A 57,671-nucleotide genomic window follows, 5' to 3' on the forward strand; every position below is an offset into this window, starting at 1 on the left:
AATACTAATCGATCGAGGACTTAACCAAAAAAGTTTGAAACATTCAATGCACCGTTTATCCAGTTTTGAAAGAATAATTCTTTCAAAAAAGGGTTTCAAGATACGAGTAGTTCGAGGAAGAGATGGAGAGAGGGAAGGAGCGTACTCAAGTACGTGACTGACTGAATGACAGAAGCTGACAAAGAAATACGATGTATATTGAAAGCCGATAATAGTCTAGTGATGATGGCAAAGAGGTCACACCCGTTCCCATACCGAACACGGAAGTTAAGCTCTTTAGCGCCGATGGTAGTTGGGGGCTTCCCCCTGTGAGAGTAGGACGTCGCTAGGCACAAAGTAGCCACTGAGAAATCAGTGGTTTTTTTATTATTTTAAAAACTCAGTAAAAAACCCCTAAAAAATGTTAGAATTTAATTGATCTAAATGAACAATTAAAGGGGTGTATTGAGATGGCAACAGGGTTATATAGTGAAAATGTTCAAATTGAAAAAGCAAAGCTACAGGAGTTTATTCAAAATAAAGAGCAATGGGCTGTACTAATACCCGGTTATTTACATCACGAATTTCCGAATGAGCAAAATATGATTTGGGTATTTAAAGGGGATTTTGGTATTATCCAAAAAGATGTAAAGGTTGAGCTTAAGGGCAAGGAGTCAAATCCTAATCAAGTTATGTTTGATTTGGTAGGCTTATCAGATCCAATAAACGGTGACGGTTACTTTGAAATTACACAAAATCAAGACGGTACATGTCAGTTAGTAGGCAATTTAACAATGAAGGCAAGTGGTTTTTTAGCAGGGATGATGAATCCAATTTTAGAGAAGTTTGTACCGCAATTAGTTGAACAGCTAGTACAAGAGATGGCGATAAAGGCTAGTATCTAGTATGTAGGTAGAGAAACTGGCATTAAGTAAATTTTTTTACTATGAAGATTAGAAGGTCATTGCTATTAGATGCAATGATCTTTTTGTATTCATCACCAAAAGAGTTCGAGCTGATATTTTATTAAAACGTTAATAGGCCGGAACTGAAATTACCCTTACGTTACTCGTATATATTACCTGGAATAACTTGACAGACCTTTTTGTGAAGTTTAAATTTGAGTATATATTCAAATTTAAAAACGGTGGTGAAAAAGTTTGATATCAAAGAAGGATAAAATTTTAGAAGCGTCATTAGAGCTTTTTACAAAAAAGGGCTTTACCGCAACAACTACTAAAGAAATAGCATTAAAAAGTGGAGTCGCAGAGGGGCTTATATTTTATTATTTTAAAGATAAAAATGGGCTTCTTAATTATCTTATTCGTGAATTTTCATTTATTGGCTCTCTACAAAATGAGATAAAAGAGCTTTCAAAGATGGAGCCGTATCCAGCGTTAATTAAATTTGGCCAATTATATGCCAATTTTTTATTACATAACAAAAGCTTTTTAACTTTTATTTGGTCCCCAGAAATAGTACAGAACACGAATGTTAGTAAGGATATTGTTGATTTTATAAATACGATGAGTGAACAAGTCAGTTCATTTTTGATAAGAGCTTCTTCATGTACTGTTGAAAAAAAGACAATAGAAACAGCAGCTTCAATGTTTCTTTCTACAATATTAACGCATGTTTTAGTTGAGGAGAGAAAGACAGATAAAATGCCAATTGAAAATAATGATTATATTGAAGAGATAGCAATGCTTGTTTTAAAAGGAATGCAAAATTCACATTAAGTATATTTTTTTGGCTCATGTGGCTGACATTTATTAAAAAAACGATTTATCTTCATTTAGTAGAAGGACCCTACCTCTGAAGGTGGTGAGATGAATGTAGATATGGCTTCTTTTAAATGGATATCCAAGCACCTACTGAAATAGAGAAACGCAGTCTAAGAACGCCAAGTCCTGTGGCAACGACTGAGTAACTAATGACACTAAGTTAGCACTGCACTTTCGCACGAAAAACACCTGTTGGTCTAAAGCCTCCGGACGCAATTATGGTAAGGCGAAATCAACCACACGTTATAGTGAGGAGCTGTTTTTTTTGAGAAACATTTGAGTAATTACTCAATATAAAAGGAGGAATCAGTATGGAACAATGGGTAGGTATTCAAACACTTATTTGGCTTTTCCCTATTATGTTTATTCTTCATGATTTTGAAGAAATTATTATGGGCGAAAAGTGGCTAAATAAGAATTCTACTATTTTATACGAAAGATTGCCGAAAAAAATTGCTGATAGAGTTATGAAACAGTTCTCGATGTCGACAGCGCAGTTTGCGGTAGCAGTAATCGTAATATTCATGTTTGTAAGTAGTTCCACTTTTGTAGCAAATCAGTATGTGAATCAAGGGCCATTTGGAGATATATACTTTTTCACTGTTGTTACGCTAACCTACTTTCTACATGCGTTCACTCACCTGGCACAGTCTATTTTTCTTCGTTCCATTACACCCGGTGCACTCACATCTTTGATAATCGTCATTCCATATAGTTTAATTTTGTATCATTCGTTATTAGTCAATAAAGTCATAACATGGAACATTATTTTTGTATGTTTGCCATTTTGTCTTGTATTGATCCCTGTGGCTTTACTAGCACATTGGATTGGGAAAAAGGTTATATGAATTCCACTTTATTTATATTCATTCAGCAAATGTTTTTGTAACGTAAGTGTTATAATTAACTAAGAATATAACGGAAATGGGTGTTTTGTTTTGCAAAAGAAAAAGCCGATTGTAGAAGGGTTAGAGCGCTTTCGACGACAACAAAATATTTCCTTTCATGTCCCAGGGCATAAGCATGGAGAACTGTCCCATCTTCCTCAGGCATTTAAAGATGTAATGCGCTATGATGTGACTGAATTATCGGGTCTTGATGACTTACATCATCCAGAGGAAATGATATTAGAGGCAGAAAATTTGTTGGCAGATACCTATGGGGCGATGAAAAGTTTCTTTTTAGTTGGTGGATCTACAGTTGGAAATTTAGCGATGATTTATGCCACATGTAAAAAAGGGGATACGATTATTGTCCAACGTAATGCACATAAGTCTATATTTCACGCAATTGAGCTTGTTGGAGCAAAACCTGTATTTGTTTCCCCGCAATGGGATGAACGTACATTAACTGCAACACATGTTTCTTATAAAGATTTAAAAGATGCCGTTGATGATTATCAAGAGGCTCGTGCAGTAGTTTTAACGTATCCTACTTACTATGGTATGACATCTAAAGACATACAGCAGCAGATTGCGTATTGTCATGAGAAAGGTATTCCTGTTTTAGTGGATGAAGCACATGGAGCCCATTTTAGTGCATGTACCTTATTTCAACCATCAGCTTTGACATTTGGTGCAGATGTAGTAGTACAGTCTGCACATAAAACATTGCCTGCTATGACAATGGCATCCTTTATGCATGTTAATTCTAACTTAATCGATGTCGATAAAATAAATCACTATTTACGAATGCTACAATCTAGTAGCCCATCCTATCTTTTATTGGCTTCATTAGATGATGCACGCTATTATATACAGACATATATGGAGAGTGATGGTGCATATATAATAGAAAAAAGGAATCAATGGATAGAGGCATTACGAGCTATTGGCTCTTTGGAAGTTATTGAGGTAGACGACCCTATAAAATTATTGTTACGTGTTGATGGCTATAGCGGTTTTCATTTACAAGAGGCATTAGAAGCAAAGCATGTATATGCAGAACTAGCAGATGCAAATCAAGTATTGCTTGTGCTACCTTTGTTGAAACAGGGGCATAACTATCCATTTGCAGAAATACGTGTCCGTATTAAGGATGCTATAACATTATTGTTAAGTACACCAAAGGCGGAAATAATAACTGCTTCACAAACAGCCTATAATTTTGTGGCCATTACGGAACCAGCCTATACATTTGATGAAATTGAAAAGGCGAAAAAAGAATGGTTACCGTATATGCGAACAATGGGACGAATCTCTGCAAGTATGATTATTCCTTATCCACCAGGTATTCCATTGCTTGTCCCGGGCGAAAAAATAACAGTAGCAAAGCTGAGCCAGTTAGAGGAGCTATTGGCTACTGGTGCAACGTTCCAAGGAAATCACCGTTTAGAAGAAAAGATGATTGAGATCATTAAATAGTTGGAGGCAATAACAGCATGAATTGCAATTTATTTATTACATTTGAAGGTCCAGAGGGTGCTGGAAAAACAACAGTCATTCAAAAAATAGCCGAGCGACTTGCGGAAGAAAATATTGATGTATTAGCAACGAGAGAGCCTGGTGGTATTGACATTGCTGAGAAAATTAGGAGCATTATTTTAAATCCTGAACATACGGCCATGGATGAGCGTACAGAAGCATTATTATACGCAGCGGCGAGAAGTCAGCATTATTTTGAAAAAGTAAGACCTGCGTTGGATGCTGGCAAAATGGTTATTTGCGATCGATTTATCGATTCATCATTAGCATACCAAGGATATGCACGTGGTATCGGCGTTGATGAAGTGTTATCTATTAATGAGTTTGCAATCGGTAAGAAGCTACCCGATATGACAATATTATTTGACCTTGCACCAGAGGTTGGCTTGGCACGGATTCATGCTCATGGAGAGCGAGAAGTAAATCGCTTAGATGTTGAAAGTTTAGCTTTTCATAAGAAGGTTCGGGAAGGATATTTACAGTTAGTGGAGCGTTACCCTGGACGTATACATGTCGTCAATGCAGACCAAAATATTGAACGTGTTGTTGAAGATGTATGGTCATTATTATATGAAGCAATTCAGTAAATGCATGAAGTTGTCTACCACAATGTGATATAATGGTAACATCTATAATCATTCTCTAAATGTCTTCTGCGCGAAAGCGAAGCGACAGCAGCTGAATGCGGATATGGTTCCTATTCAGTAGATATTCAAACACCTACTGAAATAGAGGAACACTGGCGTATGTCTCGGAATCGGAAAGAAGTTTTTAAAGGATGTTAGCCTAAAATCATCGCATCCATGCGATAACGGCTAACGGACCTGCATCGGTAAAAACGCCACGTCCTGTGGCATTACCGAAATGACCGACGTCGTGTCGGCCCTCATGCAGGCCAAAGCACAAAGCCGAATCCGGACACAATTATGCCGAGGCATAATTGATAAAAGGTAACTAAAAATTATTTAGATGAATTTTATCAAAGGGGTGGGTGCGAATGAAGTTAGTCGTAGCTGTAGTGCAAGATCAGGATAGTAGTCGCTTATCGAATGCTTTAACGAAAAATCAGTTTCGCGCAACTAAATTAGCGAGCACAGGGGGATTTTTACGCTCTGGAAATACGACGTTTCTTATTGGGACGGAAGACTCTCTCATACCCAAAGTTTTAGATATTATTCGCGATAATTGTCGAGCAAGAGAACAAATGGTTGCACCTGTTTCTCCATTAGGCGGGAATACAGATTCCTATATACCTTATCCTGTGGAGGTAGAGGTAGGAGGAGCGACTGTTTTTGTATTACCAATTGAACAGTTTCATCATTTTTAATTAAGTGCCACGTTAAACGAGAAGTAAAACACATTATAATTTAGCTTTTGTGAATTTGATAAAGAAAGCAAGTGGGGGCGAAACAGCTTGAAGATCAATCAAGATATACGTGTCGGGTTAAATACTAATCGTAAAGAGCCACTTCATAACAATAATCAAAATAACCGATTTGGAGATATGGTCGTCAAGCAAGGAACCAAATTGCAAACTGAACAGATTACACGATTGCTAGGAGATATTTCTACAGCAGGTGACCGTGTTGCAAGATCACGTAATTTACGAGAACTTGCTCGTTTTAAAATGCTTGTTAAACGATTTCTACAAGAAACGGTAGAGCATGGAATGGATTTAAAGCAATCGCATACATGGAATCGTTTTGGTGAAGGAAGACGCTTGAAAATAATCGAAACTATTGATACGCGTCTTGTAGAGCTTGCGCAAGATATTTTAGATGAAGAAAAGGAAGCAATTGACCTACTTGATAAAATCGGTGAGATTAAAGGCTTATTAATTAATTTGTATATGTAAAACCCGTGTCTCGTTCTCTTGTAGGCGCGGGCTTTTTTCAAATCTATTCAGCAACCAAATTTACAGCACTTGGTTAAGAAATTATTTGCTGCAAACTAATTAACAATGTAACTAATCTATCTGCTCTAAAGCCGCAGATATTTCTGCACAAAAAATGAGCAATAGGAAAGGAAACAATTATGCTATGAGTGTAATTGATATAGGAAGGAATTTAAATATATGGCCAAGAATGTTGAAGAGCTACTCACACTACAACCAGTCGTAATGAAGCAGCTTCAAACGATTTTTGACAAAAATAGATTGGCACATGCATACATTTTTGATGGCGAAAAAGGGACAGGCAAAGTAGATATTCTGCATTTTTTTGTCAAATTAATGCTATGTGAGCAACCAAATCAAAATGTTCCATGTGAAACATGTCGAAATTGCAGACGTGTTGATTCGGGTAATCATCCAAATATTCATCAAATTTATCCAGAAGGTCAATTTATAAAAATTGATCAAATACGTGAATTAATTGCAGAGATGAAGATGATGGGTGTTGAAGAGGGACGTAAGATTTATGTACTTCATCATGCAGACCGTCTCAATATCGCATCTGCAAACATGATACTTAAATTTTTAGAGGAACCTGATGGTGAGGTAACTGCGATTTTGTTAACGGAGCAAATGCAGTCAATTTTACCAACGATTCGCTCTCGCTGCCAGCATATTAAATTTCAAAAAATGCCTCGACATATATTGTTAAAGCATTTGCAAGATAACAACATTTCTTACTCGATGGCTTCTACAGTGAGCATGATGACGAACGAGCTCGAAACAGCTATGATTTTAGCAAATGATGAGCAGTTTGCACATGCTCGAAAAACAGTGTTAAAATTAGTAGAGGCAATTCGTCAGAATGTACATGAAGCAATGCTTGTTGTACATGAAGAATGGTTGCCATTGTTTAAAGAAAAAGGCGAGATGGAGCAGGCATTAGATTTATTACTATTTGCTTACCGTGATATAGTGTCAATAAAAGCTAATCCCGAAGCAGCTTGTACTTACCCAGACATGTTACAGACATTTAAAGAAGCTGCATTACATTCGACTTATGAACGTCTGTCTAGTCAAATGGAGTCTATTTTACAGGCACGTTCATCTTTACAGCGTAACATGAATAGGACGTTAATGATGGAGCAGTTAATGCTAAATCTGCAGGAGGGATATACATTTGTATAATGTAGTGGGAGTCCGCTTTAAAAAAGCGGGTAAAATATATTATTTTGATCCAGCATCATATCTACTAGAGGACAGTCAATATGTCATTGTAGAGACAGCTCGCGGTGTAGAATATGGTAAAGTAGTTGTCCCTCAAAAGGTTGTTGAGGATAATGATGTTGTATTACCACTTAAACAAGTTCTACGACCAGCCGATGAACGTGATCGTATCCAAGTAGAGGAAAATGCTGCCGAATCAAAGCATGCATTTGAACTAGCAAGTACAAAAATCATAGAGCATAATTTAGAAATGAAGCTCGTTGATGTTGAATATACATTTGATCGCAATAAGATCATCTTTTATTTTACAGCTGAAGGACGCGTTGATTTCAGAGATCTTGTAAAAGATTTAGCTTCGGTTTTTAGGACACGTATTGAACTTCGTCAAATTGGTGTCCGTGATGAGGCGAAGCTGTTAGGTGGTATTGGTCCATGTGGCCGGATGCTTTGCTGTTCAACTTTTTTAGGAGATTTTGAGCCGGTTTCTATTAAAATGGCTAAAGATCAAAATTTATCTTTAAATCCATCCAAAATTTCAGGTCTTTGCGGCCGTTTAATGTGCTGCTTGAAGTATGAAAATGATGAATATGAAGAAGCAAAAGAGGGCATGCCCGATATTGGTGAAATGACGATGACACCAGATGGCCGCGGTAAAGTGGTTGGTTTAAATGTACTGGAAAGGCTCATTCAAGTATATTTACAAGAGCAGGAGCGCACAGTCGAGTATACATTAGAAGAACTGCTAGCATGTGAAAAAAATCTTATTTAAGATAGAGAATTGGACGAGGTGGCTTGGGTGAAGGACCGTAATTTCTTAGATACCGTTATGGAGTTCGAACAACAGCTCGAAGCAATGCAGGAGCAATTTGGTGCATTGAAACAATTTGTAGCGTTAATGATGGAGGAGCATAAGACTCTCGAAACAGAAAATCATCACCTTCGTACACGTCTAGAAGAACTACTTTCTAATGAAAACTCTGTACAAGCTACTGATGAGAAGAAAGAGAATCCGTTAGATATTGGCGAGGGTTATGATAACCTAGCACGTTTATACCACGAAGGCTTCCATGTTTGTCATGTTCATTTCGGAAGTTCACGTAAAGGTGAAGACTGTCTGTTTTGTCTATCATTTTTAAATAAACAAAATGTGTAATAGAAGGCTGATTCCCACTATGGTGGTGTCAGTCTTTTGTTTTGTATAGTAGGAGGAGGAAACATGGAAGATTGGTTGAGAGGTGACGAACGGTTAGACTATTTATTAGCTGAGAATTTACGTATTATTCAAAGCCCCTCTGTCTTTTCGTTTTCATTGGATGCAGTGTTACTTTCGAAATTTGTCAATGTCCCATACCATAAAGGGAAAATTGTTGATTTGTGTTCAGGTAATGGTGTAATCCCACTTTTTCTAAGTGCCAGAACAAAGGGACATATTACAGGAGTAGAAATTCAACCACGTTTATTTGATATGGCTGAGCGAAGTATCCGTTACAATAAGTTAGAAGAGCAAATTCATATGGTCCTTGGCGATGTGAAAGAAATTCCTAAGGAGCTTGGTATTGAAAAATATGATGTTGTAACTTGTAATCCACCATATTTTTTAGCACATGAAGCTAGTGATAAAAATTTAAGTGAGCATTACGCTATTGCACGTCATGAACTATATTTAACGTTAGAGGAAGCAATACAATCAGCAAGTAAATTATTAAAACAAGGTGGAAAGGCAGCTTTTGTTCATCGTCCTGGTCGGTTATTAGATATTGTTACGACAATGCGTGCTAATCGTTTAGAGCCTAAACGTATGCAACTTATTTATCCGAAAGAAGGTAAGGAGGCCAATACACTATTAATAGAAGGAATTAAAGACGGTAAACCTGATTTGAAAGTATTACCGCCTCTGTATGTTTATAATGAGAATAATGAATATACAGCAGAAGTGAGAGAAATCCTTTATGGAAAAGAACAATAGCCATTATTTTTATGTGTTAGAATGTGCAGATCAATCCTTTTACGCAGGCTACACGAATAATGTAGATAGACGTGTTGCTGTACATAATGCTGGTAAGGGAGCAAAATATACGAGAGCGCGAGGACCAGTGGAATGCATTTATGTGGAGGAATTCGATACGAAACAAGAGGCGATGCGTGCAGAATATGCTTTTAAACAACTAACACGAACGCAAAAAATGAAATATATAGGGAGGGCTGACTCATGAAATCTCAGAAAAGTACAATGCACGGTCATACAGGGTGTTTATATTTAGTGGCAACGCCTATTGGCAACCTAGAGGATATGAGTGTACGTGCGCTACGTATTTTAAAGGAAGCAGATATTATTGCTGCCGAGGATACACGTAATACAAAGAAGCTATGTAACTACTTTGATATAGGAACACCACTGATAAGCTATCATGAACATAATTTAGAGGTGGGGGGAGAGAAGCTATTAGCCTTCTTACGTGAAGGAAAAACAGTTGCATTAGTTAGTGATGCTGGTCTACCTTGTATTTCCGATCCTGGTGCAGATATAGTCGAAAAAGCAATCGAGCAAGACTTTCCAGTTGTGCCGGTACCAGGTCCCAATGCAGCAATATCAGCATTAATTGCTTCTGGATTAACACCGCAGCCATTTTTCTTTTATGGATTTTTAAATCGAGGAAAAAAGGAACGTCGACAGCAATTAGAGCAACTAAAAAAACGTCAGGAAACTATTTTGTTTTATGAGGCTCCTCATCGTTTAAAGGACACTTTGAAAGATATGGAAACTATTCTTGGAAATCGTCGAATTGTATTAGCTCGCGAGTTAACTAAAAAATTTGAAGAGTTTTTACGTGGTACGGTGGCTGAAGCAGTGGAATGGTCACAAACAGAGGAAGTTCGAGGAGAATTTTGTATTGTCCTTGAAGGAAACGAGAATGCTGAGGAAGAAAATAGTGAAGAAGCCTATTGGATAACAATGTCTATCGTTGAACATGTTGATTATATTATTGATCATACAGGTGTTACATCAAAAGAAGCTATAAAGGAAGTAGCAAAACTACGTCAAGTTGCGAAGCGAGACGTCTATAATGAATACCATAGTTAATGGAAAGAAAGAGGTTGCCTAAATAGGGCGACCTCTTTTTTGTATATCTATTTAAATAAGTGGCACATCACAATAACGTATGGTTGATTTCCGTTCCGGCTGGGCGCTTTGTCGCTAATCCTCAAGGAGTCGCCCAGCCGGAACGAAGATCAACTAATATTCCTAGTATACGTTTTAACAAATGTCATACCTAACCTTTAGTGAAGAGTATAGAAAATCATTTGAATTGATAATAATTGTAAAAGATAGTACCCTTAATCATGAAAGGTCTGACATGGACATTATAAGGGACTTAAGAATTGGTTATATTATATTTAATTATGCATACACAATTATCCGCCAAGGCGATATTAAAAAAACAAAACACCTAAATCACTGTGTTTGATTTAGGTGTATATCAAATTATTTTTTTAAGTTAGATTGAATTTCTTTCACTAACATTTCTGCGCCTTCAGGACTTAAAATTAATTTGCCTCCAACTAGACGGAAGTTATCATCAGAAACTTCACCAGTTACAGCACATGTCATGTTAGGCATATATTTTTTTAAGATGATTTTGTCATCATCAACATAGATTTCTAAAGCGTCTTTTTCTGCAATACCTAATGTACGGCGTAGTTCGATTGGAATTACTACACGACCTAATTCATCGACTTTACGAACGATTCCTGTTGATTTCATAATTATTTTTCCTCCTAATATTAAAGGTTATATTGGTATTTCGTCAAATTTCGACATAATTTCCTTGTCTGATAGTTATCATACCAAGTAATGCCATAAACGTCAATTAATTAATGCACTAATATTATTGTTTTGAAAAAAATTTTTGAGGAGAAAACAGATATTTTGGTTATTTTAAAAGGTTTTTATTATATATTTTAATTTATAGTAAAAAAGCTTCTTATTTAAGACATTAAATGGATTGATTATATCATTCGACATTTTTCGCGAATAATAAACTTTCATTGAAACGAATTTCGTACTTAGTTAGAATAGATAGTATATTGTGAAACAATGGAGGCAGTTCATGTGAGCGAACAAAATAAAACATTCTATATAACAACCCCTATTTATTACCCAAGTGGGAAATTCCATATTGGTACAGCGTATACAACTGTAGCATCAGATACAATTGCACGTTATAAACGTTTACGTGGTTATGATGTACGTTTTTTAACTGGAATGGATGAGCATGGGCAAAAAATTCAAGAAAAAGCGGCAGAAGCGGGCAAACATCCACAAGAATACGTGAATGAAATTGCAGATGCTGCGAAAAAGCTTTGGGCATTAATGGACATTTCATATGATGACTTTATTCAGACAACGCAAGAGCGTCATACGATAACTGTCGAAAAGATTTTTCAAAAGTTTTTAGATAATGGTGATATTTATAAAGGTGAGTATGAAGGTTGGTACTGTACACCATGCGAATCATTCTTTACTGAGACACAATTAGTAGATGGTAACTGTCCAGACTGTGGTCGTCCAGTTCACAAAGTTAAAGAGGAATCTTACTTCTTTAATATGAAGAAATACGCAGATCGTCTTTTAGCTTATTATGAAGAAAACCTTGGATTCATTGAGCCTGAATCTCGAAAAAATGAAATGATTAATAACTTCATTAAACCAGGGTTAGAAGATTTATCTGTTTCAAGAACTTCATTTGATTGGGGCATTAAAGTTCCTGGAGACCCTAAACATGTAATTTATGTATGGGTGGATGCCTTAACTAACTATATAACGTCATTAGGTTATCTTTCAGAGGATGAAACATTATTCAATAAATATTGGCCGGCAGATGTACATGTAGTTGGTAAAGATATCGTTCGATTCCATACTATATATTGGCCAATTTTCTTAATGGCACTAGATTTACCACTTCCTAAAAAAGTATTTGCCCATGGTTTTATAATGATGAAAGACGGTAAAATGTCTAAATCAAAGGGCAATGTTATTTATCCAGAAATGTTAATAGAGCGTTATGGCTTAGATGCGACACGATATTTCCTATTGCGTGAGTTACCATTCGGCTCTGATGGTGTATTTTCGCCAGAATCTTTTGTTGAACGTACAAACTTCGACTTAGCAAACGATTTAGGAAATTTATTGAATCGTACTATTTCAATGATTAATAAATATTTCGACGGCATTATTCCAACTGAAAATCTTCAGTCGACAGAATTTGATGCGGCTTTAAAAGAGCAGGCTGAGTCGGTACGTATTAAATATGAAGAAAGTATGGAAAAAATGCAATTTAGTGTCGTATTATCCGACGTATGGACGCTTGTTTCAAGAACAAATAAATATATAGATGAAACTCAACCATGGGTACTTGCAAAAGAGGAATCAGATAAGCCAAAATTAGGCGCTACTATGCGAAATTTGGCGGAAAGTCTACACCAAATTGCTGTCATGTTACAACCATTTATGACATCTACTCCTAAACGAATTATTGAACAATTAGGCTTGGATGACAAATTCTTAGCATGGGAAACAATTGAAACATTCGGCAATACTATTCCAGCAAACATTAAAGTGGTAGAAAAAGGGATTCCGATTTTCCCTCGTTTAGAGAGTGAAGTTGAAATTACGTATATTCGTGAGGAAATGCGTGGTTCAGTGAAAACTCCACAAGAGGAAGAAGCAAAAGAAGAGCAAAAAGAAGCGGAGATTCCAGAAATTCCTGAAATTACTATCGATGATTTTATGAAAATTGATTTACGTGTAGCTACTGTAACAGCGTGTGAAACTGTTCCGAAAGCAGACAAATTATTAAAGCTGCAAGTGGATCTTGGATATGAGCAACGACAAGTAGTTTCAGGTATTGCAAAGTTCTATTCTCCTGATGAATTAATTGGTCAAAAAGTGATTGTAGTCACTAACTTAAAGCCCGTTAAATTACGAGGTGAATTATCGCAAGGAATGATTCTAGCTGGTGAAAAAGATGGAATTTTAAAATTAGCATCGGTGGATCCAAAACTAGAGAATGGTGCAAAAGTAAAGTAAAAAATTTTTAGGAAGGCCTGCTGAATGCAAAAAATTCAGCAGGCTTTTAAAATCCGCTTTGAAAATGAGTATTTTATTATCTTGAAATAATTTATGCAGAGTAATTAATAGGTTTTTTTAGGTATATAGTAACGAACACGGTGTCTGGGATTGTGTGAAATGTTATAATACTAAATTGTTTGTAACGAAATTGTAACACTTACGCAAAATATGAAATAATAATTTTTAATAAAATCTATGTTAGGAGAATGAAGATGTTCATTGATACACATGTACACTTAAATGCAGATCAGTATGAAGAAGACTTACAAGAGGTCATAGATAGAGCTCTTGAAGCCAAAGTGGAAACGATGGTTGTTGTTGGTTTCGACCGCAAAACTATTGAAAAAACAATGCAACTGGTTGAACAATATGATTTTGTTTATGGTGTCATTGGCTGGCACCCGGTTGACGCCATTGATTGTACACAAGAGGATTTAAATTGGATTGAGGAATTAGCAGCACATCCAAAAATAGTGGGTATTGGTGAAACTGGATTGGACTACTATTGGGATAAATCCCCGAAAGATGTCCAACAAGCACTTTTCCGCAAGCAAATTCATTTAGCGCAAAAGCTGAATTTACCAATCATTATTCATAACAGGGATGCAACTGGAGATGTTGTACAAATTTTACGTGAAGAAAATGCTGCTTCCGTGGGAGGCGTTATGCACTGTTATAGTGGCAGTGTGGAAACCGCACATGAATGTATTGCTATGAATTTTATGATTAGTCTTGGTGGACCGGTGACATTTAAAAATGCACGAATGCCGAAGGAAGTGGCGACAGAAATACCTTTAGAGCATTTGATGATCGAAACAGATGCACCGTATTTAGCGCCCCATCCATATCGAGGTAAACGTAATGAGCCAGCTTTAGTGCCGTTAGTTGCAGAAGAAATTGCTCGTTTAAAAGGATTAACGATTGAGGAAATTGGACAGGTAACAACGGCCAATGCGAAAAAATTTTTTAGGATTGACAATTAACTAGCTGAGATGCCTCCAATACTGAGTTTGTGGTTGGCTAAAAAGGTGATGTCAATTTTCTTAGAAATACATTCGGGTTGACAGTGCCAAATCTAGTACGTATAATCCAACTTTGTATTAAGGAGGCGTTTTTTCATGTCAAATAATTCCATGAAAAACTTGTTCTTAGGATCATTGAGGAGTAAGCAAACAGTGATAAGCATTATTTCACTTGTCCTGTTTGTATCTGTAATTTCATTTGTACTTTATCAAGGTACTAAAAAAACCGTAACGCTTGATGCGCACGGGGAAACAATCGAAGTAACAACACATGCCAAAACTGTAGAACAATTATTACAAGATCAAAATATAGACGTAGCAGAGCATGATAAAATAACACCCTCTCTGAATACCAAAATTGCTAATGGATTAGCAATTTCATGGGAACAGGCAAAAGAAGTAACAATTTCAGTTGATGGAAATCAGTCAAAAGTTTGGACAACTGAAACACAAGTGAAAGACATTTTGAAAGAAGCAAATATTGAAGTATCACAACATGACGCTTTAGTACAAGGTCTAGATACAGAAATAGGAGCAGACAACAAGATCGATATTCAAAAAGCGTTTCAAGTATCGCTTGTCGATGGCGTTAACGAAAGACAAGTATGGTCCACTTCGACTACGGTCGCTAACTTTTTAAAACAACAAGGAATTCAACTAAATGAATTCGATCGTGTCGAAAATAACCTGAAGGACGTAATCACTCCGCAGAGTAAAATCACAGTAGTTCGCGTAGAAAAGGTTATCGATGTAGTGGAAGACTCTTTAGATTTCGCAATTGAAAAGAAGCAGGATGCTTCATTGCAAAAGGGAAAACAAAAAGTTGTAACAGCAGGCCAACAAGGTTTAATGTCTAAAACGTATGAGATCGTAAAAGAGAATGGCCAAGTTGTAGCTAAAAATCTACAAGCTGAAAAAGTTGTAAAAGAACCGAAAAAGCAAGTGGTTGCAGTAGGTACTAAAACTGTAGTAGCAAGTGCTGCGACTGTATCACGTGGTTCATCAGAGCCAGCTAGTGGTAAAGAATTTTATGTAACGGCAACCGCTTATACACCTAATTGTAACGGCTGCTCGGGGATATCTGCCACTGGAATTAATTTAAAATCAGGCTCTGGATTGAAAGTAATTGCTGTAGATCCTTCTGTTATTAAGCTTGGCTCAAAAGTTTGGGTTGAAGGCTATGGAACAGCTATAGCAGGGGATACTGGTGGTGCAATTAAGGGTAATCGGATCGACATACTTGTACAATCTGAATCTCAAGCTAGTAATTGGGGAGTAAGGAAAGTGCGTGTGAAAGTATTAAATTAAAAAAATTGTAAAATTAATCAAATATGTTTTTCACTATTAGTAGCTTTCCTGTTTTGACTGGCGGGAAAGCTTTTTATCTTTTTCAGTAAGTTGTTCTGGAGGATAAAACATAGCTATATATACATAAATTAAGCTGTAACGGTTACTGCATAATCTGCTCGAAAGTGAAGTGTCAACAATAGCAAAGTTGAGGGAGAATGTTATAAGAAGGTGAATAGCCGTGTATTTCTGTACAATAGTACAGTGCAGTTGTAAAATGGTCTGAAGATAAGGTAGAAAAGAGGAGCCTTTTTGCAAATAAAAGAAATCATTGTTGTTGAAGGAAAAGATGATACAACAGCTATTAAGCGAGCTGTACAAGCAGATACAATAGAAACAAATGGATCGGCTATTTCAGAGGAAACACTGAAGAGAATTCAACATGCACAGGATAAAAGAGGTGTTATTGTTTTTACTGATCCAGATTATCCAGGACGTCGAATTCGTGCCATTATCGAGGAGCATGTAAAAGGTGTAAAACACGCTTTTTTACCGAAAGCTAAAACAATTGCGAAGAACGGTAAAGGACTAGGTATTGAGCATGCAGCGGATGAAGATATACGCGAGGCACTACGACATGTTTATACCCCTAATGATGTTGAGCCAACCAGTGATGACATTACGCTCGAAGATTTAATGACGGCCCATTTAATTGGCCATCAACAGGCGAAAATTCGTCGTGATCGTCTTGGGGAAATTTTGAATATTGGTGCAACAAACGGTAAACAACTTCATAAAAGATTAAAAATGTTTCAAATCACAGAAAAGCAATTTGGTGCGGCAGTCGCACAGTTAGATCAGGAGGAAAACGATGCATAAGGATATTGCAACACCAATTAGAACACAAGAAATTTTAAAAAAATATGGATTTTCATTTAAAAAAAGCTTAGGTCAAAATTTTTTAATAGATCCGAACATTTTACGAAATATTGTTAGTCATGCAAATTTAACTGAAAATAGTGGTGCAATCGAAGTTGGTCCTGGCATTGGAGCGTTAACAGAGCATTTAGCGAGAAGTGCAAAAAAGGTTGTATCTTTTGAAATTGATCAACGATTATTACCTGTATTAGAAGACACGCTAAGTCCATATAATAATGTGACTATTGTACATTCAGACATTTTAAAAGCAGATGTTGCTAAGGTAATTCAGGAAGAGATGCCAGGTATTGAGGATATTATGGTTGTAGCGAATTTACCTTATTATGTGACGACTCCGATTTTATTGAAATTACTCAATGATCGTTTGCCAATTCGCGGTTTTGTTGTCATGATGCAAAAGGAAGTCGCAGATCGTATTACGGCTAAACCTGGAACGAAGGAGTACGGTTCTTTATCAATTGCGATTCAATATTATGTAAAGGCTGAGATTGCCATGACGGTACCGAAAACTGTGTTTATGCCTCAGCCAAATGTGGATTCTGCGGTAATCCGTCTTATTAAACATGATGAGCCTCCAGTAAAGGTAATTGACGAGGACTTCTTATTCGTTGTAACTCGAGCGTCATTCGTACAGCGTCGAAAAACAATTTTTAATAATTTGCAATCAGGTTTACCAAATGGAAAGGAACATAAGGAGAAAATTTTAGAAGCCTTAACAGCAGTAAGTATTGAACCAACACGTCGAGGAGAAACGCTTACTATACAAGAGTTTGGGAAATTGGCAGATGCACTATATCCAACGTTTGCAAAGTAAAACTTTTTTGTTAACATTTTTGATTTTACGTAAAAAAACTTATTTTTTCATAAAAAATAAGTTGACAACATTTATTCCATGCTGATAAAATATTATATTTTGTTGACATTTTTGGGCGAATCGCTTATACTGTTTAGTAGTGAGGTGTAAGCGAAAATGCCAAAAACTTTAGCGGACATTAAAAAGTCGTTGGATTGTCATTTGGGTAAACGTTTGCAGTTAAGAGCAAACGGAGGTCGCAAGAAAACGGTCGAGTGTGCAGGGGTATTGCGTGAGACATATCGCGCTATCTTTGTAGTTGAGCTTGATCAAGAAGACAATACGTGCAAGCGCGTATCGTATAGCTACACAGATATTTTAACTGAAGCAGTAGAGATTACATTTTTAGACGAAGCAAAAGCTGCTATCGCAAAATAGTTTCTAGTACTTATTTCTATATTTCGAAACACTCATGTATGTAATACATGAGTGTTTTGCGTTTTCTGGGACATACTAAAATCGTCAGTTGTTAAAGGAGGAGTTTATATGCCTAGAAAAGGTATCATGTCACCTCGTTTAAAAGAAGAGATCGCTAAAGAGCTTGGATTTTATGATGTTGTGCAACGAGAAGGCTGGGGCGGCATAAAAGCTCGAGACGCCGGTAATATGGTCAAACGTGCCATCGAAATGGCTGAAAGAGCAAGTAATGAGCAAGAGCATAATAAGTAGCGTCTTTTAGACCACTTATTTTTTAGAACTTCATTTCGCAGGGATGAAAACTCCCTGTAAACACAACAATACAACTGACGAGAGAGAACCGTTACACCAAATAGGGGTATACGGTTCTTTTTTTCCATTTTCGCTTTCCCATTATGGTAAAATAAAATGAATAATCTTGTGAAAGATGAACGACAGGTTTATCTTCATTCAGAAAATGTTTTATATAGCGAAGTGAACGCCAGCTACTGATGTTTTGCGACAGTTACAGAAGACTCCTACAACTAAAGGTAGTGAGAGTGTAATTTCAAATGTCACGGATTTTGAAAGGATAAAATAGGATGTTAGCCTAACTCCATTGCATGGATACGAAAATGGCTTACTGGCTTGCATCGGTAAAAACATAAACGTCTTGTAGTTTTACCGAAATGATCGACATCGTGTCGGCCATCACGCAGACCTAATTACAATTTAAAATTCGGACGCATTGTTTATCTGTGCGAAGGCCAAGCGTCAGCTAATTGCACCAATGCGTAATTGATAAGTGTAGCTATAAGGAGGAAGAAAGATGCTTTATGTAAAGGCGCCTGCAAAAATAAATTTAACATTAGATGTACTTTATAAAAGACCAGATAATTATCATGAAGTAGAGATGGTCATGACAACTGTGGATTTAGCTGATCGTATTAGTCTGGAATCTCGAGAAGATGGCGTAATTGAAATAATTTCGACTGATAATTTTGTTCCAAATGATCACCGAAATTTTGCTTATCAGGCAGCGCGTCTAGTTAAAGATACATACGGCATTGGACAAGGTGTATCCATAACTATAGAAAAAGAAATACCAATTGCAGCAGGATTAGCAGGCGGAAGTAGCGATGCCGCTGCGACACTGAAGGGTTTAAATGAGCTGTGGAATTTAGGGTTATCTATAGATGAGTTAGCTGAATTAGGTGCGAAAATTGGTTCAGATGTTTCGTTTTGTGTCTACGGTGGCACAGCATTAGCAACGGGGCGTGGAGAAAAAATTCAGGAATTGCCAGCACCACCAAACTGTTGGGTAGTCTTAGCTAAGCCTAAAATAGGTGTCTCTACTGCAGAGGTGTATGGAGGATTAAAGGTTGAAGGGTTAGAGCATCCAAAGACGAAGCAAATGATACGTGCTATTGAATCGGAAGATTATGAGCTATTATGTGCATCATTAGGGAATGTTCTAGAAACTGTAACATTTAATCTACATCCAGAGGTAGTCATGTTAAAGGAACAGATGAAGCGCTTCGGAGCAGATGCAACATTAATGAGTGGAAGCGGTCCGACGGTGTTTGGTTTGGTGGATAGTGAAGCTCGAGTAAGCCGCATTTATAATGGTTTACGTGGTTTTTGCGAAGAAGTATATGCTGTTCGAATTTTAGGTGAGCGGAATACGCTTGCTTAAAACCGCAAATTTATGTTAATTTTACCTATAAATATTCGTGTTTAGGAGAGGGTCGCATGAAATGGAAGCGTAGTGAACGACTAGTTGATATGACGTACTATTTACTAGAACATCCACATCAGCTGATCCCGCTAACTTATTTTTCTGAACTATATCAATCTGCAAAGTCTTCCATTAGTGAAGATTTGACGATTGTAAAAGAAACTTTCGAAGAAAAAGGAATCGGGTTATTGATGACAGTACCGGGCGCTGCAGGGGGAGTTAAGTATATTCCTAAAATGTCCGAGGCTGAGGTCCGTTTAGTTATTCAGGATTTAAAGACGGAGCTTGAGCATTCAGATCGTTTGTTGCCAGGCGGTTATTTATTTATGACGGACTTACTCGGCAATCCAGATTTAATTAATCGAGTTGGAAAGGTATTTGCATCCGCATTTGCTGATCAACAAATTGATGTCATAATGACTGTCGCAACAAAGGGAATTTCTATTGCCCATGCGATAGCAAGACATTTAAATGTACCGGTTGTTGTTGTCAGAAGAGATAGTAAGGTAACTGAAGGCTCTACAGTCAGCATCAACTATGTATCTGGTTCTTCCAGAAGAATTCAGACAATGGTATTATCAAAAAGAAGCATGAAGAGTGGGCAACGAGTGCTTATTACTGACGACTTTATGAAGGTCGGTGGTACAATGAATGGCATGAAAAATCTATTAGAGGAGTTTGACTGTCAGCTAGCTGGAATTGCAGTGCTTGTAGAGGCTGAGCATGCAGACGAAACTTTAGTAGATGATTATTATTCACTAGTAAAGCTTCATGAGGTCAATGAAAAAGACCGAACAATTGCATTAAGTGAAGGTAACTATTTTTCTAAAAGGGGAAATGACAAATGAAAGTAGTAGCAACAACAAATGCACCAGCAGCAATTGGACCATATTCACAAGGGATTATTGTAAATGGCATGTTTTATAGCTCAGGCCAGATCCCACTAACAGCAACAGGTGAATTAGTAGAAGGTGATATCACTGTTCAAACTAACCAAGTATTTGCAAATTTAAAAGCCGTTTTAGAAGCTGCCGGAACATCTTTAGACAGTGTTGTTAAAACGACTGTTTTTATGAAGGATATGAACGACTTTGTTGCGATGAATGAAGTATATGCTAGCCACTTTGGCGATCATAAGCCAGCTCGTTCAGCAGTAGAGGTTGCACGTCTACCAAAAGATGTGAGCGTAGAAATTGAAGTTATTGCCATCGTTAAATAAGAAATTTTTTAAGTTCACTAGAAGAGAAATGAATAGCTCTTTTAGTGGGCTTTTTTTTAGCAATGTTTTCTGCGCGAAAGCGAAGCGGCAGCAGCAATCGCTGATAAAAAACAAATCTGCTAATATAAACTCCAAAAAGTTAAAGCAGATTTTGAAACGTTGGAATCGTTAATCCAAAATTATGTTCAAAGTCATACCGATTATTTGAAAGAGTAACAAATAGAGGGTGACCGACAAACAATTGTCAAAATTTAAGTGAATTAAAGGAAATATTATACTAATAATTATTCAAATTTTTTAGAAAATTTGATAGACTATAAAAAGGAAAATATTCGGTAATAAAGAATATTATATTTTCATGTAGGCATCTAAGAAGAGAGGTGGTGAGAAAATGGAAGTTACTGATGTAAGATTACGTCGTGTACAGACGGATGGTCGCATGCGTGCGATTGCTTCCATTACACTCGACAATGAGTTCGTAGTTCATGATATTCGTGTGATCGATGGCAATACAGGTTTGTTCGTTGCTATGCCAAGTAAACGAACGCCAGACGGTGAATTTAGAGATATTGCGCATCCTATCAATTCTACTACTCGTAATAAAATTCAGGAGATTATTTTAAACGAGTACCATAATTCAAGCGAGTCTGAAGCAACAGAAAAAGCAGAAGAATTAGAAGGAATTGGCGTATAGTTAATAAGAGCTCTTCTTAATTGAAGAGTTCTTTTTATTTTGAGAATAAGAGAAAATGAGCAGTTTTACGACATACATATTAACATTCGAGCATAAGGTGCGTTTGATTTAGAAATTCATCTTTTTGTCAAGTCGACATGCCTTGAAAATAGATGGATTTTGCTATATAGTCATAAGAGAAAATGAGCGTATTGGAGGACTTACAGATGAGCAACATTTTTGCTGTCATTTTGGCTGCAGGTCAAGGTACACGTATGAAGTCCAAATTATATAAAGTGCTCCATCCAGTATGTGGGAAGCCAATGGTACAACATGTGGTGGATCACATTCAAACGTTAGATGCGAATCGTATCGTAACGGTTGTAGGACATGGTGCAGAAAAGGTGAAACAACAGCTTGGCGATAAAAGCGAGTATGTTTTACAGGCTGAACAGTTAGGGACAGCTCATGCTGTACAACAGGCTGAGACAATTTTAGGTAGCGAAGAAGGAACAACATTAGTTGTTTGTGGCGATACACCACTTATTCGCCCTGAAACGATGCAAGCTTTGTTCGAGCATCATCAAGCAAAAAATGCTAAAGCAACTATTTTAACAGCTATTGCTGAAAACCCAACAGGCTATGGTCGTATTTTACGTGGCGACAATGGACAAGTGGAGCAAATTGTTGAGCAAAAGGATGCTTCAGCAGAGCAGCAATTAGTGAAAGAGATTAATACGGGCACATACTGCTTCGATAATAAAGCGTTATTTGAGACATTAAAGCTTGTGAAAAACGACAATGCACAAGGTGAGTATTATTTACCTGATGTGATTGAAATTTTACAAAAACAAGGCGATGTCGTTGAAGCATATGTAACGGAAGACTTTGAAGAAACACTTGGTGTCAATGATCGTGTTGCTCTGTCTCAAGCAGAGGCGCTAATGCGTACAAGAATTAATGAAAAGCATATGCGTAACGGTGTCTCAATTATTAATCCAGAAGCAACATATATTAGCACAGACGCAATGATTGGTCGTGATACTGTCATTCAACCAGGTTCTATGATTGAAGGTACAACTGTTATTGGTGAAGATTGTATAATCGGGCCTAACACACAAATCATAGATAGCCGTATCGGTGACCGAACAACTGTGCATTCTTCTGTTGTACGTGAAAGCGTTGTAGCAGAAGACACAGCTATTGGACCGTTTGCACATATTCGACCACTTTCTGACATTGGTAGCCATGTGAAGATTGGTAACTTTGTAGAAGTGAAGAAAAGCAAACTAGGTAATGACACGAAAGTATCACACTTAAGCTATATAGGCGATGCTGAAATCGGAAGTAATGTCAATGTTGGCTGTGGTTCCATTACAGTAAACTATGATGGGAAAAACAAGTTCCAAACAATTATTGAAGATGATGTATTTGTAGGATGTAATACTAACTTAGTAGCGCCAGTGAAAGTTGGAAAAGGTTCATTTATTGCAGCAGGATCTACAATTACAAAAGAAGTTCCTGAGGATGCACTTGCGATTGCTCGTGCAAGACAAGAAAACAAACCGAATTATGTAAGCAAATTAAATTCAAAATAATTATCAACTAAACAGGAGGCCATCATGCCGTATCATTATGCAAACTCACAATTAAAAATATTTTCACTTAATTCTAATAATCCACTTGCTCAAGAAATTGCGCAAGAAATGGGTGTTGAATTAGGTAAATCTTCTGTTAAGCACTTCAGCGATGGAGAGGTTCAAATTAGCATTGAAGAAAGTATTCGTGGTTGTGATGTGTTTATCGTGCAATCTACTTCTGCACCTGTAAACGAACATTTAATGGAGCTTTTAATTATGGTAGATGCTGTGAAACGCGCATCTGCTCGTACAGTAAACGTTGTAATGCCTTATTATGGCTATGCTCGTCAAGACCGCAAAGCAAAAGCACGCGAACCAATTACAGCTAAATTAGTAGCAAACTTACTTGAAACAGCTGGTGCAACACGTGTTATCGTTTTAGACTTACATGCACCACAAATCCAAGGTTTCTTCGATATTTTAATCGACCACTTGATGGCAGTACCTTTATTATCTGATTACTTCAAATCAAAAGGTATCCCAGAAGATGAAATCGTTGTTGTTTCTCCAGACCATGGTGGTGTAACACGTGCTCGTAAAATGGCAGAACGTTTAAAAGCACCTATTGCAATTATTGACAAACGCCGTCCAAAACCAAACGTTGCAGAGGTAATGAACATTGTTGGTAATGTTGATGGTAAAGTGGCAATCTTGATTGATGATATTATTGACACTGCAGGTACGATTACAATCGGCGCGGATGCATTACGTGCAGCTGGTGCGAAAGAAGTTTATGCTTGCTGTTCTCACCCAGTATTATCAGGTCCTGCAATCGAGCGTATCGAAAACTCTTCGATTAAAGAATTAGTTGTAACAAATACAATCCAACTTCCTGAAGAGAAAAAATCTCCAAAAATTACAGAGCTTTCAGTAGCTAAATTGATGGCAGATGCAATCTCTCGTGTCTATGAAAATAAATCTGTAAGTACTCTATTTGATTAATATATAAACAGATCCCGATATGTGGCTTATTAAGGACAAATCTACGTTTGTAAGTAGATTTGTCCTTTTTCTAGGTTTCTTTTGTTTGAATTTTCTTATAAAAGGGTATATGGTAATTGTGACTTAATAATATTTACACCACTTTATGAATAATAGTTTACTTCGCCTAAGGTTGGGATATATTTTGTTAAAGCGTAAGTTATATGAATAAGTTGATTGGAGTGGAGGCTGGGCGACTCCTTGGGGATTAGCGAATAGGGGAACGAAGGCTAAAACCATCACATCCTGTGATAACGCCTTCGTGACCAACATCGTGTAGGCCCAAGCGGCTCATCGGACGCCCCTAGGAAAGCGCCCGGCTGGAACGGAAATCAACCCACGTTATGGTGATGAGCTAAAAAGGCGGTAAATATTATTATAGCCTTAACAAATGTCATTGAAAGCAATGACATTTATAATAAGGCGTAAATAATTTTTCTTGGAAGGGGAAGTATAGTATGAGTACAGTATTAAGTGTTAAAAAGCGCGAAGCTGGGCATCGTTCGACATTAACCCAACTTAGAAAAGGGGGAGCCATTCCGGCAGTTATTTACGGCTATAATTTAGATTCGACCCCAATTTCTATTTCAGCGAAGGAATTCAGAAAATCCATTCAAAAGAATGGGCAAAACGGTTTGTTTTCAATGGAGTTAGATGGGAAAAAAGTGAATGTTGTTGTGTCTGAAATCCAACAATGCTCTATGAAAGATGAAGTAAATCATATCGACTTTTTAGCAATCAATATGTCCGAAGCGATAGAGGCTGAAGTGCCTATTAAACTAGTTGGAGAGTCAGTTGGCGTTAGTGTGGGTGGCATATTAATGCAACCTAACCTAGATGTGAAAATTACTGTAAAACCAGCAGATATACCGGAAGCTATTGAAGTTGATATTACTGAACTTAAAATTGGTGAAACCATTACGGTAGCAGATATTCGAGAGACGGTTGAATTTGAGATTATCAGTGAAAATGGTCATACATTGGTATCAATTATGGCACCAGCAGTCGTTGAAGAATCGACAGTAGATAGTGAACCGGCACAAGAGTAAAAATATTTGTTAAGGAAAGGCTACTGAGGAAGTTAAACTTCTTCAGTAGCCTTATGTATTTAAAATAAATACATATAATTGTACAAACTGCCTTCTTCGTGCATGATATGGTAAAATAATGACTATTAGATTTGAAAGAAGAGGGGTACTTATGAAAATTATCGTTGGTTTAGGAAATCCAGGTAAACCTTATGAGCATACAAGACATAATATTGGCTTCGATGTTATCGATGCATTAGCTGAAAAATGGGGTGCACCTTTAACGAATTCAAAGTTTAATGGTATGTATGCAACGGTACATCGTCCTGAAGGAAAGGTTCTACTTGTTAAGCCTTTAACATATATGAATTTATCGGGGGAATGTGTTGGGCCCCTTATGAACTATTTTGATATTAATGTGGAAGATTTAATTGTTATTTATGACGATTTAGATTTAGAAACAGGGAAATTACGCCTGCGTCAAAAAGGTAGTGCGGGTGGACATAATGGTATTAAATCATTAATTCAGCATTTAGGCACACAAGAATTTAATCGCATACGCGTTGGGGTTAATCGCCCGCCAGCTGGCATGAAGGTAGCAGATTACGTGTTGTCGAAATTTTCAAAAGAAGATCAAGCTATTGTTGGCGAAGCTATTGAAAAGTGTGTAAATGCTGTAGAAGGATCTCTTTCAAAGCCATTTCTTGATGTGATGAATCACTTTAACGGGTAACAATAAGTTAAAGTGTAGTGTGGATATTACGGTTGTTAGGATAACGATTTAAAATGTTTTTCCTGCGACACAGCTAACTAAATATATAGTATAGTCTTCACCACAATGCAAAAATCATTCTCTATAAGGAGCTAAGGCAGAATTAAAGGTGCATAATCTTTTTTAGAAATGTCTATACTTTAAGTAGTAAGTTGCTTAAAGGAGGATGATTTGGAGATGTCAGTTCGCTATCGATGTCGGCATTGTGAAGTAGAAATAGGAACACTACCATTTGATGCAGATGATACAATTCGAAAACTACATATTTTCGAATTGGGTGAAGCCGATGATTATGTTGAGCAAGATCAACATGGACAAACGACGGTGCACTGCATTTGTGAGCAGTGTGAGGATTCGCTGAAACAATATCCAGATTATCACGCACTCAATAAATGGATTCAATAATTGGAAGGATGCTTTGGCGCACATCACGTGCGTTCAAAGCTTTTTCCATTTAACTTCTTTCAGCAGAAGTCTACCACCTCTAGGTGGGGAGATGAATGCAGATTTAAGCTACTTTTCAGCAGGTGTCCAAACACCTGTAGCTGACGTTTCACTTTCGCTACAAAAAAACACCTGCTGAAAGAAGTTAAGCCTCCGGCGGATGTCACGGAATCGGAAAGGAGTTCTTAGGGGATGTTAGCCTAAAATCATCGCATCCATGCGATAACGGCTAACTGACCTGCATCGTGCAGGCCTAAGCACAAAGCCGATTCCGGACGCAATTATGCCGAGGCATAATTGATAAATAATAAAGATGCGTATTTATAGTGCTAGATTACTAGTAATGGCGGATAGAATTATGCGCTGAAAGGAGCTTTTGACATTGGAAGTTTTACGACAGCTTGTGATGCAGGACAAACATATCACATCATTTTTACAGGAAATTCAGAGCGGTCATTCTGCAACACAGCTTATTACAGGATTAAATGGAAGCGCGCGCCCGGTAATGGTCGATGCGTTATTTGAATATGTAAAAAAACCTATTTATATTGTATCTCCTAATCTATTGCAAGCACAAAAAATGGTGGACGAGTTGGCGGGACTTTTAGGTGAGGAGCATGTTCATTATTATCCTGCCGATGAGTTTCTTGCTGCCGATTTGTCTGTTGCTTCTCCAGAGTTACGTGCTGAGCGTATCGCAACACTTGATTGCCTAGCTAGAGGTGAAAAAGCTGTTTATGTGATACCAGTAGCGGGCTTACGTAAAATGATGCAACCTAAAGAGCATTGGCTACAGTATTTTTTACAAATTGCAGTAGGTGAAGATATTCAAATTGATGAATGGCTACAAACGTTAGTAGAGATGGGGTACGTACGTAATTCGATGGTGACAACACCTGGAGAGTTTGCGCTACGTGGGGGCATATTAGATATTTATCCACCATATTTAGAGGCGCCGATTCGTATAGAATTATTTGATACGGAAGTGGACTCAATTCGAACATTTTCTGCGGACGATCAGCGTTCCATTGATAAATTGCAGAAGATTCGAATTCTACCTGCATCAGAAGTTATTTTGACAAAGGAAGAACGGGTAGCATTGGCAGGCCGTTTAGAAGTTGCATTAGCGACAAGCTTAAAGAAAGTCAAAAAGCAGGAGACGAAGGAATTACTGTATCAGCATATTCAATATGATATTGAATTGTTACAGCAAGGGAATTTACCAGACTACGTAAATAAATATGGTTCGTTATTGTATGAGAAAACATCATATTTAGGAGATTATTTTATACATGATGGCATTGTGCTGTTTGATGAGCTCGGACGTATTCAGGAGGTTATGGATGCCTGGGAGCGTGAAGAGGATGAATGGTTTTTATCACTAATTGAAGAAGGGAAAATGGTGCATGATGTAAAGCCAGCTTTCTCTTTGAAAGAAATTCTAGCAATGCTGTCTCAGCAAAAACTATATTTTTCATTATTTTCCCGAACATTTGCGGGTATATCCTTTAATAAGACGACGAACTTTTCTTGTAAGCCAATGCAGCAATTTCATGGCCAAATGTCATTATTACAAAGTGAGATTGAACGCTGGCTGCTTGGTAAATTTACAGTACTAATAGTTGCGAGAGATAAAGATCGTGTTAAGCGTGTGCAGCAAATGCTTGAAGAATATGATATTCATACGACAATTGGTCATCCGACAGAAGCGGGTATATATATTGTGGATGGATCACTATCTAGTGGCTTTGAATTACCACTACAACGCTTGGTGATTGTCACAGAGGATGAATTATTTAAACAACAGGCGAAGAAAAAAGCACGTCCTCAAAAGATGACGAACGCAGAACGTATTAAAAGCTATACAGAAATTAAACCTGGCGACTATGTTGTACATGTCCATCACGGTATTGGGAAATATATAGGTTTAGAAACATTAGAGGTAAATGGAACACATAAGGATTACTTACACATTCGATACCGCGCAGATGATAAGTTATATGTTCCAGTAGAGCAAATAGATTTAATCCAAAAATATGTAGCATCTGAAGACCGAGAACCAAAGCTACATAAATTAGGTGGAGCAGAGTGGAAAAAAGCTAAAGCAAAGGTATCCTCTGCCGTGCAAGATATTGCTGATGATTTAATTAAGCTATATGCGAAACGTGAAGCAGAGAAGGGCCATGCATTCGCGATTGACAACGATGATCAGCGCAATTTTGAAGCTTCTTTCCCTTATGAAGAAACAGAGGATCAGCTACGTTCGATTGTCGAAGTAAAACGTGATATGGAGCGTGAACGTCCGATGGATCGTCTTGTATGTGGAGACGTAGGGTATGGTAAAACAGAGGTAGCGATTCGTGCCGCTTTTAAAGCAATCCAAGATGGCAAGCAGGTAGCTTTCCTTGTGCCGACAACGATTTTAGCGCAGCAGCATTACGAAACGATTCGTGAGAGATTCCAAGACTTTGCTATTAATGTAGGCCTCTTGTCTCGTTTCCGCACAAAAAAAGAGCAAACAGCGACGTTAAAGGGTTTAAAAGAAGGGCAAGTTGATATTGTCATTGGAACGCATCGAATTTTATCTAAAGATTTATTATTCCAAGACCTTGGACTGCTGATTGTTGACGAGGAGCAACGTTTTGGTGTAACGCATAAGGAAAAAATTAAACAACTAAAGACGAATGTTGATGTATTAACGCTAACGGCAACTCCGATCCCAAGAACACTTCATATGTCGATGGTAGGTGTTCGCGATTTATCGGTAATTGAAACACCACCAGCAAACCGTTTCCCTGTGCAAACCTACGTAATGGAGCATAGCGGTGCATTAGTGCGGGAAGCTATTGAGAGAGAAATGGCGCGTGGTGGGCAAGTATTCTACTTATACAATCGTGTAGAAGATATGGCCCGTAAGGTTGAGGAAATTCAAATGCTTGTTCCAGAAGCGCGTATTGGGCATGCACATGGCAAAATGACGGAATCAGAATTAGAATCTGTCATATTAGCCTTTTTAGAAGGTGACTATGATGTGCTTGTAACGACAACCATTATTGAGACAGGCGTGGATATACCAAACGTTAACACATTGATCGTTCACGATGCCGATCGAATGGGCTTAGCACAGCTTTATCAATTGCGTGGGCGTGTTGGGCGTTCTAATAGGGTGGCATATGCTTACTTTATGTATCAACGTGATAAAGTTCTTACAGATGTAGCTGAGCAAAGATTACAGGCGATTAAAGAATTTACAGAGTTAGGTTCAGGATTTAAAATTGCTATGCGTGACTTATCTATTCGAGGTGCTGGTAACTTACTTGGAGCACAACAGCATGGCTTTATTGATTCTGTCGGTTTTGACTTGTATTCGCAAATGCTGGAAGAGGCGATTGCTGAGCGCCAAACAGGTGTGAAAAAAGAAGAGAAACCTGACATTGAAATTTTATTGAGTGTGGATGCCTATATCCCGGATATTTACATTCCTGACGGCTATCAAAAAATTCAAATGTATAAACGTATAAAAGCAATGGATCAAGTGGAAGAGTACAGCGAAATCATGGAGGAATTACAGGATCGTTTCGGTGATCTTCCAATTGAAACAGAGCGCTTACTGCGAATTGCCCGTATGAAGGTATGGGGCTTAGGTGTAGGCGTATTGTCTGTAAAAGAAAAGCAAAAAATCATCACAATACTGTTGTCTGAAGAAGGTACAGGACAAGTTGATGGCAGTAAAATTGTGGAGGAATCCATGAAATTTGAACGGGCTGTAGGTTTTGGTATGGATGGTATGCAATTGAAATTAACGATTGATGAACGGAAATGCGGGAAATATCAACCATTTGATATTTTAGAAGAAATAATGCGTAGTATTGCTAACGCCAAAAAACAGCAGTAGAAGAAAAGCTGATCTTATCTCTCTCGGGATAATGATCAGTTTTTTATTGTTGAAAAACAAAAAATTACAAGGGAATCTTTGTGAATGTTGTGGCGCTTTATCTTCATTTGTTGATTGGACTGTAGACTGTGTGACTCCTTAGAGATCAACATCACAAATTGAGACTCAGGAGCTAGATAGTAGGGAAAATAAGGGTAAAAGTATCGCTTTTTGCAGGAATTCCTTTACAGTAAACATCCTTTCGACTTATTGACGCAATAGCAAAGATTGAATTATTATTATTTTTTAATAAAAATTTTTTATATTTTTTATAAAATTTGTTTTTATGGTTAATCTAAGATAAGTTGATTGAAGTAAAAATTCTACATGCTAAAAGTATTTAAAGCATAATTGCTTAGGCTTTTATGGCCTTTATGAAAAATTTATTGGGTGTGAAATCCTTTTTCTTCAGTTTTTGCATAGATTGCTTCATAAAAAACCATACTAAAATTGAAAAAAATTTCATTGTAGCGAAAGCGAGGATTAAGAATGAAGGCAACAGGGATTGTTCGTCGTATTGATGATTTAGGGCGTGTGGTTATTCCAAAAGAAATTCGTAGAACGCTGCGTATTCGTGAGGGCGACCCACTAGAAATTTATACAGACCGTGAAGGTGAAGTCATTTTAAAGAAATATTCTCCAATTAATGATTTAGGAGAATTTGCAAGAGAATATGTAGAAACATTATATGAAACGTTAGGTACTCCAGCGTTTGTAACCGACCGAGATGAAGTAATTGCTGTCTCAGGAATCGGTAAGAAAGAGTATATTAATCGTCGTATTACATCTTTTGCGGAAACTTTTATGGACGAGCGTTCAACAAAAATAGAAAAAATGGAAACAACTATCGAGATTGTTCCTGGACAATATGAGCAAGTAAAGTCTTATTGTGCAACGCCTATTATGGTAAACGGTGATCCGATCGGCTGTATTATCGTTTTGTCTAAGGTACATTTTGTCGGTGAGGTTGAAGTGAAAGTTGCGGAAACAGCGGCTAACTTCTTAGCTAAACAAATGAATGGTTGATAAGAATTGAAAGTTATTGTGCTGACCTTTTAGGCTGAACAATAACTTTTTTTCGTACATAGTTTTATGGTAGTGCTACCCGCGCGCGTCAAACTTTTGAGATATGCTATACTATTGGCATTGTTAAAGAAGGAAAGAGGGCAATTTATGTCGGAACGTTTTGGCATGAAAAGCTACATGAAGGGCGCGGCCTTACTTACAATTGCTGCTCTTATTGTGAAGATTCTTAGTGCAATTTATCGTGTGCCTTTTCAAAATCTTGTTGGTGATGAAGGATTTTATATTTATCAGCAGGTGTATCCAGTTATATCTATTTTTGTCGTATGGACATCTAGTGGATTTGCAGTAGCTATTTCTAAAATGCTTGCAGATAATGATTGTATTTTAGACCCGCTAGAGCGAAATCAGAAACGAAGCGGTATTATGCGTATTGTTTTCCGGTATTTAACAGTACTATCGTTGTTGTTTTTTGTTGCTTTATTTAGTGGTGCTGAAATAATTGCACAGCTTATGGGCGATACTCAGCTTGCACCATTAATACGGACAGGTTCATTTATAGTACTTGTCATGCCAGCTCATGCTCTTTTAAAGGGCGGCTTCCAATCAAGAGGTATAATGGAGCCAATTGCTTATGCGCAAGTCCTTGAACAAGCTGCAAGAGTATCTGTCATTTTAGTAGGAACATTTGTCATTATGAAGACGACAGGATCGCTATATAGTGCTGGACAAATGGCTATAATAGGTACAGTTATTGGTGAAATTGTAGGCTTTGTATTACTTGTGTTTATCTTTAAAAAACGTTTTGGTCTATTTAATGATAAGAAACAACAACGACGTATTGAAAGTTTTCCGATTATTAAAGAGGTTACATTGCTAAGTTTAAGTGTAAGTATGAGTGGACTATTGTTACTTGGTTATCAGCTAGTTGATTCCTTTACAATTTATTCACTATTAATTGAAGGTGGAATGGATCAGACTGTAGCTAAGGCAACAAAAGGCGTTTATGATCGTGGGCAGCCGTTGGTACAGCTAGGAGTTGTCATTGCTTCTTCACTTTCGCTTGCTATTGTACCTCTTGTCGCGCATATGTCTAAAAAACAGGAAGGCCGTAGTGCGATTCCATTTATTCAACTAACGTATAGAGCGTCTGTATTATTTGGGTGGGCAGCATCTCTAGGTTTAATACTCGTTATGCCTTATATTAATGCCATGCTCTTTAAAACAGATGCACTGTCGGAAGTACTCATGGTATATGTATTACAAATTGTGCCTTTGTCGATTATTTTGACATTTACGGCGATTCTGCAAGGCTATGGAAAATTAAAAAAGCCGGCTTTATTTTTGATAATAGGTTTTATATTAAAAATAATATTGAATGTGCTGACAATTAGTTTATTTGGTGTATTAGGTGCGGCTATTGCTAACAATGTGGGCCTTTTGTTTACTGCCATTATGCTTGTTTTTTATTTAAAGAAAATGACGGGAATTCAATTAGCGCCAGCAAATTTTTATAAAAAAGTTGGAATTTCATCACTCAGCATGGCAGCTGTAGTGCTAATTTGGCTACAGTTTATGCCACCGTTGTTAAACCAGTTTTTATCACCTCGATTTGTCGCGGTGGTAGCAGGTTTTACAGCTGTGAGTTTAGGTGCATTTGTAATGATTACAGTAATCGCTAAGTTACGAGTGCTGGCCGAAAAAGAGTGGTACTTACTGCCGTTTGGACGCAAAATGGCAGTTTATCAATTATGGTTAAATCGGAAGAAGTAGGTGGATTGATTGAATACTTTAACAGTTATTGGTCTAGGTGCGGGTGATTTTAATCAGCTGCAAATGGGTGTCTATAAAAAACTAAAAACGGCTAGAAAATTATATGTTCGTACAGTGGATCATCCTGTATTAGAAGAATTATCAGCTGAGGGCTTACAATTTGAAAGCTTTGACACAATCTATGAAAAGCATAATTCGTTCCAGCCTGTGTATGAGGAAATTGCAGAAAAGCTTGTGGCTGCTGCAGCAATTGAAGATGTAATGTACGCTGTACCAGGACATCCACTTGTTGCGGAGCAGACTGTACAATTGCTTATTGCCGCTGCAGACGAGGGAAAAGTAAAATTAGTCATTGAAGGTGGGCAAAGCTTCTTAGATCCAATATTTGGCGCGTTAAAAATCGACCCAATTGAGGGTTTTCAACTGCTAGATGGCACTAGCTTTTCTATGCATGACATTAACATGCGTCAACATATTTTAATAGCCCAAGTATACGATACATTCAGTGCATCAGAAGTAAAGCTAACGTTAATGGAGAAATACGATGACGAATACCCTGTTACAGTAGTTACGGCAGCGGGCTCGTCACAGGAAAAATTAGTGACGGTACCACTTTATGAGCTCGACCAAAGCGTTGAGGTGAATAATTTAACAACGGTATATGTGCCACCTGTGAAATCACAAGAGGAGGCTTTACGAGACTGGACAACTTTCCGTCAAATTATTGCTGTTTTACGAGGTCCAAATGGCTGTCCGTGGGATCAAAAGCAAACACATGAATCGTTGAAAAAATATTTATTAGAAGAAGCACACGAATATTTGGCAGCAGTAGATGCAGAAGATGACTTTGCGATGATCGAGGAGCTTGGAGATGTACTATTACAAGTATTCCTTCATGCACAAATCGGAGAAGATCAAGGTTACTTTACATTGGAGGATGTATTGGCTTCTGTAAGCGAAAAAATGATTCGTCGACATCCGCATGTATTTGGAGATGTATCGGTGGAAGATGCAGAGGGTGTTGTCGCAAATTGGGAAGTTATAAAAGCAGAAGAAAAGGGTATAAGTGATAAACCGCTATTAAAAGAGGAATACCGGGCGTCCTCTGCTCTACAAACAGCATATAATTATCAAAAAACAGCTGCAAAGGTAGGGTTTGATTGGCCAGATGTAGAGGGCGCATGGGACAAATTTGCGGAGGAATGGCAGGAATTTCGTAATGAGGTGACGAAAGGTACAAATGCGTCACGTCTTGATGAATTTGGAGATGTCTTGTTCACACTTGTGAATTTAGCGCGTTTCTATAAGCTATCTCCAGAAGAGGCTATGTTACATGCCAATGAGAAGTTTGCGAGACGCTTTGGTTATGTAGAAGCAAAGGTAAAGGAAAGTGGAATGCCATTTTCTGATTATACATTAGAACAATTAGATGCTTTCTGGGATGAAGCTAAGCAGTTAGAAAAGGAGTAAAAATATGCGATTAGATAAATTTTTAAAGGTATCACGTTTAATTAAGCGTCGTACATTGGCAAAAGAAGTAGCAGATCAAGGTCGTATTACGATCAATGGTAAGGTCGCAAAAGCTAGTAGTACTGTTAAAGCGGGCGACGAGTTAGCCATTCGTTTTGGACAAAAAGTTGTGACAGCACGTGTAGAAGAATTACGTGATACTGTGAAAAAAGAAGATGCCGCAAAAATGTTTACTATTTTGAAGGAAGAGCGTCTTGAAAAAGTTGAGCCGGAATTTATTGATGACGAGGACTAATTAAACGTAACGGTATCTTAGTGTAGGAGTCTTCTGAAGTTGTCGTTTGGTTTTTGCCATAAAAGTGTAGCAACTTTAATAAAGTTGTCATGCTTTTAAGGTTGTCCGCATAAAGTGAACAGAAGCTAGGACGACTAAAGGAGGAAGAAAATGACGCTACATCAAGAAAGTAACCGTTACACAATTCCATCTGGAGAACATATTTTAACGATTCGTAATCGTAAAAGAATGGACATGACTTCTGTAAAATCGATTGAACGCTTTGATCAGGAAGAGTTTTTTATCAAGACGTCCCAAGGGCATTTGTTAATCCGTGGAGAAGAACTGCATATCGTTCATTTAGATGTTGACAAAGGGTTATTGACGCTTGAAGGAACTGTAAAAACTTTGCAGTACGACGAGGAGGAAAGTGGCTTCTCGAAAGGTTTCCTTCATAAATTGTTTGGATGATTGTTAGTGAACAATTTGTTCAGCTATTAGTCATGGTTTTGAGCGGTATAGCAGTCGGGTTCATTATTGATAGTGTAAGGCTCATTGTTTTTTCAACTCCAAAAAGGTCAAGCCTTCGAAGATGGATGATGGTATTTGAACTACTTACCTGGATTCTACTCGGAGGCCTGACATACTATTTATTATTTTGGCTAAAAGATGGCGCTTGGCGGGCTTATGACCCGCTAGCGCAAATAGCCGGAATTTTTTTGTATCAAACGTTTTTTCAAACTTTTTTACGTTTCATCGCAAGGGTTTTAGTGAATATAACATGGAGACCCTTGTGGTTCATCATACGATTAATAAGTGCTATCATTCGACAAATTTTTAGACTATTAATAAATATTGGAGCGTTTGTTTTAAGACCTTTTGTCAAAATTTATTCGTATTTGTCCAACACTTTTTTAAAAAAATTTCGATTTATCAAGTATAATAAAAGACAACAATAATTTTCGGAGGTGCGGGCATGCCTAAACGTCGTTCATCAAATGATGACCAACAAAACTATACTAAACTTGATAATGACTATGTCCGTAACACGGATAAAGCTATAAATCGTAAAATTCAAGCGCGGAAACGGAAAATGCGCCGTATCGCCTTTTTTGCGATTGTACCAGTCGTTATTATCGCCTTTCTCTTAAATATACTTTCGAATCAAAATGAAACTCTAGCTGCAAAAGAGCAAAAAAAGGTTGAAGCGAAGGAGCGTCTTTCTGAATTGAAAGATGAGCGAGACTCGTTAAATCTTAAAATTAAACAGTTAGAGGATGATGAGTATATCGCAAAGCTATTACGCAAAGATTATTTTTTATCCGAAAAAGGTGAAGTGATTTTCATTATACCGGACGAAAAAGATAAAAAAGGCGATATATCGGAGAAAAAAGATAAAAAAGACAGCATATCAGAAAAGAAAGGTAAAAAAGACGACTGAAAAGCTATGTATTGTTGACACTATTTTATTGTTATATATAATTAAAAGAGAAACTTATTGCAGTAAAAAGTTTGATTAAATTGATTACATGACTCATGAGTCGCTTAATTTTTAAGGAGGAGCATTTTTTTTATGTCAATTGAAGTAGGCAGCAAGGTACAAGGTAAAGTAACAGGAATCACAAATTTTGGAGCATTCGTTGAGCTGCCAGACGGCAAAACAGGCTTAGTACACATCAGTGAAGTTGCTGACAATTATGTAAAAGATATCAATGAGCATCTAAAAGTTGGAGATGAAGTTGAAGTAAAAGTGATGAATGTTGAAGCGGATGGAAAGATCGGTCTTTCAATCCGTAAAGCAAAGCCTCAAGCAGAGAGACCAGAGAGACCAGAGCGTCCAGCACGTCCACGTCGCGATAATCGTTCTAATGATCGCAACGATCGTCATCAGCCAAAAGAGAATTTTGAGCAAAAAATGGCACGTTTCTTAAAAGATAGTGATGAACGCCTAGCAACACTTAAACGTGCTACAGAGTCAAAACGCGGTGGTCGCGGAGCTAGAAGAGGGTAGTTTGCTGACTGTTTTAATCGTAGAAAAAGTGTATTAAATAGAGTTGGGATTAGCTTTTTAATAAAGCTAGTCCCTTTTTTTTAATAATCTTTGCATACATCTCATCCAGCTATAAGTCATCATAACTTTTCTAGTAGGATCTAAGTGTCGTCCTACAACGTGGATGTCGGTCTTTTCTTCTTTTTAGGAGCTTGCGCGGGTGCTTGTTCTGTTAGTGTTTCTGAAGACTTCTTGGTTGGGTTAACAACCATTTTGACAAGTAAAAATACACCGTAAACACTAACAGCTAATCCGGTGAGGAGTAAAAATATTTGTACGGCAAATGGTAAATTAATAAGAATGGATACGAGAATAATCATAGAGCCACTTCCACAAATTAAAGCAGCTTTAGTTAATGAACCCAAAAGAAATAAACCTCCTAGTTTACACGCTTTTTTCATTATTAGTATGCCATATTTTTAAGCTTATCACCATAATTTGGACGGGGGCGCTTCTCGATGAGCCGTCTAGGTGTAACAAAGTTTTTATGTGTGAAAGCGAAGCGGCAGCAACAACGGGTTTTTGTCTGTGCGAAAGCGAAGCGGCAGCAACAACGGGTTTTTGTCTGTGCGAAAGCGAAGCGGCAGCAACAACAGGTTTTTGTCTGTGCGAAAGCGAAGCGGCAGCAACAACAGGTTTTTGTCTGTGCGAAAGCGAAGTGGCAGCAACAACGGGTTTTGTCTGTCCGAAAGCGAAGCGACAGCAACAACGGGTTTTGTCTGTGCGAAAGCGAAGCGACAGCAACAACAGGTTTTTGTCTGTGCGAAAGCGAAGCGACAGCAACAACAGCAAAGGGGAATTGCTCGCGAAACCATTATCGCAGGACGTTACTAAACTGATTAATCCGGGGTCTCGGGCGATAAAGAAATAAATAAATTCGATATTTCTAGTATCCAACTTTAAAACTTAATAGGCTGCTGCACTACTAATCTGCAAAAAAAAATAGGCGTCTCAGAAATTATTCTGAGACGCCTATTTGAGATGACCCCTACGGGATTCGAACCCGTGTTACCGCCGTGAAAGGGCGGTGTCTTAACCACTTGACCAAGGGGCCTACTATGGTGGCGGCCGAGGGGATCGAACCCCCGACCTTACGGGTATGAACCGTACGCTCTAGCCAGCTGAGCTAGGCCGCCATTAAGATTATGGAGCGGAAGACGAGGTTCGAACTCGCGACCCCCACCTTGGCAAGGTGGTGTTCTACCACTGAACTACTTCCGCGTTTTGTCTTAAGCAACAAGTTATATAATACATGCCTTTGTATCTAACGTCAAGTAGTTTTTTAAAAAAAATTAATAAAAATATATGGTTTTATAAATTATTTAACTTCTTTCAGCGGGTGTCCAAACACCAGCTGAAATAGAGGAACTCAGTCTAAGAACGCCACATCCTGTGGCAACGACTGAGTGACCAACATCGTGTTGGCCTAAAGCCTTCGATTCCGGCCGCAATTATGCCGAGGCATAATTGATAGATTTGCTAACAAAAAGAGAGAGTATTTGATAACTGATCATCAACTCTTATTAAAAGTGTTTGGACTGCGCTGAAAAGGATCCACATCTTTATTCATCTCACCACCTTCAAAGGTAGGAGTCTTCTACTAAATGAAGATAAATGGCATATGTTTTAACAAATGTTAGCCACAACTTTTGATGATGGGCCCTTTTGATGGGAAATTTATCAATCTTTTGTTCTTAAGTAGAAAAGTATCAGTGTAACTGCTAGCTATATTAATTTCATGAAATAGGGAGCATCGATCAATGAAAAAGTAAGGGTGAACATGTACTAGACCTGTCTGGCATAGATTTTGTAGCGTATTTAAGTAACAATGCTGAAACTGAGTTGTGTAATTTTCGTAATTTTTAAACAAATTATACAGCAAGAGATGTTTCTAATTTTGTGCAGCGTATCGCTTTTGTAGAAATTGTTGCCATTTCTCGTATTTATGCATATGTATTCGTCGAAATGTTTATATTTTTTTCTGTCACCGTCAGACAATCTTTCCGTACATAATTTCTTATAATAGCTCCAAAAGTGCAGAAAGGGGATAGTGAAATGACGAGTATTGAATGGTATAACACGGCAAATGTAGACGAACAAAAATTAGGAGTGAAAAAAAGGCAATTGCTAATCGGCTCTTTGTTTTTTTTAACATCCTTCTTTTTAGCTCAGTCTGTTGTGTTTGAAGCGGCTGTACCTTTCTCGGTTCCTTTTTGGGCAATTATTCGAACGAAGTATAAGGAATATCCCAAATATGTTTTGTTCGGTAGTCTCATAGGGTGTTTTTTCCTTGGTCTTGGACAAGTCTTCATTTTAGCATTGCAAATAGTCATGTATGAATGTATTATGCGCTTCCGTTATTGGCAGCTACCACAAAGTATAGCGGTATCTTTAGCGGTACTGCTTGTGCAGATAATGTGGCAGGGGGTTATGTATCAAGGTTTACCTCCGGTGCTTGTGCAATTTTATGTAGGTTGTGAAGCGGCTTTAGCTCTTATTATGACGCTGTTTATGCAAGTGTTGTTTGTCAATTCTCATGAGTGGTTCACGACGCATTGGACTTATGAGAAGCTGGGCTCTGGATTAGTTGTATTCGCTGCTATGCTTACAGGGATGCAAGCAGTTGTCATTAGCTATTTTTCACTTCCCATTTTTTTATTACAATTATTCATTTGCTTCGGTGCATTAGTAGGAAGTGTACCATTAGCGACGGTTATCGGAGCCGTGCTCGGGACTCTCATAGGTGTTGCAAAACTTTCATTTACGGGTATGCTGTCTGTAGCCACCTTAACGGGATTGTGTGCAGGGATGGGGGCTCGCGTTGGAAGATTTGGTGTAGCAATTGGTAGTGTTTTGCCAAGTGTGTTTTTTTTATTTTACGATGCAACATTGCCTTTAGATAGCGTTTATTTTACATCGATTGCTGTTGGGAGTATTGTTTTTCTAACCATCCCCAAAAAATATTCTGATAAGGTTCGGGACAAGTTGTTTCCGCAGCGCGAGGAGGTCTTACTCGCCCGTCAAAATTGGTTAACAGAGCATGTTGCGTTTAAATTAGAGCATTTTCAGCATTTTGTACAATTTATGAAGGAGCTTGTGTTTGAGCGTTTTATGACAGCCCCGATAGAAGAGGCGAAGGAAGTGTCACCGATGAATACATGCTTAAGTTGTTTCCGTTATGATCGCTGTTGGGGAGCGCAAAATAACGGAATGGACAAGCTTATGACAGACTGGTTTCATATGAAGGGTGTTGGGAAGGATTCTTCTCTTCATCGTGTCGAAGAACAAATACGCTATAAATGCGTAAAATCAACGAAAATTTTCGAAGAATTGGAAACAGAGCTGTATAGGGAGCGCATTAATGGACAGTATTTTCATGGTAAGAAAATGATTGCGCTTCAGCTACGCGATATGAGTAATCATCTAAATCAATTAATAGCGGAGATGAAAGAAGAGACTATTTCATTCGTTAGTGTGGAAAAGGACATTACCCAACGATTAAAGGATGCACATATTGAATGTTTTCAACTAGATGTGCTAAGTAATAAGCCAGGAGCGCGAAAAATTGTCTGCGCTTTAGCGCCAGCACGAGTCAATTGGGAGGAAGACACAACATTAGCTGAACGGATGATATTGCCAATTTTATATGACATTTTTGAAGAACCATTTGAAATTGAAAAAGTGGTAGCAAGTGATATACCATTTCGTCACATTCAAGTAAGCTTTAGATCAGCTATTAGCTTTGAAGTAGAGTATGATATATACAGCATGTCTAAAGATGCGACATTATATTCGGGTGATTCCCATGCATTATTCCAATTACATCCAGGACTATTTGCGATTTTATTATCAGATGGTATGGGTCAGAGTAAAGAAGCGCAGCATGAGAGTAGAAAGTTAATACATTTAATGCGAGAATGCTTGAATTACAATATGAACCCAGAGACTGCAATGCATACGTTGCATTATGTCATGTCCCTAAAGCAACAAAATGATATGTATGCAACACTTGATTTCGCACTTGTCGATTTACAACACGGTGATTTATGGTCGTGGAAGGCTGGGGGAATGTCTACGTATATTTTACGTGGTAAAGAGGTGCTGAAGGTTGAAAGCAATGCAGCGCCCGTAGGTTTTTTATCCATTTCAGCAGTCGAGGCTGAAAAAAGAAAGCTTAAAGCGGGCGATGTCATTTTGATGCACTCTGATGGATTATTTTCAAGCGTTGATGATTGGGACGAGCAAGAAGAGGCATTTTTAGCGTATGCGCAGCAGGTAGCAGGCACTACTAAAACTATCCAGGAAAAACTAACAACGATTATGCAATCTTTCCAATCTTACTATGCCATTGAAGACGATTGCACTGTATTGATGCTGGAGGTTACACATGTTGTACCTACATGGGCTGTATTTAGGCCAGTTCAACACTCTATGAGCAATTCATCATAAAAGAGAACGAAAAGGGGAGGAGAAGCGTTTGTCACTTGAATTAAAGGTCAAAAAATTTATCGAAGAAGAGCAATTATTACAGCAAGACGACCATCTTCTCATCGCCGTTTCGGGTGGAGTGGATTCGATGGCTTTACTCCATTATTTTGTCAAAACAAAAGAGCAATGGGGAATTACGGTAGAAGCCGTACATGTGGATCATATGTTAAGAGGTGAAGCATCTGCTGAGGACAGAGCTTTTGTCCAAAAATATTGTGATGAGTATGGTGTATACTTATATGCAAAGGCAATTCCAATACCAGAGATTATGGCTTTAGAAAATGGGAATACACAGCTTATTTGTCGTAGAGAACGGTATCAATATTTTAAAGAGGTCATGGGAAAAACAAATGCTAGCAAGCTTGTAACTGCACATCATGCGGACGACCAACTGGAGTCAGTATTAATGGCCCTGACAAAAAATGCAACGATAAATGGTATGCAAGGTATACGTTCACAACGTATTTTTGAAGGAAAAACATTAATTCGTCCGTTTTTAACGGTTACAAAGTCCGAAATAAGGGAATATTTACTTAAGCAAGGTTTAGATTATCGGGAAGACGCTAGCAATGCTAAGGACACCTATGTACGTAATCGTTTTAGACATCATGTGGTGCCTTTGTTAGAGGTAGAAAACCCACGAGTAACAGAGCAGGTAACCCATTTTACAAAACAATTGCAAGAAGACGATGCCTATTTAATGACATTGGCGGAAGATGTATTTTCTAGAACAATAAAAAGAATAGACGGAAATACATATAGCATGGAAATTAAGGCTCTTCAATTGGTACCACTTGCTTTACAAAGGAGGCTCATTTTAATACTATTAAACTATCTTTACAAAGATTCAAATACGATACAAAGTTATGCTTTATTGACTTCGATTTCAAAGCTTTGTGATACGATAGCAGGGTATGCTGAAGTTCACTTGCCAGAAGATTTTATAGCAGTTCGCAGTTACGGAAAATTAACGATTCAGAAGAAAGAGCCATTAGAAGGTCAAGCTTCTCCTGAGAAAGAGATTATTTCGATTGCTAATGGGTGGACAACACTGACGAATGGTGAACGTTTAGGCGTAGTTGAGTTGCCTGATTTATCGTCTGAAATGCTGACGGATACTGCACAACTTTTTTATTTTAACGCTAGCAAACTCAAACTTCCACTCTATGTTAGGGCGCGTAAGGAAGGGGACAGAATACTGTTAAAAGGAATGGATCAGCCAAAACGCTTATCTCGCCTTTTTATAGATGAAAAGATTCCTTTAAATGAGCGAAATAGCTGGCCGTTACTGATTTCTCAATCTGATGAGGTCGTAGCGGTAATTGGTGTGCGTATGGGAATGTTTTTTTCAATCTCTCCGCAACCAAACGATGATACAGTGCTCATCGTAGACTAAGGTCTTTGTAAAATTTCACCGCAAATGGTTGAACATTTTTTTATACACACGAGGAGGAATCGCTATGTTACAAAATGACATCGAAAAAGTTATGATTACAGAAGAACAATTACAAGAAAGAATCGCTGAGTTAGGGGCGCAATTGACAGAGGAATACAAAGATTCATTCCCGTTAGCTGTTGGTGTTTTAAAAGGGGCAATGCCTTTTATGACAGACTTGATGAAACGTTTCGATTCTTTCATTGAGCTAGATTTTATGGATGTTTCTAGCTATGGCAATGCTACAGTTTCATCAGGGGAAGTTAAAATTCTAAAGGATTTAAATACAAGCGTTGAGGGACGTGACGTATTAATCATCGAGGATATCATTGATAGCGGCCTAACGTTAAGCTATTTAGTTGACTTATTTAAATACCGCAAAGCAAAATCCATCAAAATCGTTACATTGTTAGATAAACCATCAGGTCGTAAAGTAGACTTAGGTGCTGATTATGTTGGTTTTAAAGTACCAGACGGTTTTGTTGTAGGGTATGGTTTAGACTACGCAGAAAAATATCGTAATTTACCGTATATCGGCATTTTAAAGCCAGAAGTGTATTCTTTCTAATCAAGTAAGAAGTCAACGAAAGAACACCAGCTATGAAGAGTAAGAGCCTCCAGCGAAGGTCATAGATTTTTAGTTTTTTTAACTTTTTTCAGCGGGTGTCCAAGCACTCGCTGAAATAGAGGAACTCAGGTTAAGAACTTCACATCCTGTGAAAACGCCTGAGTATCAATCATAAATCAAAAAAATCTAGGCAAATTGTTCTGAAGTAACGGGTACAAACGCTGGAACATAGTAAATAAATGCATAAATATGTTTCGATTTCGACAAAAATCGCACGAAACTTTTTTTATGTAGGGCTTTTCGTTGTATGATGAAATCATGATATGTTAAGATTTTACTTATAATTTTTCTGTTGTAATGAGGAGGCTGGAGATGAATCGAATATTTCGATATACCATATTCTATTTACTGATTTTCTTAGTGATTATCGGTATTTTTGGTACTTTCAATGGTGGAACTTCACCAACGAAAGAGTTAACTTATTCTGAGTTTCAAGATGCTCTAGATAAGAAAGAAATAACAAGTGCTACAATTCAACCTGATAAACAAGTATACATCGTTGAGGGTACGATGAAGGGTTATGAGAAGGGACAACGCTTTACAGTAAATATCCCTCGTGAAAACCAATCTTTATTGAACCGTATCGATGAGGCTGCTAAGGATAAGAATAGTAATATTAAATATTTAACAGCGCCAGAAACAAGTGGATGGATTCAGTTCTTTACAGGAATTATTCCTTTCATCATTATCATTTTCTTATTCTTCTTCCTAATGAGTCAATCTCAAGGTGGCGGTAATAAAGTGATGAGCTTTGGTAAAAGTAAAGCCAAACTTTATGACGATCAGAAGAAAAAAGTTCGTTTTACAGATGTAGCGGGTGCTGATGAAGAGAAGGCAGAGCTTGTAGAGGTTGTTGACTTCTTAAAGGATCACCGTAAATTTACTGAAATTGGTGCTCGAATTCCAAAGGGTATCTTACTTGTAGGTCCTCCTGGTACAGGTAAAACATTACTTGCACGAGCGGTAGCGGGTGAGGCTGGCGTACCATTCTTCTCGATTTCAGGTTCTGACTTCGTAGAAATGTTTGTCGGTGTCGGTGCATCACGTGTTCGTGACTTATTCGAAAATGCAAAGAAAAACGCACCTTGTATCATCTTTATCGATGAGATTGATGCAGTAGGTCGTCAACGTGGCGCAGGTCTTGGTGGTGGCCATGACGAGCGTGAACAAACATTGAACCAATTGTTAGTTGAAATGGATGGTTTCGGAGCAAACGAAGGTATTATTATTATCGCTGCAACAAACCGCCCAGATATTTTAGATAAAGCGTTATTACGTCCTGGTCGTTTTGACCGTCAAATTACAGTAGGACATCCTGATGTAAAAGGTCGTGAAGCGATTCTAAAAGTACATGCGCGCAACAAGCCTTTAGCAGATACAGTAGATTTAGCTGCTGTTGCACAACGTACACCAGGTTTCTCAGGTGCCGACTTAGAGAACTTGTTAAATGAAGCTGCACTTGTAGCTGCTCGTAAAAGTAAACGTACAATTAATATGGCAGATATCGATGAGGCATCTGACCGAGTAATTGCAGGTCCAGCAAAAGCTAGCCGCGTTTACTCAGCGAAAGAGAAGAAACTTGTATCCTTCCATGAAGCCGGCCACGTAGTTGTTGGTTTAGAGCTAGATGAAGCAGATACAGTACACAAAGTAACAATCGTCCCTCGTGGCCAAGCTGGAGGTTACGCGATTATGTTGCCGAAGGAAGAACGTTTCTTCACAACAAAACAAGAATTATTAGACCGTATTGCTGGACTTCTTGGTGGTCGTGTGGCAGAGGAAATCGTACTTGGCGAAGTTTCTACTGGGGCACATAACGACTTCCAAAAGGTAACAAGTATTGCACGTGCCATGGTCACTGAATATGGTATGAGTGAAAATCTTGGTGCAATGCAGTTTGGTTCAAGTCAGGGTGGGAATGTATTCCTAGGTCGTGACTTTAATTCAGATCAAAACTATTCTGATTCAATCGCTTATGAAATTGATAAAGAAATGCAAAAAATTATTGATTCGCAATATGAGCGTACTAAACGAATCCTAACTGAAAAACGTCATTTACTTGATTTAATTGCAAACACATTAATGGAAAAAGAAACATTGAATGCGCAAGAAATCGAGCACTTACGTGATCACGGTGTCTTACCGGAACCTGAGGTAGAACCGGTTGTAGAAAAAGCTCCTAAAGCTGAAGCTCAACCAATATTGGATGTAGTTGGTGAACAGGCTGTTCAAAAAGAATTGCTTAGCAATGAGCCGGATCCAACAACAGCTGATTTACCTAAAGAAGGTAGAGAATCGAATGATACACCAAAAGGTATCGATGAAAAGCGTGATTAATATGGGAAAGACTGTTTACGATTTTAGTAAGCAGTCTTTTTCTTTGCCTTTTTTCGGTATCACTCGCGTTGCTCGCTCTAGGATCTCGGGCCAGCAGATGTTTTTTGCACGAAAGCGTAGTGCAACGTAGCGGCAGCAGCAGATGTTTTTTACGCGACAGCGTAGTGCAACGTAGCAGCAGCGATGTGTTTTTGTCTGTGCGAAAGCGAAGCGACAGCAACACAGCACGATGTGGTCACGAAGGCGTTATCACAGGACGTGATGGTTTTAGCCTTCGTTTTTCTATCGCTGATCCCCGAGGAGTCGCTCAGCCTCCACTACAATCAACTTTTCCACATGACATACTTTTAACATAATGTTATCCGATTTTTGGATTTTGTCGGAATGCTTTTGAGATTTATCAACCAACTATTGAATTTTATCTACCAACTTTCGCGTTTTATCAACCAACTATTGAATTTTATCTACCAACTTTCACGTTTTATCACCCAATTTTTAATTTTTATCGACATCTACCTTCCAAAGAGCAAAAAAGGATTCATACACAAAACTGTGTGTGAATCCTTTTACTTTATTAAGTCGCCCAGCCGGAACGGAAATCAACCCTACGTTATGGTGATGAGCCTTTTTAAGTGAACCATGAATGCTATTTCATAGGAATAAAAGTATGGTATCATTTTCTAAAGTGTTTTAACTTTTTTCCGATTCCGGACGCAATTATACCGAGGCATAATCGATGTTGATTTTTTTATGCATGAGTATGCATTGTTTTAGTTGTATCAATCGCATAGTGACAGGTACAATTACGATGAGGGGCAATAAATAGGAGGCATCAATCATGATTTTAGTTTTAGATGCAGGAAATTCGAATATCGTATTAGGTGTCTATGATGATAACGATCAATTGGCCTTCCATTGGCGTATGGTGACAGACCTTCGTAAAACAGAAGATGAATATGCAATGCAAGTTTTATCTTTCTTTAATCATGCAGGCATTTCATTTGAACAGGTTACAGGCATTATTATATCCTCTGTTGTACCACCAATAATGTTTTCGTTAGAAGCGATGTGTCAAAAGTATTTTCGTAAAAAACCGCTCGTTGTAGGACCAGGCGTGAAAACAGGATTGAATATTAAATATGAAAACCCACGTGAAGTGGGATCAGACCGCATAGTGAACGCTATTGCAGCTCTTGATGTTTATAAAGCACCACTGATTATTGTTGATTTTGGTACTGCCACAACATATTGTTACTTAAACGAAAAGGGCGATTATATGGGCGGTGCTATCGCTCCGGGTATTTCGATTTCAACGGAGGCACTCTATACACAGGCAGCTAGATTGCCGCGTATTGAAATATTACGCTCTACACATATTGTTGGAAAGACAACTGTATCTGCGATGCAGGCCGGAATTTTTTATGGCTTTGTTGGACAAGTTGAGGGAATTGTTAATCGCATGAAAGCACAAAGTAAGGAAGAACCTTTAGTAATTGCTACTGGAGGATTAGCAAATTTAATTGCTGGGGAGACGCAATCTATTGATGTAGTTGACCCGTTTTTAACATTAAAAGGCTTGTATAAGCTATATAAACGCAATCAATAAGAAATGAGGGACATTTCATTTATGAAAGACTATTTAGTACGAGGTTTAGGGTTCAACGGACAGGTTCGTGTTTTTGCAGCTTGTACAACAGCAACTGTAGGAGAAGCGCAACGTCGTCATAATACATGGCCTGTTGTGTCAGCAGCCCTTGGTCGTTCTATGACTGCTGCGGTGATGATGGGTGCCATGTTAAAAGGTGAGGAAAAAATCACTGTTAAAATTGAGGGGAACGGTCCAATCGGTCCAATGGTAATTGATAGTAACGCGCATGGTGAAGTACGTGGCTTTGTAACAAATCCTCACGTTCATTTCGATTTAAACGAGCACGGTAAGCTTGATGTTCGAGCAGGTGTTGGAACAGAGGGTGCATTAACAATCGTAAAAGATCTTGGCTTGAGAGACATGTTCTCTGGTCAAACACCAATTGTATCAGGTGAAATTGCTGAGGACTTTACTTACTATTTCGCTACGTCAGAGCAAGTGCCTTCATCAGTTGGATTAGGGGTTTTAGTAAACCCTGATAACACAATTCTTGCAGCTGGTGGTTTTATCCTTCAATTAATGCCAGGCTGTGATGAAGAGACAATCAATGAAATTGAGCAGCATCTTGCTACTTTAGAGCCTGTTTCAAAAATGATTGAAAAAGGTTTTACACCGGAGCAAATTTTAGAAGCTGTATTAGGAGAAGGTCATCTACAAATTTTAGATTCCATGCCTGTAGAATTTAAATGTCAATGTTCAAAAGAGCGATTTGGTGCAGCGATTTTAGGGTTAGGGACACAGGAAATTCGAGAAATGGTTGAAGAGGATGGCGAAGCAGAAGCACAATGTCACTTCTGTTTAGAAACATACCATTTCTCAAAAGAAGAATTAGAAGGATTTATCGATGAGCTCAACGCGTAATCGACGACCTTTATCCACTGCAACACCCAACCAAACGCCCTTATTGCAACGCCGTCTTAAGACAAAACCTGCTTTAACAGTTATTGCAATCTTATTATTAGGAAATATTTTATGGATTATTTCTTGGTTAATCCCTAATAAAGAACAGGAAATTGGTAGCGACGAGCAAGTCGCTGCCGTTGACGGGGAGATTATTACACGCCAAGAGTGGATGGTTGCCATGGAAGAACGCTATGGTAAAGAGACGCTACAAAACTTAGTGAATGAATCTGTGATGGGAAAGGCTGCTAAAAAGTTTAAAATACAAGTATCGGATAAGGAGATTGATTTAGAATTAGCTTTAATGCGTTCTGCTCAAGATAAATTTGATACTGCAATGCAAAACCTTTCATCAGAGCAACTGCGACAAAAAATTCGCTCACAGCTTATTTTGGATAAAGTACTGACGAAAGACGTGGTTATAAAAGAAGGTAGTATCGAAAAATATTATGAGGAAAATCAAGCACTGTACAATACGCAAACAAGCTATCGGACGAATTTTATAGAAGTGAATTCAAAAAAAGCTGCTGAGGAAGCATTAAGTGAAATGAAAGATGCCTCTAATTTTTCGGTGCTAGCACGGGAAATATCAGTAGACAGTGCGTCAGCTAGTTTAGGCGGAGATATTGGCTTCCTCACTGAAAAACAGGAAAATGTCGACCCTGCCATTTTAAAAGCAGTAAAGGCTTTAAAAGCAGGTGAGGTCAGTAAAGCATTTAAGCTTGCTAACGGTCATTATGGAATTGTGCAAGTTCAAGAGATAACAGAAGGACAATCCTTTACATATGACGATGTGAAAGAACATATTGAACGTGAGCTTGCGTTAGAGCAATTACCACAACATGTTACACCGGAATCGTTTTGGTCTGAATTCAATGCAACTTGGTATTACGGAGAAGCGAAAAAAGGAAAATAACAGATTGCTCTGAAATGAGCTTAAGAATCTGCAAGATATCTGCGGGAAAAGTGAGCCAGGGAAACCCCTGCAGACGTTTAGCGTCAACAGAGTGAAGGCTACCCTAGGATATTGAGCAGATTTTTTGTTTACCCTAGTGTAGATTGGTTGCAATAAATATTCTGAAAATACAGGTTGTATTTATTGACAATCGAATGGAAAAATTGATAAAATCAAAAATAAGTAAAGCCTATAAAAATAGTAGGGATTAGGAGTGGATTGATAAATGAGTAGATTAGCGAACTCGGTAGCTGAATTAGTCGGTAAAACACCAATTGTTAAATTAAATCATGCGACAGGTGAAAATGAAGGTACTGTTTATGTAAAATTAGAATATTTTAACCCGGGCAGCTCAGTGAAAGACCGTTTAGCTTTAGCGATGATTGAAGCAGCTGAGAAAGACGGTACATTAAAGCCGGGTGGTACAATTATTGAGCCTACTTCTGGAAATACAGGTATTGGTCTTGCGATGATTGCTGCAGCTAAAGGCTATAAAGCTATTTTAGTAATGCCAGAAACAATGAGCTTAGAGCGTCGCAACTTATTACGTGCATATGGTGCAGACCTTGTATTAACACCTGGACCAGCAGGTATGAAAGGTGCAATATCTAAGGCGGAGGAATTGGCTGCTGAGCATGGCTACTTTTTACCACAACAATTCACGAACCCAGCTAATGCAGTTGTTCACCGTTTAACAACTGGTCCAGAAATTGTAGAAGCATTTGAAGGTTTAACAGTAGATGCATTTGTTGCTGGTGTTGGTACAGGTGGTACAATTACAGGTGCAGGCGCTGTACTAAAAGAGAAGTACCCAAATATTGAAATTATTGCAGTTGAGCCAAAAGATTCACCAGTGCTTTCTGGCGGTCAACCAGGGCCTCATAAAATTCAAGGTATCGGAGCTGGCTTCGTACCTGAAGTGCTAGATACAGACGTGTATTCTTCTGTATTCCCAGTCGACAATGAGATTGCTTTCGAGGTAGCTCGTAAAGTAGCACGTGAAGAAGGTATCTTATGCGGTATTTCATCAGGTGCAGCTATTTACGCTGCTATTGAGGCAGCAAAACGTTTAGGTAAGGGCTCAAATGTTCTTGCAATCGTACCTTCTAATGGGGAACGTTATTTATCAACACCTTTATATCAATTCGAAGACTAATCTAATTATTTATACGTCAAGGCTCCTTTAACGAGGAGTCTTTTTTATTTGTGAAAGAATCTAAATTTATTATGTAAATGAGCGCTTTAGCACATTTGTTCATCGCCGCTCTATGTAGAAACAATCGGTAATTAATTACTTGGCTATTGAAAAATATTCGCTTCCAGGCAATATTCAAGTTAAGATGGAATCACATCATATGACTTAAAGGGGAATAGCAACTTGAAGACAATACTAACGAAAACAATACCGATGGATGCAGACTCGTTTTTTTATAGTTATAAGAAGCTAACAGAAGCAGAACAAGCACATGTGTTTTTAGAAAGTGGACGCGGAGGACATTTTACAATAGCTGCTTGGAATCCGTTAGCTACAGCACAATCTGTCGAAAATGGTTTGTTTGTAAATTGGAGAAATGGTGAGACTGAAAATTTAATCGGTGAACCTCTTGCTTTGTTAGAGAAATTAGTGGAGAACTATCACATTTCATATAATGCGAAGCTTCCTGTTTTTCAAGGTGGAGCTATCGGGTTCGTAGCATACGATTACGCTCGTAAAATAGAAGTGTTACCTAATACTGCTGTAGATGATTTACATATACCAGATATCTATTTTTATATATTTGACTGCTGGGCAGTACACGATGTGAAAACAAATAAAGTAACGTTTATGAAGCTAACAGACTGTAATGTGGATTTGGAAGAATGGGCTAATGTGTGGCAAGAGGCCGCGCAAGAAGGATTGCTTACACGTAAGTTTGAAAAAACAAGCGCTGTAGAAATAGTAAATGACGAAAGTGAATTGTTAGTATCGTTTGCTGGGACTGACTTTGAGGAAGCGGTTAGTAAAATCCAAACATACATAGCGCAAGGCGATGTATTTCAAGTGAATTTGTCGGTACGCCAATCCAAAAAGTTAAACGCAACTGCAATGGATGTATATGAAGCATTACGTGCATTTAATCCTTCACCTTACATGGCTTATATAGAAGCACCGGATTTTGCTGTCGTTTCTGGTTCACCAGAGCTATTGGTGAAGCGTCATGGTAAAGAGTTGTCTACTCGACCGATTGCTGGTACACGACCAAGAGGGAAATCGGAGACAGAGGATTTAGCATTAGCGCAGGAATTGATTGATAACGACAAGGAACGTGCTGAACATGTAATGCTTGTTGATCTAGAGCGTAATGATTTAGGGAGAGTATCTACATATGGAACGGTTGAAGTAGATGAGTTCATGGTGATTGAACGCTATTCACACGTAATGCACATTGTTTCCAATGTACGAGGAGAAATAGCGGAAGGGAAAACCAATGCAGACGTTATCCGTGCCATGTTCCCAGGAGGAACGATAACAGGTGCACCTAAAATTCGTACGATGCAGATTATTGAAGAATTAGAACCTGTAAGACGAGGATTATATACGGGTTCAATTGGCTGGTTAGGCTTCACAGGTGATATGGAGTTTAATATTGTTATTCGTACAGCGTTTGTTAAAGATGGAGTAGCGCATATTCAGGCAGGAGCAGGTATTGTTATTGATTCTGTCCCGGAAAGAGAATACCAAGAATCTTTAAATAAAGCGAAGGCGATGTGGCAGGCAAAGGCAATGGCAGAGGAGCGAGTAAAATGATTTTAATGATTGATAACTACGATTCTTTTACGTATAACCTTGTACAGTATTTTGGGGAATTTGGTCATGAATTAGTGGTAAAAAGAAATGATGTATTAACGGTGAAAGATATTGAGCAGCTTGCACCAAATATGATTGTTATTTCGCCAGGCCCATGTAGCCCGAATGAAGCGGGTGAAAGCCTGAACATTATTAAGTATTTCGCGGGAAATATTCCGATTTTAGGCGTTTGCCTTGGCCATCAAGCCATTGCCCAAGTATTCGGAGGGAATGTTATACGAGCTGAGCGTTTGATGCATGGTAAAACATCACCTGTGCTACATGCAGAAATAGGTTTGCATAAGGGGATGCCAAATCCATTTGCGGCTACTCGTTACCACTCCTTAATTGTAGAAAAAGAAACATTACCCGCATGTTTTGAAGTGACGGCATGGACAGAAGAAGGAGAGATTATGGGCATTCGTCATAAGGACTATCCAATTGAGGGAGTGCAATATCATCCTGAATCGATTATGACGGAGCAAGGTAAAAAGCTTCTACGCCAGTTTATAGATTTGTATGTTGAGGGAGCGAAGTAAATGCTGTGCTGGATGAATGGAGACTACATAGCGGCGCAGGATTTGCGCATTTCACCATTTGATCATGGATTTTTATACGGGTTAGGCTTTTTTGAAACGTTTCGAACGTATAAAGGAAAGGTGTTTTGCTGGGAAGCGCATATGGAAAGGTTGCAAATGGCACTTTCTCAATATCGTATTCATATGTCCTATACCGAAGCGGATTTACTGAATGTTGTTCAGCAATTAAATGAACAGGCCGATGGACAGGATGGGTATTTCCGAATAAATGTCTCAGCTGGAGAGCATAGTATCGGTTTACAGCCTACTGAATATAGACAACCGAATGTTATTGTTTTTCGCAAAGAATTACACGATACACCTCGAGGTATGGAAAAAAACGCACAGTGGCTTGTAACACCGCGTAATACTCCTGAAAAAGGGCTTCGAGTGAAATCGCACCATTATGGCAATAACGTTCTTGGACGTTTTGAGATGCCATCTTTGGCGCAACAAGAAGGCTTCTTTTTAACGGAAGATGGCTTTGTTGCTGAAGGTGTCACATCAAATATCTTTTGGGTGAAAGATGATATACTATATACGCCTTCCTTAGAGACTGGTATTTTACCTGGAATTATCCGAGCGTGGGTAATTGAGCGAGCACAATCTCTAGGGATTAAGGTAAAAGTAGGTTTCTTTACTAAAGAGGATGTAGAGCAAAGTTCAGAGTGCTTTATTACTAACTCTACACAAGAGCTTGTTCCAATTCTTAGCTTAGAGAGCAAGCAGTTATTAGGCAATAAAGGGCCTGTTTATTCGCGTTTACATGAAGCATTTGTCAATGAAGTGGAACAAGAATAGAAGGAGAGTTAACATGCTAGAAAAATATACAACACCATTAACTATTAACGGTATCACGTTAGACTATACAGCAGAAACTTTTGTGATGGGTATTTTAAATGTCACACCGGATTCATTTTCAGATGGAGGAAAGTACTATAACGTAGGAGCAGCTGTTGCACAAGCGAAAAAAATGGTAGCTGAGGGTGCTAAAATTATTGATGTTGGTGGAGAATCAACACGACCAGGATATGAACGTATTTCCGATGAGGATGAAATTGCACGAATTGTACCGGTTATTCAAGCGTTAGCAACTGAAGTACCAGCAATTATTTCGGTGGATACGTATAAAGCGAACGTAGCACGCGCAGCCATTGAGGCGGGTGCACATATTATTAATGATATTTGGGGAGCGAAGGCTGAGCCTGAGATTGCTCGGGTTGCTGCAGATTTAAATGTACCGATTATTTTAATGCATAATCGAGACAACACTGATTATGGTGCTGATTTCTGGATGGGAGCAAAGGCCGACTTAGAGAAGAGCATTGCTATTGCCAGGGCTGCAGGTATACCAGATAGCCATATTATTTTAGATCCAGGCATAGGCTTTGCGAAAACTACCGCTCAAAATATAGAAATGATGCAACATTTAGAGGATTTAGTAGCAATGGGTTATCCTGTTTTGCTAGCGACTTCACGTAAATCAATGATTGGTAATGTCTTAAAGCTACCTGTAGAGGAGCGTATAGAAGGTACAGGAGCAACAGTTGTTTACGGTATTGAAAAAGGCTGTCATATGATTCGTGTGCATGATGTAAAGGAAATGGCACGAGCTACACATATGGCTGATATTTTAGTTGGTAAGCGTACGTATAAGGAGGAAGCGTAATGGACTATATTCATTTAAAGGATATGCAGTTTTACGGCTATCACGGTGTTTTAGCGGCGGAAACAACACTCGGTCAACGCTTCCGTGCGAATGTTTCACTTGCTGTAGACATGACAAAGGCTGGGGAGACTGATGACTTAAATTATACGGTGAACTATGCAGAGGTTTATGCGTTATGCCGTGATATCGTAGAAGGTGAGCCGTTCAAGCTTATTGAAGCACTTGTATCCAAAATAGCGAACAGTATTTTAGAGACATACTCAGAAAAGGTTAAGGGTGTTCGCGTCGAGCTTATTAAACCAGACCCGCCAATCCATGGCTATTATAAAGAAGTATCGGTAGAGGTAACGAGAGGTGATTACTAATGAATGATGTGTATTTATCAATCGGTACTAATATGGGAGATCGATTTGAAAACTTACAACAAGCTGTTACCCTTTTAAAGGGCAAAGAGGAAATAGCAGTTGTACACATTTCTTCTGTTTATGAAACAGCTGCTGTCGGCTACACTGACCAAGCAGATTTTTTAAATATTGCTGTGCATATTAAAACGAGTTATTCATCTTCTGAAATGCTGAAAATTTGCCAGGGGGTTGAAAGTGAACTTGGGCGTGTTCGTGAATTTCGATGGGGCCCACGAAGCATTGACCTTGACATTTTGCTCTACAATCACGAAAATATTGAAACAGAGAGCTTAATTGTTCCACATCCAAGAATGTATGAGCGAGCTTTCGTATTAGTACCACTGATAGAAATTACGCCTGCACCAGTAGGAAAACAGCTGCAAAGGGCACATGGTATAATGCAACAGATGGATTGTGAAGAGGAAGACGTAACTTTATGGCAAGCATCAGCAGAGCTGAAAAATATGCAGTCCGTTAATTAAGTTTCTAATCCTAAAGTTAAAGTCTCCGGACGTAATTATGCCGAGGCATATTTGATTGTATTGCATTAATGATAGATATATATATAGAAATAGGTGAAAACCTATAGAAGGGGGAAAACATCGTTGAGTCAGACAACTGAGAAGCCGTTTCAAATTGGTGATATAGTCATGGACAACCGTGTCGTATTAGCGCCAATGGCAGGAATCTGTAACTCTGCTTTCCGTTTAACTGTTAAGGAGTTCGGAGCAGGGCTAGTATATGCAGAAATGATTAGTGATAAAGGGATTGTCCAGAAGAACGAAAAAACACTAGGCATGCTTTATATAGATGAGCGTGAAAACCCACTTTCATTGCAAATTTTTGGTGGTGATAAGGAAACACTAGTGGAAGCGGCCAAGTATGTAGATGAAAACACAACTGCTGATATTATCGATATTAATATGGGCTGCCCAGTCAATAAAATTATTAAATGTGAAGCGGGCGCTCGTTTACTTTTAGATCCGAATAAATTATATGAAATGGTAGCGGCTGTTGTAGATGCAGTAAAAAAACCTGTCAGCGTAAAAATGCGTATTGGTTGGGATGACGAGCATATCTTTGCTGTTGAGAACGCACAAGCTGCCGAACGTGCTGGTGCTTCAGCAATAGCTGTTCATGGACGTACACGTGTACAAATGTACGAAGGAAAAGCAAATTGGGATATCATTCGTCAAGTGAAGGAAAATGTAAAAATTCCTGTGCTTGGTAATGGTGATGTAGAAACTCCTCAAGATGCAAAACGTATGCTTGATACTACTGGGGTGGATGCAGTAATGATTGGACGCGCTGCTCTAGGGAATCCATGGATGATTTATCGTACAGTTCAATACCTTGAAACTGGTGAGTTAAAGGAAGAGCCTAATGTACGTGAAAAAATTGATGTGTGTTTGCTTCACTTTGAACGTCTTATGCAATTAAAAGGCGAATCTGTGGCGGTACGAGAGATGCGTAAACATGCTTCGTGGTATTTAAAAGGTATTCGCGGTAATGGTAAAGCGCGTAAAGCGATTAACCAAACAGAAACTGCGGTAGAGCTACGTGCGCTATTAAATGGAATTGTACAAGACTATGAAGAGCTTGAATCTAAATTAATAGTACCGGAAGCAAAAGAATTAATTATTTAACTTCTTTCAGCAGGTGTCCAAACATCCGTTGAAAGAAGTTAAATTGATTAAATTGAAGAGGCGTCTCACCGTTCGTTTTGAGACGTCTATTTTTTTGCCAACTTTAATTTTTAGAATTATTAATCATTTATTCTCTTATGGAAATTAAATCGAAACAGATGATTACAGCAATAAAATTGTGTACAATAGAAATATTATGGACGTAAACGCAACGCGGACAATTTAATAAGGAGTGAAACAAGTGTCAAACATAGAAGAATTAAATGATCAGCTTTTGGTGAGACGCCAAAAAATGACGGCTATTCGAGAAAATGGTCAAGATCCATTTGGTAGTCGTTTTGAACGTACGCATTTATCAACGGAAGTGCGTGAACAATTTGCAGATCAAACAAAAGAGCAGCTAGAGGAAAACCTACAAGAGGTAATTATTGCGGGTCGTATTATGACGAAACGCGGTAAAGGAAAAGCTGGCTTTGCACATATTCAAGATTTAGGTGGCCAAATTCAAATTTACGTTCGTCAGGATCATGTTGGCGAAGAAGCATATGAATTATTTAAACAAGCTGACCTAGGCGATATCGTAGGGATTCGTGGTAATGTATTCCGAACACAAGTAGGAGAGCTTTCAGTTAAAGCTGAAGGATTTACATTCCTATCAAAAGCTTTACGCCCTATGCCGGAAAAATTCCATGGCTTACAAGATGTTGAACAACGTTACCGTCAACGTTATTTAGATTTAATGACGAATGAGGATAGTAAAACTACATTCATTACACGTTCTAAAATTATCCGTGCTATTCGCAACTATTTAGATAACGCAGGGTATTTAGAAGTAGAAACACCAATGCTTCATACGATTGCTGGTGGTGCAGCAGCTCGTCCATTTATTACACACCATAATGCACTCGATATGGAATTATATATGCGTATTGCAATCGAACTGCATTTGAAACGTCTAATTGTTGGTGGACTAGAAAAAGTATATGAAATTGGTCGTGTTTTCCGAAATGAAGGGATTTCAACACGCCACAATCCTGAATTCACAATGATAGAACTGTATGAAGCTTATGCAGACTACAAAGATATTATGTCTCTAACAGAAAACCTTGTTGCTCATGTAGCTCAAGAAGTTTTAGGTACTACTACAGTTCAATACGGTGAAGATGAAATTAATCTTGCTGTAGGCTGGAAACGAGTTCATATGGT

Annotated in this window: 57 protein-coding genes, 3 tRNA genes and 1 rRNA gene (1 of these 61 running past the window's edge); 56 read left to right on the forward strand and 5 right to left on the reverse strand. The window is 38.2% G+C overall.

Translation table 11 applies throughout. The features are described 5' to 3' along the window. The first annotated feature begins 215 nt into the window (after window positions 1-215). The 14 genes from rrf to rsmI all read left to right on the forward strand — a co-directional run bounded on the left by rrf (window position 216) and on the right by rsmI (window position 10,386). Window positions 216-331, forward strand: a 5S ribosomal RNA gene (gene rrf, locus AMS59_RS19010). 118 nt (window positions 332-449) lie between these two features. Continuing rightward, window positions 450-884, forward strand: coding sequence for an SRPBCC domain-containing protein (locus AMS59_RS19015; protein ID WP_053485300.1), 435 nt, complete (start codon window positions 450-452; stop codon window positions 882-884). A gap of 255 nt (window positions 885-1,139) precedes the next feature. Further along, window positions 1,140-1,718 carry a TetR/AcrR family transcriptional regulator gene (locus AMS59_RS19020; RefSeq protein WP_053485301.1) on the forward strand — a complete coding sequence of 193 codons (579 nt, stop codon included), beginning with the start codon at window positions 1,140-1,142 and terminating at the stop codon, window positions 1,716-1,718. A 356-nt stretch (window positions 1,719-2,074) separates the two neighbouring features. After that, window positions 2,075-2,611 carry an HXXEE domain-containing protein gene (locus AMS59_RS19025; protein WP_053485302.1) on the forward strand — a complete coding sequence of 179 codons (537 nt, stop codon included), beginning with the start codon at window positions 2,075-2,077 and terminating at the stop codon, window positions 2,609-2,611. Window positions 2,612-2,701: 90 nt separating this feature from the next. Continuing rightward, window positions 2,702-4,126 (forward strand): aminotransferase class I/II-fold pyridoxal phosphate-dependent enzyme, encoded by a 1,425-nt coding sequence (locus AMS59_RS19030; protein ID WP_053485303.1) that lies wholly within the window; start codon window positions 2,702-2,704, stop codon window positions 4,124-4,126. Window positions 4,127-4,143: 17 nt separating this feature from the next. Beyond that, window positions 4,144-4,773, forward strand: a complete 630-nt coding sequence (gene tmk, locus AMS59_RS19035) for a dTMP kinase (RefSeq protein ID WP_053485304.1) — start codon at window positions 4,144-4,146, stop codon at window positions 4,771-4,773. Between the two features lie 410 nt (window positions 4,774-5,183). Further along, a complete protein-coding gene (locus AMS59_RS19040) occupies window positions 5,184-5,513 on the forward strand; it encodes a cyclic-di-AMP receptor (protein ID WP_049667342.1) in 330 nt (109 codons plus the stop codon). 87 nt (window positions 5,514-5,600) lie between these two features. After that, window positions 5,601-6,041: a YaaR family protein gene (locus tag AMS59_RS19045; RefSeq protein WP_053485305.1), complete on the forward strand. Its 441-nt coding sequence runs from the start codon at window positions 5,601-5,603 to the stop codon at window positions 6,039-6,041. Window positions 6,042-6,260: 219 nt separating this feature from the next. Beyond that, entirely contained in the window at window positions 6,261-7,265 is a 1,005-nt protein-coding gene (gene holB / locus AMS59_RS19050) for a DNA polymerase III subunit delta' (RefSeq protein WP_053485306.1), read from the forward strand. Then, window positions 7,258-8,073 (forward strand): stage 0 sporulation family protein, encoded by an 816-nt coding sequence (locus tag AMS59_RS19055; protein ID WP_053485307.1) that lies wholly within the window; start codon window positions 7,258-7,260, stop codon window positions 8,071-8,073. Before holB ends, AMS59_RS19055 begins: the two co-directional genes overlap by 8 nt. A 27-nt stretch (window positions 8,074-8,100) precedes the next feature. Beyond that, entirely contained in the window at window positions 8,101-8,457 is a 357-nt protein-coding gene (yabA, locus tag AMS59_RS19060) for a DNA replication initiation control protein YabA (RefSeq protein WP_053485308.1), read from the forward strand. A gap of 63 nt (window positions 8,458-8,520) precedes the next feature. Continuing rightward, a complete protein-coding gene (locus tag AMS59_RS19065; protein ID WP_053485309.1) occupies window positions 8,521-9,270 on the forward strand; it encodes a tRNA1(Val) (adenine(37)-N6)-methyltransferase in 750 nt (249 codons plus the stop codon). Next, complete coding sequence (locus AMS59_RS19070) at window positions 9,254-9,517, forward strand: GIY-YIG nuclease family protein (RefSeq protein ID WP_053485310.1); 264 nt, start codon at window positions 9,254-9,256, stop codon at window positions 9,515-9,517. The genes AMS59_RS19065 and AMS59_RS19070 overlap by 17 nt, the downstream gene beginning before the upstream one ends. Continuing rightward, window positions 9,514-10,386, forward strand: coding sequence for a 16S rRNA (cytidine(1402)-2'-O)-methyltransferase (rsmI, locus tag AMS59_RS19075; RefSeq protein ID WP_053485311.1), 873 nt, complete (start codon window positions 9,514-9,516; stop codon window positions 10,384-10,386). Before AMS59_RS19070 ends, rsmI begins: the two co-directional genes overlap by 4 nt. Window positions 10,387-10,788: 402 nt before the next feature. Here rsmI and AMS59_RS19080 read toward each other — a convergent pair whose 3' ends face one another. Then, the gene (locus tag AMS59_RS19080; RefSeq protein WP_004229214.1) at window positions 10,789-11,067 is read right to left on the reverse strand and encodes an AbrB/MazE/SpoVT family DNA-binding domain-containing protein; all 279 of its coding nucleotides are present in this window, start codon (window positions 11,065-11,067) and stop codon (window positions 10,789-10,791) included. A 348-nt stretch (window positions 11,068-11,415) separates the two neighbouring features. Here AMS59_RS19080 and metG point away from each other — a divergent pair, with 348 nt between their 5' ends. From metG to AMS59_RS19205, 25 genes are all read left to right on the forward strand, one after another. Then, window positions 11,416-13,392 carry a methionine--tRNA ligase gene (gene metG / locus AMS59_RS19085; RefSeq protein ID WP_053485312.1) on the forward strand — a complete coding sequence of 659 codons (1,977 nt, stop codon included), beginning with the start codon at window positions 11,416-11,418 and terminating at the stop codon, window positions 13,390-13,392. 254 nt (window positions 13,393-13,646) lie between these two features. Next, the gene (locus AMS59_RS19090; protein ID WP_053485313.1) at window positions 13,647-14,417 is read left to right on the forward strand and encodes a TatD family hydrolase; all 771 of its coding nucleotides are present in this window, start codon (window positions 13,647-13,649) and stop codon (window positions 14,415-14,417) included. Between the two features lie 135 nt (window positions 14,418-14,552). Then, complete coding sequence (locus AMS59_RS19095) at window positions 14,553-15,764, forward strand: G5 and 3D domain-containing protein (protein ID WP_053485314.1); 1,212 nt, start codon at window positions 14,553-14,555, stop codon at window positions 15,762-15,764. Between the two features lie 291 nt (window positions 15,765-16,055). Then, window positions 16,056-16,622 carry a ribonuclease M5 gene (rnmV, locus tag AMS59_RS19100; protein WP_053485315.1) on the forward strand — a complete coding sequence of 189 codons (567 nt, stop codon included), beginning with the start codon at window positions 16,056-16,058 and terminating at the stop codon, window positions 16,620-16,622. Further along, a complete protein-coding gene (gene rsmA, locus AMS59_RS19105) occupies window positions 16,615-17,496 on the forward strand; it encodes a 16S rRNA (adenine(1518)-N(6)/adenine(1519)-N(6))-dimethyltransferase RsmA (protein ID WP_053485316.1) in 882 nt (293 codons plus the stop codon). The genes rnmV and rsmA overlap by 8 nt, the downstream gene beginning before the upstream one ends. Window positions 17,497-17,652: 156 nt before the next feature. Continuing rightward, a complete protein-coding gene (gene veg / locus AMS59_RS19110) occupies window positions 17,653-17,913 on the forward strand; it encodes a biofilm formation stimulator Veg (RefSeq protein WP_049667356.1) in 261 nt (86 codons plus the stop codon). A 108-nt stretch (window positions 17,914-18,021) separates the two neighbouring features. Continuing rightward, window positions 18,022-18,204, forward strand: a complete 183-nt coding sequence (locus tag AMS59_RS19115) for a small, acid-soluble spore protein, alpha/beta type (protein ID WP_053485317.1) — start codon at window positions 18,022-18,024, stop codon at window positions 18,202-18,204. Window positions 18,205-18,760: 556 nt separating this feature from the next. Continuing rightward, window positions 18,761-19,627 (forward strand): 4-(cytidine 5'-diphospho)-2-C-methyl-D-erythritol kinase, encoded by an 867-nt coding sequence (gene ispE, locus AMS59_RS19120; protein ID WP_053485318.1) that lies wholly within the window; start codon window positions 18,761-18,763, stop codon window positions 19,625-19,627. 56 nt (window positions 19,628-19,683) lie between these two features. After that, window positions 19,684-20,517 carry a pur operon repressor gene (gene purR, locus AMS59_RS19125; protein ID WP_053485319.1) on the forward strand — a complete coding sequence of 278 codons (834 nt, stop codon included), beginning with the start codon at window positions 19,684-19,686 and terminating at the stop codon, window positions 20,515-20,517. Further along, complete coding sequence (locus tag AMS59_RS19130) at window positions 20,514-20,888, forward strand: RidA family protein (protein ID WP_053485320.1); 375 nt, start codon at window positions 20,514-20,516, stop codon at window positions 20,886-20,888. The genes purR and AMS59_RS19130 overlap by 4 nt, the downstream gene beginning before the upstream one ends. A gap of 391 nt (window positions 20,889-21,279) precedes the next feature. Then, entirely contained in the window at window positions 21,280-21,582 is a 303-nt protein-coding gene (gene spoVG / locus AMS59_RS19135) for a septation regulator SpoVG (RefSeq protein ID WP_053485321.1), read from the forward strand. A 206-nt stretch (window positions 21,583-21,788) separates the two neighbouring features. Further along, the gene (gene glmU, locus AMS59_RS19140; RefSeq protein ID WP_053485322.1) at window positions 21,789-23,159 is read left to right on the forward strand and encodes a bifunctional UDP-N-acetylglucosamine diphosphorylase/glucosamine-1-phosphate N-acetyltransferase GlmU; all 1,371 of its coding nucleotides are present in this window, start codon (window positions 21,789-21,791) and stop codon (window positions 23,157-23,159) included. Window positions 23,160-23,183: 24 nt separating this feature from the next. Then, window positions 23,184-24,143, forward strand: a complete 960-nt coding sequence (locus tag AMS59_RS19145; RefSeq protein ID WP_053485323.1) for a ribose-phosphate diphosphokinase — start codon at window positions 23,184-23,186, stop codon at window positions 24,141-24,143. A gap of 497 nt (window positions 24,144-24,640) precedes the next feature. Then, complete coding sequence (locus tag AMS59_RS19150) at window positions 24,641-25,231, forward strand: 50S ribosomal protein L25/general stress protein Ctc (RefSeq protein ID WP_053485324.1); 591 nt, start codon at window positions 24,641-24,643, stop codon at window positions 25,229-25,231. 151 nt (window positions 25,232-25,382) lie between these two features. Then, window positions 25,383-25,943, forward strand: coding sequence for an aminoacyl-tRNA hydrolase (pth, locus tag AMS59_RS19155; RefSeq protein ID WP_053485325.1), 561 nt, complete (start codon window positions 25,383-25,385; stop codon window positions 25,941-25,943). Between the two features lie 216 nt (window positions 25,944-26,159). Beyond that, entirely contained in the window at window positions 26,160-26,387 is a 228-nt protein-coding gene (locus tag AMS59_RS19160) for an anti-sigma-F factor Fin (RefSeq protein WP_053485326.1), read from the forward strand. 421 nt (window positions 26,388-26,808) lie between these two features. Then, window positions 26,809-30,321 carry a transcription-repair coupling factor gene (gene mfd, locus AMS59_RS19165; protein WP_053485327.1) on the forward strand — a complete coding sequence of 1,171 codons (3,513 nt, stop codon included), beginning with the start codon at window positions 26,809-26,811 and terminating at the stop codon, window positions 30,319-30,321. Window positions 30,322-30,849: 528 nt separating this feature from the next. Beyond that, window positions 30,850-31,386 carry a stage V sporulation protein T gene (spoVT, locus tag AMS59_RS19170; protein WP_053485328.1) on the forward strand — a complete coding sequence of 179 codons (537 nt, stop codon included), beginning with the start codon at window positions 30,850-30,852 and terminating at the stop codon, window positions 31,384-31,386. Between the two features lie 147 nt (window positions 31,387-31,533). Then, on the forward strand, window positions 31,534-33,156 hold the full coding sequence (locus tag AMS59_RS19175; protein ID WP_053485329.1) for a polysaccharide biosynthesis protein: 1,623 nt from the start codon (window positions 31,534-31,536) through the stop codon (window positions 33,154-33,156). Between the two features lie 9 nt (window positions 33,157-33,165). Further along, entirely contained in the window at window positions 33,166-34,626 is a 1,461-nt protein-coding gene (mazG, locus tag AMS59_RS19180) for a nucleoside triphosphate pyrophosphohydrolase (protein ID WP_053485330.1), read from the forward strand. A gap of 4 nt (window positions 34,627-34,630) precedes the next feature. Further along, a complete protein-coding gene (locus AMS59_RS19185) occupies window positions 34,631-34,921 on the forward strand; it encodes an RNA-binding S4 domain-containing protein (protein WP_053485331.1) in 291 nt (96 codons plus the stop codon). A gap of 150 nt (window positions 34,922-35,071) precedes the next feature. Continuing rightward, window positions 35,072-35,371: a sporulation protein YabP gene (yabP, locus tag AMS59_RS19190; RefSeq protein ID WP_004229167.1), complete on the forward strand. Its 300-nt coding sequence runs from the start codon at window positions 35,072-35,074 to the stop codon at window positions 35,369-35,371. Continuing rightward, window positions 35,368-35,859 carry a spore cortex biosynthesis protein YabQ gene (yabQ, locus tag AMS59_RS19195; RefSeq protein WP_053485332.1) on the forward strand — a complete coding sequence of 164 codons (492 nt, stop codon included), beginning with the start codon at window positions 35,368-35,370 and terminating at the stop codon, window positions 35,857-35,859. The genes yabP and yabQ overlap by 4 nt, the downstream gene beginning before the upstream one ends. Window positions 35,860-35,876: 17 nt before the next feature. After that, window positions 35,877-36,341, forward strand: a complete 465-nt coding sequence (locus AMS59_RS19200) for a septum formation initiator family protein (protein ID WP_082337580.1) — start codon at window positions 35,877-35,879, stop codon at window positions 36,339-36,341. 132 nt (window positions 36,342-36,473) lie between these two features. After that, on the forward strand, window positions 36,474-36,911 hold the full coding sequence (locus AMS59_RS19205) for a S1 domain-containing RNA-binding protein (RefSeq protein ID WP_008180281.1): 438 nt from the start codon (window positions 36,474-36,476) through the stop codon (window positions 36,909-36,911). A 152-nt stretch (window positions 36,912-37,063) separates the two neighbouring features. Here AMS59_RS19205 and AMS59_RS19210 read toward each other — a convergent pair whose 3' ends face one another. Next, window positions 37,064-37,315 carry a hypothetical protein gene (locus AMS59_RS19210; RefSeq protein WP_053485333.1) on the reverse strand — a complete coding sequence of 84 codons (252 nt, stop codon included), beginning with the start codon at window positions 37,313-37,315 and terminating at the stop codon, window positions 37,064-37,066. Here AMS59_RS19210 and AMS59_RS19215 point away from each other — a divergent pair. After that, window positions 37,306-37,821, forward strand: a complete 516-nt coding sequence (locus AMS59_RS19215) for a hypothetical protein (protein ID WP_156304719.1) — start codon at window positions 37,306-37,308, stop codon at window positions 37,819-37,821. The two genes, AMS59_RS19210 and AMS59_RS19215, sit on opposite strands and share 10 nt — an antisense overlap. A 111-nt stretch (window positions 37,822-37,932) precedes the next feature. Here the strand turns inward: AMS59_RS19215 and AMS59_RS19220 are convergent. From AMS59_RS19220 to AMS59_RS19230, 3 genes are all read right to left on the reverse strand, one after another. Further along, window positions 37,933-38,004 (reverse strand) — tRNA-Glu (locus AMS59_RS19220). A 5-nt stretch (window positions 38,005-38,009) separates the two neighbouring features. Then, window positions 38,010-38,086, reverse strand: a tRNA-Met gene (locus AMS59_RS19225). A gap of 10 nt (window positions 38,087-38,096) precedes the next feature. Next, window positions 38,097-38,171 (reverse strand) — tRNA-Gly (locus tag AMS59_RS19230). Between the two features lie 834 nt (window positions 38,172-39,005). On the opposite strand from AMS59_RS19230, the gene AMS59_RS19235 reads away from it, so the two are divergent. From AMS59_RS19235 to lysS, 16 genes are all read left to right on the forward strand, one after another. Beyond that, window positions 39,006-41,399, forward strand: a complete 2,394-nt coding sequence (locus tag AMS59_RS19235; protein ID WP_053485335.1) for a SpoIIE family protein phosphatase — start codon at window positions 39,006-39,008, stop codon at window positions 41,397-41,399. 28 nt (window positions 41,400-41,427) lie between these two features. Next, window positions 41,428-42,834 (forward strand): tRNA lysidine(34) synthetase TilS, encoded by a 1,407-nt coding sequence (tilS, locus tag AMS59_RS19240; RefSeq protein ID WP_053485336.1) that lies wholly within the window; start codon window positions 41,428-41,430, stop codon window positions 42,832-42,834. Between the two features lie 64 nt (window positions 42,835-42,898). After that, on the forward strand, window positions 42,899-43,441 hold the full coding sequence (gene hpt / locus AMS59_RS19245; RefSeq protein ID WP_053485337.1) for a hypoxanthine phosphoribosyltransferase: 543 nt from the start codon (window positions 42,899-42,901) through the stop codon (window positions 43,439-43,441). A 372-nt stretch (window positions 43,442-43,813) separates the two neighbouring features. After that, window positions 43,814-45,838 (forward strand): ATP-dependent zinc metalloprotease FtsH, encoded by a 2,025-nt coding sequence (gene ftsH / locus AMS59_RS19250; protein ID WP_053485338.1) that lies wholly within the window; start codon window positions 43,814-43,816, stop codon window positions 45,836-45,838. Window positions 45,839-46,676: 838 nt separating this feature from the next. Continuing rightward, window positions 46,677-47,444 carry a type III pantothenate kinase gene (locus tag AMS59_RS19255; RefSeq protein ID WP_053485339.1) on the forward strand — a complete coding sequence of 256 codons (768 nt, stop codon included), beginning with the start codon at window positions 46,677-46,679 and terminating at the stop codon, window positions 47,442-47,444. A gap of 21 nt (window positions 47,445-47,465) precedes the next feature. After that, a complete protein-coding gene (gene hslO / locus AMS59_RS19260; RefSeq protein WP_053485340.1) occupies window positions 47,466-48,347 on the forward strand; it encodes an Hsp33 family molecular chaperone HslO in 882 nt (293 codons plus the stop codon). Continuing rightward, a complete protein-coding gene (locus AMS59_RS19265; RefSeq protein WP_053485341.1) occupies window positions 48,331-49,302 on the forward strand; it encodes a peptidyl-prolyl cis-trans isomerase in 972 nt (323 codons plus the stop codon). The genes hslO and AMS59_RS19265 overlap by 17 nt, the downstream gene beginning before the upstream one ends. 265 nt (window positions 49,303-49,567) lie before the next feature. Then, complete coding sequence (gene cysK / locus AMS59_RS19270; RefSeq protein ID WP_053485342.1) at window positions 49,568-50,497, forward strand: cysteine synthase A; 930 nt, start codon at window positions 49,568-49,570, stop codon at window positions 50,495-50,497. Between the two features lie 222 nt (window positions 50,498-50,719). Then, window positions 50,720-52,129, forward strand: coding sequence for an anthranilate synthase component I family protein (locus AMS59_RS19275; protein ID WP_053485343.1), 1,410 nt, complete (start codon window positions 50,720-50,722; stop codon window positions 52,127-52,129). Further along, window positions 52,126-52,707 (forward strand): aminodeoxychorismate/anthranilate synthase component II, encoded by a 582-nt coding sequence (pabA, locus tag AMS59_RS19280; protein WP_053485344.1) that lies wholly within the window; start codon window positions 52,126-52,128, stop codon window positions 52,705-52,707. The genes AMS59_RS19275 and pabA overlap by 4 nt, the downstream gene beginning before the upstream one ends. Beyond that, window positions 52,708-53,547, forward strand: coding sequence for an aminodeoxychorismate lyase (gene pabC, locus AMS59_RS19285; RefSeq protein WP_053485345.1), 840 nt, complete (start codon window positions 52,708-52,710; stop codon window positions 53,545-53,547). 13 nt (window positions 53,548-53,560) lie between these two features. After that, entirely contained in the window at window positions 53,561-54,415 is an 855-nt protein-coding gene (gene folP / locus AMS59_RS19290) for a dihydropteroate synthase (RefSeq protein WP_053485346.1), read from the forward strand. Then, a complete protein-coding gene (gene folB, locus AMS59_RS19295; protein WP_053485347.1) occupies window positions 54,415-54,780 on the forward strand; it encodes a dihydroneopterin aldolase in 366 nt (121 codons plus the stop codon). The genes folP and folB overlap by 1 nt, the downstream gene beginning before the upstream one ends. After that, the gene (folK, locus tag AMS59_RS19300) at window positions 54,780-55,301 is read left to right on the forward strand and encodes a 2-amino-4-hydroxy-6-hydroxymethyldihydropteridine diphosphokinase (protein WP_053485348.1); all 522 of its coding nucleotides are present in this window, start codon (window positions 54,780-54,782) and stop codon (window positions 55,299-55,301) included. The genes folB and folK overlap by 1 nt, the downstream gene beginning before the upstream one ends. Window positions 55,302-55,424: 123 nt before the next feature. Next, window positions 55,425-56,465: a tRNA dihydrouridine synthase DusB gene (gene dusB / locus AMS59_RS19305; protein WP_053485349.1), complete on the forward strand. Its 1,041-nt coding sequence runs from the start codon at window positions 55,425-55,427 to the stop codon at window positions 56,463-56,465. Window positions 56,466-56,697: 232 nt separating this feature from the next. Further along, on the forward strand, window positions 56,698-57,671 hold the 5' portion of the coding sequence (gene lysS / locus AMS59_RS19310) for a lysine--tRNA ligase (RefSeq protein ID WP_199777797.1). The gene runs 529 nt beyond the window's last position; 974 of the gene's 1,503 nt are visible here — the first part of the coding sequence; it begins with the start codon at window positions 56,698-56,700; its stop codon lies off the right edge, out of view.

Source organism: Lysinibacillus sp. FJAT-14745, from assembly GCF_001275675.1.
GTDB lineage: Bacteria > Bacillota > Bacilli > Bacillales_A > Planococcaceae > Lysinibacillus.

What these genes read in the sequence shown, in the direction of transcription:
- AMS59_RS19015 (WP_053485300.1), top strand. Translation starts at nt 450, where the DNA reads ATGGCAACAGGGTTATATAGTGAAAATGTTCAAATTGAAAAAGCAAAG.
- AMS59_RS19025 (WP_053485302.1), top strand. Translation starts at nt 2,075, where the DNA reads ATGGAACAATGGGTAGGTATTCAAACACTTATTTGGCTTTTCCCTATT.
- tmk (WP_053485304.1), top strand. Translation starts at nt 4,144, where the DNA reads ATGAATTGCAATTTATTTATTACATTTGAAGGTCCAGAGGGTGCTGGA.
- AMS59_RS19040 (WP_049667342.1), top strand. Translation starts at nt 5,184, where the DNA reads ATGAAGTTAGTCGTAGCTGTAGTGCAAGATCAGGATAGTAGTCGCTTA.
- holB (WP_053485306.1), top strand. Translation starts at nt 6,261, where the DNA reads ATGGCCAAGAATGTTGAAGAGCTACTCACACTACAACCAGTCGTAATG.
- AMS59_RS19065 (WP_053485309.1), top strand. Translation starts at nt 8,521, where the DNA reads ATGGAAGATTGGTTGAGAGGTGACGAACGGTTAGACTATTTATTAGCT.
- AMS59_RS19070 (WP_053485310.1), top strand. Translation starts at nt 9,254, where the DNA reads ATGGAAAAGAACAATAGCCATTATTTTTATGTGTTAGAATGTGCAGAT.
- rsmI (WP_053485311.1), top strand. Translation starts at nt 9,514, where the DNA reads ATGAAATCTCAGAAAAGTACAATGCACGGTCATACAGGGTGTTTATAT.
- AMS59_RS19080 (WP_004229214.1), bottom strand. Translation starts at nt 11,067, where the DNA reads ATGAAATCAACAGGAATCGTTCGTAAAGTCGATGAATTAGGTCGTGTA.
- AMS59_RS19090 (WP_053485313.1), top strand. Translation starts at nt 13,647, where the DNA reads ATGTTCATTGATACACATGTACACTTAAATGCAGATCAGTATGAAGAA.
- AMS59_RS19095 (WP_053485314.1), top strand. Translation starts at nt 14,553, where the DNA reads ATGTCAAATAATTCCATGAAAAACTTGTTCTTAGGATCATTGAGGAGT.
- rsmA (WP_053485316.1), top strand. Translation starts at nt 16,615, where the DNA reads ATGCATAAGGATATTGCAACACCAATTAGAACACAAGAAATTTTAAAA.
- veg (WP_049667356.1), top strand. Translation starts at nt 17,653, where the DNA reads ATGCCAAAAACTTTAGCGGACATTAAAAAGTCGTTGGATTGTCATTTG.
- AMS59_RS19115 (WP_053485317.1), top strand. Translation starts at nt 18,022, where the DNA reads ATGCCTAGAAAAGGTATCATGTCACCTCGTTTAAAAGAAGAGATCGCT.
- ispE (WP_053485318.1), top strand. Translation starts at nt 18,761, where the DNA reads ATGCTTTATGTAAAGGCGCCTGCAAAAATAAATTTAACATTAGATGTA.
- purR (WP_053485319.1), top strand. Translation starts at nt 19,684, where the DNA reads ATGAAATGGAAGCGTAGTGAACGACTAGTTGATATGACGTACTATTTA.
- AMS59_RS19130 (WP_053485320.1), top strand. Translation starts at nt 20,514, where the DNA reads ATGAAAGTAGTAGCAACAACAAATGCACCAGCAGCAATTGGACCATAT.
- spoVG (WP_053485321.1), top strand. Translation starts at nt 21,280, where the DNA reads ATGGAAGTTACTGATGTAAGATTACGTCGTGTACAGACGGATGGTCGC.
- glmU (WP_053485322.1), top strand. Translation starts at nt 21,789, where the DNA reads ATGAGCAACATTTTTGCTGTCATTTTGGCTGCAGGTCAAGGTACACGT.
- AMS59_RS19145 (WP_053485323.1), top strand. Translation starts at nt 23,184, where the DNA reads ATGCCGTATCATTATGCAAACTCACAATTAAAAATATTTTCACTTAAT.
- AMS59_RS19150 (WP_053485324.1), top strand. Translation starts at nt 24,641, where the DNA reads ATGAGTACAGTATTAAGTGTTAAAAAGCGCGAAGCTGGGCATCGTTCG.
- pth (WP_053485325.1), top strand. Translation starts at nt 25,383, where the DNA reads ATGAAAATTATCGTTGGTTTAGGAAATCCAGGTAAACCTTATGAGCAT.
- AMS59_RS19160 (WP_053485326.1), top strand. Translation starts at nt 26,160, where the DNA reads ATGTCAGTTCGCTATCGATGTCGGCATTGTGAAGTAGAAATAGGAACA.
- spoVT (WP_053485328.1), top strand. Translation starts at nt 30,850, where the DNA reads ATGAAGGCAACAGGGATTGTTCGTCGTATTGATGATTTAGGGCGTGTG.
- AMS59_RS19175 (WP_053485329.1), top strand. Translation starts at nt 31,534, where the DNA reads ATGTCGGAACGTTTTGGCATGAAAAGCTACATGAAGGGCGCGGCCTTA.
- AMS59_RS19185 (WP_053485331.1), top strand. Translation starts at nt 34,631, where the DNA reads ATGCGATTAGATAAATTTTTAAAGGTATCACGTTTAATTAAGCGTCGT.
- yabP (WP_004229167.1), top strand. Translation starts at nt 35,072, where the DNA reads ATGACGCTACATCAAGAAAGTAACCGTTACACAATTCCATCTGGAGAA.
- yabQ (WP_053485332.1), top strand. Translation starts at nt 35,368, where the DNA reads ATGATTGTTAGTGAACAATTTGTTCAGCTATTAGTCATGGTTTTGAGC.
- AMS59_RS19200 (WP_082337580.1), top strand. Translation starts at nt 35,877, where the DNA reads ATGCCTAAACGTCGTTCATCAAATGATGACCAACAAAACTATACTAAA.
- AMS59_RS19205 (WP_008180281.1), top strand. Translation starts at nt 36,474, where the DNA reads ATGTCAATTGAAGTAGGCAGCAAGGTACAAGGTAAAGTAACAGGAATC.
- AMS59_RS19215 (WP_156304719.1), top strand. Translation starts at nt 37,306, where the DNA reads ATGAACCCAAAAGAAATAAACCTCCTAGTTTACACGCTTTTTTCATTA.
- AMS59_RS19235 (WP_053485335.1), top strand. Translation starts at nt 39,006, where the DNA reads ATGACGAGTATTGAATGGTATAACACGGCAAATGTAGACGAACAAAAA.
- hpt (WP_053485337.1), top strand. Translation starts at nt 42,899, where the DNA reads ATGTTACAAAATGACATCGAAAAAGTTATGATTACAGAAGAACAATTA.
- ftsH (WP_053485338.1), top strand. Translation starts at nt 43,814, where the DNA reads ATGAATCGAATATTTCGATATACCATATTCTATTTACTGATTTTCTTA.
- AMS59_RS19255 (WP_053485339.1), top strand. Translation starts at nt 46,677, where the DNA reads ATGATTTTAGTTTTAGATGCAGGAAATTCGAATATCGTATTAGGTGTC.
- hslO (WP_053485340.1), top strand. Translation starts at nt 47,466, where the DNA reads ATGAAAGACTATTTAGTACGAGGTTTAGGGTTCAACGGACAGGTTCGT.
- AMS59_RS19265 (WP_053485341.1), top strand. Translation starts at nt 48,331, where the DNA reads ATGAGCTCAACGCGTAATCGACGACCTTTATCCACTGCAACACCCAAC.
- cysK (WP_053485342.1), top strand. Translation starts at nt 49,568, where the DNA reads ATGAGTAGATTAGCGAACTCGGTAGCTGAATTAGTCGGTAAAACACCA.
- pabA (WP_053485344.1), top strand. Translation starts at nt 52,126, where the DNA reads ATGATTTTAATGATTGATAACTACGATTCTTTTACGTATAACCTTGTA.
- pabC (WP_053485345.1), top strand. Translation starts at nt 52,708, where the DNA reads ATGCTGTGCTGGATGAATGGAGACTACATAGCGGCGCAGGATTTGCGC.
- folP (WP_053485346.1), top strand. Translation starts at nt 53,561, where the DNA reads ATGCTAGAAAAATATACAACACCATTAACTATTAACGGTATCACGTTA.
- folB (WP_053485347.1), top strand. Translation starts at nt 54,415, where the DNA reads ATGGACTATATTCATTTAAAGGATATGCAGTTTTACGGCTATCACGGT.
- folK (WP_053485348.1), top strand. Translation starts at nt 54,780, where the DNA reads ATGAATGATGTGTATTTATCAATCGGTACTAATATGGGAGATCGATTT.